The 52,696-nt window shown below is 66.8% G+C and carries 65 protein-coding genes and 1 tRNA gene (1 of these 66 cut by a window edge); 18 read left to right on the top strand and 48 right to left on the bottom strand.

From position 1 onward, the window contains the following. Positions 1-800, top strand: the 3' portion of a protein-coding gene (locus tag AC07YZ_RS23675) for a sigma 54-interacting transcriptional regulator (protein WP_226491039.1). It extends 586 nt beyond the left edge of the window; only the last 800 of its 1,386 coding nucleotides appear in the window; the start codon falls outside the window, past its left edge; its stop codon occupies positions 798-800. 114 nt (positions 801-914) lie between these two features. Here AC07YZ_RS23675 and AC07YZ_RS23670 read toward each other — a convergent pair whose 3' ends face one another. The 14 genes from AC07YZ_RS23670 to AC07YZ_RS23605 all read right to left on the bottom strand — a co-directional run bounded on the left by AC07YZ_RS23670 (position 915) and on the right by AC07YZ_RS23605 (position 16,513). Beyond that, positions 915-2,417, bottom strand: coding sequence for a TolC family protein (locus AC07YZ_RS23670; protein ID WP_494796566.1), 1,503 nt, complete (start codon positions 2,415-2,417; stop codon positions 915-917). A 2-nt stretch (positions 2,418-2,419) separates the two neighbouring features. Continuing rightward, the gene (locus AC07YZ_RS23665) at positions 2,420-3,748 is read right to left on the bottom strand and encodes an HlyD family type I secretion periplasmic adaptor subunit (RefSeq protein WP_494796565.1); all 1,329 of its coding nucleotides are present in this window, start codon (positions 3,746-3,748) and stop codon (positions 2,420-2,422) included. Then, positions 3,745-5,580, bottom strand: a complete 1,836-nt coding sequence (locus tag AC07YZ_RS23660) for a peptidase domain-containing ABC transporter (protein WP_226491036.1) — start codon at positions 5,578-5,580, stop codon at positions 3,745-3,747. The genes AC07YZ_RS23665 and AC07YZ_RS23660 overlap by 4 nt, the downstream gene beginning before the upstream one ends. Then, the gene (locus AC07YZ_RS23655) at positions 5,577-7,262 is read right to left on the bottom strand and encodes a Mur ligase (protein ID WP_494796564.1); all 1,686 of its coding nucleotides are present in this window, start codon (positions 7,260-7,262) and stop codon (positions 5,577-5,579) included. The genes AC07YZ_RS23660 and AC07YZ_RS23655 overlap by 4 nt, the downstream gene beginning before the upstream one ends. Before the next feature lie 89 nt (positions 7,263-7,351). Next, positions 7,352-7,855, bottom strand: a complete 504-nt coding sequence (locus tag AC07YZ_RS23650; RefSeq protein ID WP_494796563.1) for an OmpA family protein — start codon at positions 7,853-7,855, stop codon at positions 7,352-7,354. A 61-nt stretch (positions 7,856-7,916) separates the two neighbouring features. Beyond that, complete coding sequence (locus AC07YZ_RS23645) at positions 7,917-9,296, bottom strand: autotransporter outer membrane beta-barrel domain-containing protein (RefSeq protein WP_494796562.1); 1,380 nt, start codon at positions 9,294-9,296, stop codon at positions 7,917-7,919. Next, complete coding sequence (locus tag AC07YZ_RS23640; RefSeq protein ID WP_494796561.1) at positions 9,224-9,622, bottom strand: hypothetical protein; 399 nt, start codon at positions 9,620-9,622, stop codon at positions 9,224-9,226. Before AC07YZ_RS23640 ends, AC07YZ_RS23645 begins: the two co-directional genes overlap by 73 nt. A gap of 856 nt (positions 9,623-10,478) precedes the next feature. After that, a complete protein-coding gene (locus AC07YZ_RS23635; protein ID WP_226491032.1) occupies positions 10,479-11,156 on the bottom strand; it encodes a hypothetical protein in 678 nt (225 codons plus the stop codon). An 18-nt stretch (positions 11,157-11,174) separates the two neighbouring features. Further along, positions 11,175-11,699: a hypothetical protein gene (locus tag AC07YZ_RS23630; protein ID WP_494796560.1), complete on the bottom strand. Its 525-nt coding sequence runs from the start codon at positions 11,697-11,699 to the stop codon at positions 11,175-11,177. Between the two features lie 260 nt (positions 11,700-11,959). Continuing rightward, positions 11,960-13,264 carry a sugar phosphate nucleotidyltransferase gene (locus AC07YZ_RS23625; RefSeq protein ID WP_494796559.1) on the bottom strand — a complete coding sequence of 435 codons (1,305 nt, stop codon included), beginning with the start codon at positions 13,262-13,264 and terminating at the stop codon, positions 11,960-11,962. A 300-nt stretch (positions 13,265-13,564) separates the two neighbouring features. Further along, entirely contained in the window at positions 13,565-13,888 is a 324-nt protein-coding gene (gene fdxA, locus AC07YZ_RS23620) for a ferredoxin FdxA (RefSeq protein WP_226491029.1), read from the bottom strand. A gap of 18 nt (positions 13,889-13,906) precedes the next feature. Next, positions 13,907-15,145 carry an NnrS family protein gene (locus tag AC07YZ_RS23615; RefSeq protein WP_494796558.1) on the bottom strand — a complete coding sequence of 413 codons (1,239 nt, stop codon included), beginning with the start codon at positions 15,143-15,145 and terminating at the stop codon, positions 13,907-13,909. 159 nt (positions 15,146-15,304) lie between these two features. Further along, positions 15,305-16,294 (bottom strand): 3'-5' exonuclease, encoded by a 990-nt coding sequence (locus AC07YZ_RS23610; RefSeq protein WP_494796557.1) that lies wholly within the window; start codon positions 16,292-16,294, stop codon positions 15,305-15,307. A gap of 143 nt (positions 16,295-16,437) precedes the next feature. Beyond that, positions 16,438-16,513, bottom strand: a tRNA-Arg gene (locus AC07YZ_RS23605). A 140-nt stretch (positions 16,514-16,653) separates the two neighbouring features. On the opposite strand from AC07YZ_RS23605, the gene AC07YZ_RS23600 reads away from it, so the two are divergent. Further along, positions 16,654-17,505, top strand: coding sequence for a c-type cytochrome (locus AC07YZ_RS23600; RefSeq protein ID WP_494796556.1), 852 nt, complete (start codon positions 16,654-16,656; stop codon positions 17,503-17,505). Positions 17,506-17,567: 62 nt separating this feature from the next. Here AC07YZ_RS23600 and AC07YZ_RS23595 read toward each other — a convergent pair whose 3' ends face one another. The 3 genes from AC07YZ_RS23595 to AC07YZ_RS23585 are packed head-to-tail and all read right to left on the bottom strand — an operon-like array spanning position 17,568 to position 19,647. Beyond that, the gene (locus AC07YZ_RS23595; protein WP_494796555.1) at positions 17,568-18,143 is read right to left on the bottom strand and encodes a DUF2946 family protein; all 576 of its coding nucleotides are present in this window, start codon (positions 18,141-18,143) and stop codon (positions 17,568-17,570) included. A 16-nt stretch (positions 18,144-18,159) separates the two neighbouring features. After that, positions 18,160-19,194, bottom strand: a complete 1,035-nt coding sequence (locus tag AC07YZ_RS23590) for a YheT family hydrolase (RefSeq protein ID WP_413465703.1) — start codon at positions 19,192-19,194, stop codon at positions 18,160-18,162. Between the two features lie 15 nt (positions 19,195-19,209). Beyond that, complete coding sequence (locus AC07YZ_RS23585) at positions 19,210-19,647, bottom strand: YybH family protein (RefSeq protein WP_226491024.1); 438 nt, start codon at positions 19,645-19,647, stop codon at positions 19,210-19,212. A gap of 124 nt (positions 19,648-19,771) precedes the next feature. On the opposite strand from AC07YZ_RS23585, the gene AC07YZ_RS23580 reads away from it, so the two are divergent. From AC07YZ_RS23580 to AC07YZ_RS23570, 3 genes are read left to right on the top strand one after another with little or no spacing between them, the layout of a single operon-like run. Next, positions 19,772-20,380 carry a LemA family protein gene (locus tag AC07YZ_RS23580; RefSeq protein WP_494796554.1) on the top strand — a complete coding sequence of 203 codons (609 nt, stop codon included), beginning with the start codon at positions 19,772-19,774 and terminating at the stop codon, positions 20,378-20,380. Next, a complete protein-coding gene (locus AC07YZ_RS23575; protein ID WP_494796553.1) occupies positions 20,377-21,285 on the top strand; it encodes a TPM domain-containing protein in 909 nt (302 codons plus the stop codon). The genes AC07YZ_RS23580 and AC07YZ_RS23575 overlap by 4 nt, the downstream gene beginning before the upstream one ends. A gap of 13 nt (positions 21,286-21,298) precedes the next feature. Continuing rightward, complete coding sequence (locus tag AC07YZ_RS23570; protein WP_494796552.1) at positions 21,299-21,826, top strand: TPM domain-containing protein; 528 nt, start codon at positions 21,299-21,301, stop codon at positions 21,824-21,826. Positions 21,827-21,919: 93 nt separating this feature from the next. Here the strand turns inward: AC07YZ_RS23570 and AC07YZ_RS23565 are convergent, their stop codons facing one another. The 10 genes from AC07YZ_RS23565 to AC07YZ_RS23520 all read right to left on the bottom strand — a co-directional run bounded on the left by AC07YZ_RS23565 (position 21,920) and on the right by AC07YZ_RS23520 (position 30,029). After that, positions 21,920-22,492, bottom strand: a complete 573-nt coding sequence (locus tag AC07YZ_RS23565; protein ID WP_226491020.1) for a cyclic nucleotide-binding domain-containing protein — start codon at positions 22,490-22,492, stop codon at positions 21,920-21,922. A 117-nt stretch (positions 22,493-22,609) separates the two neighbouring features. Beyond that, the gene (locus AC07YZ_RS23560) at positions 22,610-23,026 is read right to left on the bottom strand and encodes a F0F1 ATP synthase subunit epsilon (protein WP_226491019.1); all 417 of its coding nucleotides are present in this window, start codon (positions 23,024-23,026) and stop codon (positions 22,610-22,612) included. A gap of 120 nt (positions 23,027-23,146) precedes the next feature. Then, a complete protein-coding gene (atpD, locus tag AC07YZ_RS23555) occupies positions 23,147-24,553 on the bottom strand; it encodes a F0F1 ATP synthase subunit beta (protein WP_226491018.1) in 1,407 nt (468 codons plus the stop codon). Between the two features lie 44 nt (positions 24,554-24,597). Then, entirely contained in the window at positions 24,598-25,464 is an 867-nt protein-coding gene (atpG, locus tag AC07YZ_RS23550; RefSeq protein ID WP_226491017.1) for a F0F1 ATP synthase subunit gamma, read from the bottom strand. Between the two features lie 30 nt (positions 25,465-25,494). Further along, positions 25,495-27,051, bottom strand: coding sequence for a F0F1 ATP synthase subunit alpha (atpA, locus tag AC07YZ_RS23545; protein ID WP_226491016.1), 1,557 nt, complete (start codon positions 27,049-27,051; stop codon positions 25,495-25,497). Between the two features lie 62 nt (positions 27,052-27,113). After that, positions 27,114-27,644 (bottom strand): F0F1 ATP synthase subunit delta, encoded by a 531-nt coding sequence (locus tag AC07YZ_RS23540; RefSeq protein ID WP_068174687.1) that lies wholly within the window; start codon positions 27,642-27,644, stop codon positions 27,114-27,116. A gap of 53 nt (positions 27,645-27,697) precedes the next feature. Continuing rightward, positions 27,698-28,168 carry a F0F1 ATP synthase subunit B gene (locus AC07YZ_RS23535; RefSeq protein ID WP_068174685.1) on the bottom strand — a complete coding sequence of 157 codons (471 nt, stop codon included), beginning with the start codon at positions 28,166-28,168 and terminating at the stop codon, positions 27,698-27,700. Between the two features lie 126 nt (positions 28,169-28,294). Continuing rightward, positions 28,295-28,540, bottom strand: coding sequence for a F0F1 ATP synthase subunit C (gene atpE, locus AC07YZ_RS23530; protein ID WP_068174683.1), 246 nt, complete (start codon positions 28,538-28,540; stop codon positions 28,295-28,297). A gap of 74 nt (positions 28,541-28,614) precedes the next feature. Then, positions 28,615-29,499, bottom strand: coding sequence for a F0F1 ATP synthase subunit A (gene atpB / locus AC07YZ_RS23525; protein WP_226491015.1), 885 nt, complete (start codon positions 29,497-29,499; stop codon positions 28,615-28,617). Positions 29,500-29,528: 29 nt separating this feature from the next. After that, positions 29,529-30,029 (bottom strand): ATP synthase subunit I, encoded by a 501-nt coding sequence (locus AC07YZ_RS23520; protein WP_494796551.1) that lies wholly within the window; start codon positions 30,027-30,029, stop codon positions 29,529-29,531. 133 nt (positions 30,030-30,162) lie between these two features. Here AC07YZ_RS23520 and AC07YZ_RS23515 point away from each other — a divergent pair, with 133 nt between their 5' ends. The 5 genes from AC07YZ_RS23515 to AC07YZ_RS23495 are packed head-to-tail and all read left to right on the top strand — an operon-like array spanning position 30,163 to position 33,812. Further along, positions 30,163-31,074 (top strand): D-amino acid aminotransferase, encoded by a 912-nt coding sequence (locus tag AC07YZ_RS23515; protein ID WP_494796550.1) that lies wholly within the window; start codon positions 30,163-30,165, stop codon positions 31,072-31,074. 11 nt (positions 31,075-31,085) lie between these two features. Next, positions 31,086-31,370, top strand: a complete 285-nt coding sequence (locus tag AC07YZ_RS23510; RefSeq protein ID WP_494796549.1) for an HP0495 family protein — start codon at positions 31,086-31,088, stop codon at positions 31,368-31,370. A 2-nt stretch (positions 31,371-31,372) separates the two neighbouring features. After that, a complete protein-coding gene (gene lipB / locus AC07YZ_RS23505) occupies positions 31,373-32,065 on the top strand; it encodes a lipoyl(octanoyl) transferase LipB (protein WP_494796612.1) in 693 nt (230 codons plus the stop codon). Positions 32,066-32,103: 38 nt separating this feature from the next. After that, the gene (gene lipA / locus AC07YZ_RS23500) at positions 32,104-33,126 is read left to right on the top strand and encodes a lipoyl synthase (RefSeq protein ID WP_226491011.1); all 1,023 of its coding nucleotides are present in this window, start codon (positions 32,104-32,106) and stop codon (positions 33,124-33,126) included. A 2-nt stretch (positions 33,127-33,128) separates the two neighbouring features. Then, positions 33,129-33,812, top strand: coding sequence for a helix-turn-helix domain-containing protein (locus AC07YZ_RS23495; RefSeq protein ID WP_494796548.1), 684 nt, complete (start codon positions 33,129-33,131; stop codon positions 33,810-33,812). Positions 33,813-33,941: 129 nt separating this feature from the next. Here the strand turns inward: AC07YZ_RS23495 and AC07YZ_RS23490 are convergent, their stop codons facing one another. Beyond that, the gene (locus AC07YZ_RS23490) at positions 33,942-34,292 is read right to left on the bottom strand and encodes a carboxymuconolactone decarboxylase family protein (RefSeq protein ID WP_226491009.1); all 351 of its coding nucleotides are present in this window, start codon (positions 34,290-34,292) and stop codon (positions 33,942-33,944) included. A gap of 105 nt (positions 34,293-34,397) precedes the next feature. On the opposite strand from AC07YZ_RS23490, the gene AC07YZ_RS23485 reads away from it, so the two are divergent. From AC07YZ_RS23485 to AC07YZ_RS23475, 3 genes are all read left to right on the top strand, one after another. Further along, complete coding sequence (locus tag AC07YZ_RS23485; protein ID WP_494796547.1) at positions 34,398-35,237, top strand: DMT family transporter; 840 nt, start codon at positions 34,398-34,400, stop codon at positions 35,235-35,237. Positions 35,238-35,484: 247 nt separating this feature from the next. Beyond that, positions 35,485-36,063 carry an adenylyl-sulfate kinase gene (gene cysC, locus AC07YZ_RS23480; protein ID WP_494796611.1) on the top strand — a complete coding sequence of 193 codons (579 nt, stop codon included), beginning with the start codon at positions 35,485-35,487 and terminating at the stop codon, positions 36,061-36,063. Then, entirely contained in the window at positions 36,060-36,956 is an 897-nt protein-coding gene (locus AC07YZ_RS23475; protein WP_494796546.1) for a sulfotransferase family protein, read from the top strand. The genes cysC and AC07YZ_RS23475 overlap by 4 nt, the downstream gene beginning before the upstream one ends. A gap of 63 nt (positions 36,957-37,019) precedes the next feature. On the opposite strand, the gene gloA2 is transcribed toward AC07YZ_RS23475, so the two are convergent. The 6 genes from gloA2 to AC07YZ_RS23445 all read right to left on the bottom strand — a co-directional run bounded on the left by gloA2 (position 37,020) and on the right by AC07YZ_RS23445 (position 41,860). After that, on the bottom strand, positions 37,020-37,442 hold the full coding sequence (gene gloA2 / locus AC07YZ_RS23470; protein ID WP_494796545.1) for an SMU1112c/YaeR family gloxylase I-like metalloprotein: 423 nt from the start codon (positions 37,440-37,442) through the stop codon (positions 37,020-37,022). A 29-nt stretch (positions 37,443-37,471) separates the two neighbouring features. Next, positions 37,472-39,238: a phosphoenolpyruvate--protein phosphotransferase gene (ptsP, locus tag AC07YZ_RS23465; protein ID WP_226491005.1), complete on the bottom strand. Its 1,767-nt coding sequence runs from the start codon at positions 39,236-39,238 to the stop codon at positions 37,472-37,474. A 4-nt stretch (positions 39,239-39,242) separates the two neighbouring features. After that, positions 39,243-39,512 carry an HPr family phosphocarrier protein gene (locus tag AC07YZ_RS23460; protein ID WP_068174652.1) on the bottom strand — a complete coding sequence of 90 codons (270 nt, stop codon included), beginning with the start codon at positions 39,510-39,512 and terminating at the stop codon, positions 39,243-39,245. Continuing rightward, positions 39,481-39,927, bottom strand: a complete 447-nt coding sequence (locus tag AC07YZ_RS23455) for a PTS sugar transporter subunit IIA (RefSeq protein ID WP_226491004.1) — start codon at positions 39,925-39,927, stop codon at positions 39,481-39,483. Before AC07YZ_RS23455 ends, AC07YZ_RS23460 begins: the two co-directional genes overlap by 32 nt. 11 nt (positions 39,928-39,938) lie before the next feature. After that, positions 39,939-41,207 (bottom strand): MFS transporter, encoded by a 1,269-nt coding sequence (locus AC07YZ_RS23450; protein WP_494796610.1) that lies wholly within the window; start codon positions 41,205-41,207, stop codon positions 39,939-39,941. Between the two features lie 89 nt (positions 41,208-41,296). Then, positions 41,297-41,860 carry a hypothetical protein gene (locus AC07YZ_RS23445; RefSeq protein ID WP_494796544.1) on the bottom strand — a complete coding sequence of 188 codons (564 nt, stop codon included), beginning with the start codon at positions 41,858-41,860 and terminating at the stop codon, positions 41,297-41,299. A 69-nt stretch (positions 41,861-41,929) separates the two neighbouring features. Here AC07YZ_RS23445 and AC07YZ_RS23440 point away from each other — a divergent pair, with 69 nt between their 5' ends. From AC07YZ_RS23440 to AC07YZ_RS23430, 3 genes are all read left to right on the top strand, one after another. Next, positions 41,930-43,195, top strand: a complete 1,266-nt coding sequence (locus AC07YZ_RS23440; RefSeq protein WP_494796543.1) for a CaiB/BaiF CoA transferase family protein — start codon at positions 41,930-41,932, stop codon at positions 43,193-43,195. Between the two features lie 43 nt (positions 43,196-43,238). Further along, positions 43,239-43,691 (top strand): thioredoxin fold domain-containing protein, encoded by a 453-nt coding sequence (locus AC07YZ_RS23435; RefSeq protein ID WP_494796542.1) that lies wholly within the window; start codon positions 43,239-43,241, stop codon positions 43,689-43,691. Between the two features lie 242 nt (positions 43,692-43,933). Beyond that, positions 43,934-44,458 carry a TlpA family protein disulfide reductase gene (locus AC07YZ_RS23430; protein ID WP_413465702.1) on the top strand — a complete coding sequence of 175 codons (525 nt, stop codon included), beginning with the start codon at positions 43,934-43,936 and terminating at the stop codon, positions 44,456-44,458. Positions 44,459-44,555: 97 nt separating this feature from the next. Here the strand turns inward: AC07YZ_RS23430 and AC07YZ_RS23425 are convergent, their stop codons facing one another. After that, on the bottom strand, positions 44,556-45,008 hold the full coding sequence (locus AC07YZ_RS23425; RefSeq protein WP_494796541.1) for a c-type cytochrome: 453 nt from the start codon (positions 45,006-45,008) through the stop codon (positions 44,556-44,558). A gap of 148 nt (positions 45,009-45,156) precedes the next feature. Here AC07YZ_RS23425 and AC07YZ_RS23420 point away from each other — a divergent pair, with 148 nt between their 5' ends. Continuing rightward, positions 45,157-45,834, top strand: coding sequence for a cytochrome b/b6 domain-containing protein (locus tag AC07YZ_RS23420; RefSeq protein WP_494796540.1), 678 nt, complete (start codon positions 45,157-45,159; stop codon positions 45,832-45,834). A gap of 82 nt (positions 45,835-45,916) precedes the next feature. After that, positions 45,917-46,414 carry a GNAT family N-acetyltransferase gene (locus tag AC07YZ_RS23415; protein WP_226490998.1) on the top strand — a complete coding sequence of 166 codons (498 nt, stop codon included), beginning with the start codon at positions 45,917-45,919 and terminating at the stop codon, positions 46,412-46,414. 78 nt (positions 46,415-46,492) lie between these two features. On the opposite strand, the gene AC07YZ_RS23410 is transcribed toward AC07YZ_RS23415, so the two are convergent. The 13 genes from AC07YZ_RS23410 to AC07YZ_RS23350 form a co-directional block, all read right to left on the bottom strand. Next, a complete protein-coding gene (locus AC07YZ_RS23410) occupies positions 46,493-47,005 on the bottom strand; it encodes a peroxiredoxin (RefSeq protein ID WP_226490997.1) in 513 nt (170 codons plus the stop codon). A gap of 130 nt (positions 47,006-47,135) precedes the next feature. After that, entirely contained in the window at positions 47,136-47,405 is a 270-nt protein-coding gene (gene rpsQ / locus AC07YZ_RS23405) for a 30S ribosomal protein S17 (protein WP_068174632.1), read from the bottom strand. A gap of 9 nt (positions 47,406-47,414) precedes the next feature. Next, a complete protein-coding gene (rpmC, locus tag AC07YZ_RS23400) occupies positions 47,415-47,621 on the bottom strand; it encodes a 50S ribosomal protein L29 (protein ID WP_159589033.1) in 207 nt (68 codons plus the stop codon). Between the two features lie 16 nt (positions 47,622-47,637). Next, entirely contained in the window at positions 47,638-48,054 is a 417-nt protein-coding gene (gene rplP / locus AC07YZ_RS23395; protein WP_068174628.1) for a 50S ribosomal protein L16, read from the bottom strand. A 2-nt stretch (positions 48,055-48,056) separates the two neighbouring features. Beyond that, entirely contained in the window at positions 48,057-48,932 is an 876-nt protein-coding gene (gene rpsC / locus AC07YZ_RS23390) for a 30S ribosomal protein S3 (protein WP_226490995.1), read from the bottom strand. A gap of 15 nt (positions 48,933-48,947) precedes the next feature. Beyond that, positions 48,948-49,283, bottom strand: coding sequence for a 50S ribosomal protein L22 (rplV, locus tag AC07YZ_RS23385; protein ID WP_068174624.1), 336 nt, complete (start codon positions 49,281-49,283; stop codon positions 48,948-48,950). 9 nt (positions 49,284-49,292) lie between these two features. Further along, complete coding sequence (gene rpsS, locus AC07YZ_RS23380; RefSeq protein WP_056266785.1) at positions 49,293-49,568, bottom strand: 30S ribosomal protein S19; 276 nt, start codon at positions 49,566-49,568, stop codon at positions 49,293-49,295. A gap of 12 nt (positions 49,569-49,580) precedes the next feature. Then, positions 49,581-50,405, bottom strand: coding sequence for a 50S ribosomal protein L2 (gene rplB / locus AC07YZ_RS23375; RefSeq protein ID WP_066272349.1), 825 nt, complete (start codon positions 50,403-50,405; stop codon positions 49,581-49,583). A gap of 2 nt (positions 50,406-50,407) precedes the next feature. Next, positions 50,408-50,722: a 50S ribosomal protein L23 gene (gene rplW / locus AC07YZ_RS23370; protein WP_226490994.1), complete on the bottom strand. Its 315-nt coding sequence runs from the start codon at positions 50,720-50,722 to the stop codon at positions 50,408-50,410. After that, complete coding sequence (rplD, locus tag AC07YZ_RS23365) at positions 50,719-51,339, bottom strand: 50S ribosomal protein L4 (protein WP_226490993.1); 621 nt, start codon at positions 51,337-51,339, stop codon at positions 50,719-50,721. The genes rplW and rplD overlap by 4 nt, the downstream gene beginning before the upstream one ends. Beyond that, positions 51,339-52,013, bottom strand: a complete 675-nt coding sequence (rplC, locus tag AC07YZ_RS23360) for a 50S ribosomal protein L3 (protein WP_068174615.1) — start codon at positions 52,011-52,013, stop codon at positions 51,339-51,341. Before rplC ends, rplD begins: the two co-directional genes overlap by 1 nt. 225 nt (positions 52,014-52,238) lie before the next feature. Beyond that, positions 52,239-52,553: a 30S ribosomal protein S10 gene (gene rpsJ, locus AC07YZ_RS23355; RefSeq protein WP_068174613.1), complete on the bottom strand. Its 315-nt coding sequence runs from the start codon at positions 52,551-52,553 to the stop codon at positions 52,239-52,241. A 68-nt stretch (positions 52,554-52,621) separates the two neighbouring features. Next, a partial coding sequence (locus AC07YZ_RS23350; RefSeq protein WP_201785588.1) for an EF-Tu C-terminal domain-related protein occupies positions 52,622-52,696 on the bottom strand: 75 nt, incomplete at its 5' end.

Genomic DNA, 52,696 nt, shown 5'->3' with positions numbered 1-52,696 from the left:
CCATCCCCGACGGGTTGTTCGAGTCGCTGTTCTTCGGCCACGCCAAGGGCTCGTTCACCGGCGCCGTGGCGGCCCACAAGGGCTACTTCGAGCAGGCCACCGGCGGCACGCTGTTTCTGGACGAGATCGGCGATCTGCCGCGCTACCAGCAGGTCAAGCTGCTGCGGGTGCTGGAAGACAACGCGGTCACGCGCATCGGCTCGACCGCGTCGATCCAGCTGGACTTCCGCCTCGTCGCGGCCACCAACCGCGACCTGCGCGAGCTGGTGCGCCTGGGCGAGTTCCGCTCCGACCTGTTCTACCGGCTGGCGGTGATCGAGCTGCACGTGCCCAACCTGGAGCAGCGCGGCGAGATCGACAAGATCGCCATCTTCAAGAGCATCCTGCTCTCGGTGATCGACGGGGTGGACGACGTGGACCCCGAGGTTCCCTACTGGCTGGTGGAGACCGTGGCCAGCATGGAGTACCCGGGCAACGTGCGCCAGCTGCGCAACCTCGCCGAGCGGGTGGGCGTGGTGGTGCGCCAGGTGCACCGCTGGGACCAGGCTCTGATCCAGCGCGCCATGGGCCATTCGCGCGACCTGGTGGCGCTGGGCAACGGCGCCGACCGACCCGACCGGCGCCGCTGGAACGGCGACGAGCGCAACCGCATCATCGAGGCGCTGCAGGAACACGAGTGGCGGCGCCAGGACACGGCCCAGCACCTGGGCATCAGCCGCAAGGTGCTGTGGGAAAAGATGCGCAAGTACCAGATCATCGACGGCGAGCCCGGCATTCCCGACATCCCCGACATGGCGTAGCGCCCCTGCCCGCGGTACACGAAACGGCCCAACCGGGGACACCGCCGGGCCGGCTTTGCCGGACGGCCAGTGTCGCCCCCTTGAGGGGGTCGCGCGCAGCGCGGCGGGGGTGTTTCATCGCGCAGCGAGCTCGCGGTCCAGCTGCAGCCGCAGCGCCGCCACGGCCACACCGCCCTGCGGTGCCTCGGGCACCGGGCAGCCCGCCGTCACCGGGCACAGGCCCTGCGCCAGCCACAGCAGCCCCGACGCGCCGCCCTGGGCGAACAGCTGGCCGACCCAGCCGGCGTCGCTGGCCGCGTCCAGCGCCAGGCGGCCACTCACCCGGGCCAGCCGCAGCTCGTTGGTGCGTAGGTCGGCCACGGCGTCCACGAAGTCGAGCAGCTGCAGATCGTGTTCGACCTGCGCGTCCAGCACCTGGAGCAGGGTCTCGCGGCCGACCTCCAGCATGCGCCGGCGCCCCTGCACCAGCAGGGCCGCCTCGCGCACCGCCCCGGCCAGCTCCGACACCTTCTGTTCACCCGCCTGCGCCTGGCCCCAGGCGGTGTTGCTCAGCTGCACCAGGTTGAGCCTCACCGCCTCCAGCTTGGCCTCCTGGTTCGCCAGCTCGGCCAGCGCGGTCTTCACCTTGAGCTGCAGGTCGAAGCCATTGCCGAAATTCCAGTTGAACTCCAGCCCGGTGCGCGTCGAATCGCTGTAGACCACGCCGCGCGGGTCGCGGGTCTTGGCCACCACGACCTCGACCGCGGGGAAACGCGCGGCCTCCTGCTGGCGCACCAGCGCCTGGGCGTGCTCGATGCGGCTGCGCGCCTCGGCCAGCTCGGTGCTCTGCGCCTCCACCCGCGCCAGCAGGTCCTGCTGCGACACCGGTTTCCAGTGCGCCGGTATCGCCAGCGCCGGCAGGCGCGAGGGCTGGGGCGCGAAGCCGAAATAGCTCTCGAACTTCGCCGTGGCGTCGGCCAGCTGCACCTCGAACTCCTGCCGCTTGGCCGCGAAGGCCGCGCGCCGCGAGCGTGTCATGCGCAGGTCGTTCTCGCCCACGGCGCCCAGGTCCACCTTGCGCTGCTCCAGGCGCGCGAGCTCGTCGAGCGCGGCGACGGCGCTTTGCGCCACGGTGCGCTTGTTCTCGAAACGCAGCACCTGCAGGTAGGCCGTCAGGGCGTCGAGCGCGACCTTCTGCGAGGTGGACTTCATCGCCATCTCGAAGGCCACGCTGTTGGCCTGGGTGGCGTCGATCCGCGAGCTGATCACGCCGCCGTCGAGCAGGGTCATGCGCGCCGTGGCCGACACCACGCGGTAGCTCTCGCTCCCGCCGTCCCCCTGCGCGCTCGACGAACCCGCGCCCGTGCCGAGCTGGAAGCGTGGGTAGCGCGCGTACTGGGCCGCCTCCACTTCGATCAACCGGCTGTCCGACGCGGCCTTGGCCGAGAGCACCTCGGGGTGCGCCTGCATGGCCTGCAGCAGGCCGCTGCGCAGGTGGCCGAGCTGGGTGCTCACGCCCAGCACTTCCATGTTGACCTGGCGCGCGGAGCGCAGCGTCAGCGGCGGCGCCGGTTCGGCGGCGGCGCTCAGGCCGCAGCACATCAGCAGGCCCAGGGGCCAGACACGGTGGAGGGTCATGGTCAGGGCTCCCGGAAGGCTTCACGCTGCAGCTTGAGCACCGGGCGCAGCAGGTACCAGATGAAGGGATCGCGCCCGACCTTGAGGTCGATCTCGGCCTCCATGCCCGGGGTCACGCGGTTCTGGGGAAAGCCGATGAAGGACTGGCTGGTGCTGAGCAGCAGGCGGTAGTAGGGCGGCGCGTTGGGCGCGGTGGCATCGCGGTCGGCGTCGGCCGCGACCAGGGTCACCGTGCCGTCGATGGTGCCGTAGCGCAGGAAGTCGTAGGCCGTGACCTTCACCTGGGCGGTCTGGCCCGGCGAGACGAAGCCGCGGTCGTTCGGGCTGAGCTTGGCCTCGATCATGATCACGTCCTCGTCGGGCACGATCTCCATGATGGGCTCACCAGGCTTGATGACCCAGCCCGGGCTCGGGTTGCGCGAGCCCTTGACGATGCCTTCGGTGGGCGCGCGCACCACCGTGCGCTGGCGCTGCGCCTGGGCCCGGGCCAGGTTCTCGTTGAGGCTGGCGATGTCGCGCTCGACCTCGGCCAGTTCCTCCGACGCGCGGCGGCGGAACCGCCCCGTGACCTCGGCCACCTTGGCCTGCGCCTCGGCGATGGCCGCGCGCGCCGACACCAGGGACTGCTGGGCCACCTGCAGCTCGCTGCGCGCGGCCTCGTGCTCGCGGCGTTTCTGCAGCACCTCCAGCTGCCCCACCAGCTTTTCCCGCAGCAGCTGGTTCGAGATCTCGACCTCGCTCTGGAACAGCCGCACCCGCTGCTGCAGGCCCACCACCTTGGCCTGCTGTTCCAGTTCCTTGCTGCGGGCCTGCTCCAGCTGCGAGCCCGCGCCCACCAGCAGCCCGCGCTGCTCCTGCATGCGGGCCTCGAAGGCGCCCATCTCGCCCTGCACCACGGCCGCGTCCAGCGCGGCGGGAAACATCTCGCGCCGCAGGGGCTGGTCCTGGCTTTCGGCCCTGAGGCGGATGCGCGCGGCCTGGTTCGAAGCGAAGCGCGCCGAGAGCTCTTCCAGGTTCAGGCCGTTGCCGCCCAGATCGATCTCGACCAGGGGCTGGCCCTCGCGCACGCGCTCGCCGTCCTTCACCAGCACGGCGGCGACGATGCCACCTTCGAGGTGCTGCACGGACTTGACGCGGTCCGACGGGATCACCCGCCCGGGCGCGACCACCACGGTCTCGACCGGGTAGCCCAGGCCGACCACGGCCAGCACGGCCACCGCGCTCCACAGCGCCCAGTAGACCCCGCGCCGCTCGGGTTGCCCCGCCACCCCGCCGCCCGGGCGGCGCCGCAGCACATCGGGCAGGTCCGGCGAGTTGTCGGTGTGTTTCATGTGCCCACCCCCATGCCCTTGAGATGCACCACCGAACCGCCGCCGGCCACCGCCTCGCGGGCCGGCGCTGGCACCGGCACCGGGCGCTGCACGCCGAACAGCCGCGGCACCATCTCGGCCGGGGTGCCCTGCTGCACCGTGCCGTCGCCGCCCACGTAATAGATCTGCGTGGCGATGGAGACCATGCGCAGCGAATGCGTCACGACCACCACGTTGCGGCGCTTGGCCACGGCGCCCAGCGCGGTCATCAGGTGGGTCTCGCTCTGGTAGTCCAGGTCGTTGCTGGGCTCGTCCAGGATCAGCACCGCGGGTTTTCGCAGGAACAGCTGGGCCAGCGCGAGCTTGCGCCGCTCGCCCACCGACAGGCCCATGCCGCCCTCGCCCACCTCGGTGCGGTAGCCCTGGGGCAGGCGCGAGATGAACTCGTGCGCGCCCGACAGCCGGCAGGCCGAGACGATCTGCTCGTCGGTCTGGCCGGGCGCGGCCCGGCGCAGCGACTCGATCAGCGCGCCACCGAACCAGTACACCTCTTGCGACAGGCAGCTGATCCAGCCCACCAGCTCCTCGCGCGAGAACTGGGCCAGGTCGTAGCCACCGATCTGGATCGCGCCCTCGCTGGGGCTGTAGAGCCCGCCCAGCAGTTTCACCAGGGTCGATTTGCCGGCGCCGTTCTTGCCCACGATCACGTGCAGGCCCACCGGGCCCATCTCCAGGTTGAGCTTTTCAAACACCGGGCGCGGCGCGTCGGGGAAGCGGAAGCTCACCTCCGTGAGGCGCAGCAGGCCGGGCGGCTTGGTGAGCTCCACGCCGCTGGCGGCGCGCTCCACCGGCTCGGCCAGCACCTTCTCCAGCCGCTGCGCCGCTTCGGCCGCGCGCGCCAGCCCGCGCCAGCCCGAGGCCATGCCCGCCACCGGCGAGAGCGCCTTGATCGCCAGCAGGTTGACGGCCATCAGCCCGCCCACCGTCATCAGCTGCTGGGTGACGGCCACGGCCCCGGCCGTGACCACCAGCACGGAGAACACCGTGAGCAGCACGGTGCTGCTGTCGCGCGCGGTCTCCAGCTCGCCGTTCTTGCGAAAGCTCTCGGCCAGCCAGTTGCGGTAGGCCTGCAGCCACATCTGGACCACCGGCGCGTCGTGCCCCAGGGTCTTGATGGTTTCGCGGGCGCGGCAGATTTCGGAGACCACGCGGTCCACGTCGCGCGCGCGCTGCGTTTCCTCCACCCGGCCAGCGCGCACCTCGTCGGCCCACCACCAGGCCAGGAAGGCCATGACCGCCAGGAACAGCACCACGATCGGCAGCACCGGCAGGGCCACCACACCGATCACGATCAGGGCAAACAGCGCCATGGGCAGATCGAAGATGGCGCCCAGCAGCCCGCCGGTGACCGTGCCGCGCACGGCGCCCACGTCGCGAAACAGCATGAACCAGGCCGACGCGGGCCGCGCCTCCAGCGCCATCAGGGGCCGTTTGAGCATGGAGCCCATCAGCGACTCGGAGACGTGGTGGTCGATGGTGGCGCCGGCGTTGCGCAGGTCGCGCGAGCGCCGCGTGCGCAGCCAGAACTCGATGCCCAGGAACACGAAGATGCCGGCCACCAGGGCCACCAGCGTGGCCGTGCCGCTGCGCGAGATCACCCGGTCGTAGACCTGGAGCACGAACACCGAGGGCAGCAGGCCAAACAGGCTGATCGGCAGCGACCACAGCGCGGCCCGCTTGAGCAGGGGGTAGGCGTCGTCGAAGGCCTGGGTGAGGCCGTGCGCGAAGGGGCTCTCGGTGCCGTCGGTAGGCACCCGGGCCACCAGCTGGCGCGGAAGCAGGAGTTTGATCATGGGCAACTTTCGGGAATGCCGGCGCTGGCCTCCAGCGTCGCCTGGGTCTGCTGCTGCATCAGCCAGGCGTGGTAGGCGACGTAGCCCGACAGGTAGTGCTCCACGTCGTCGATGCGGACGCGGAACGAGTGGTGGCGGATGAAGAACGAGCCCACGATGCTGTCGGGCTGCTTGAAGTACATCGCCATCTCGGGCCAGAAATGCCCGTTGAGCATGTGGCGGGCCCGGTGCACCAGCGCCTCGCGGAAGCTTTCCTGGTCCACGTCGGCCAGCAGGTGGCCCAGCTCGGGGCTGTCCTGCAGGCGGCGCAGCATCTGGCTGGAGGCCATCATCAGCTCCAGCAGGGTGGGGAAGGTGGTCCGGCGGTGGCGCACGAAGCCGATGTGGCCTTCGATGTTCTGCAGGCCGAAGCGGAAGTACTTTTCCTCGGGGCGGTAGCGGGTCAGCTCGTTGACGCCGTAGCTCAGCCAGTGGTCGTGGTGCTGCCAGTGCTGCGACGCGATGAAATGATCGAACGCCTTCTCGACCATGGCCAGCCAGCGCGGGTCGCCGCTGAAGCCGTGGAGCCGGCACAGGGCGAACGCGGCCTCGCCTTCGTAATAGATGATCCGGAACGGCTCCTTGACTTTCAGGCTGCGCGCATGGAGCACGTGTGTGAAGGCGCCGCTGCGGGGGTCCTGCATCAGCTCGATGCCGGTGCCGAGCCGCTCCAGCAGGTCGGCGCAGGCGCTGGTGCCCATGACCTCGCTGTACTTGACCAGCGCCAGAATCGCCATTGCGTTGCCGCCGAGCTTGATCTCCTGGCCCACCTCGTCCACGAGGAAGGCGGCGCGCCGGCCGTCGGGCAGCTGGCAGGTGCGGATCAGGCGCTCTACCAGGTACACCAGGGCGCGCTCGATTGCGGCCTTCAGTTCGTCGCCCTCGATCAGCTCCCACGACTCGATCATGGCGTAGGTGGAGCTGGCGTGGCGCAGGGCGTTGTAGGTGTCGATGCGGCGGTCGAAGCAGGGAAAGCGGCCGTAGATGAAACGCCCGTCTTCCTGCACCTGGCGCGCCAGGTACCCGGCGCCCGAGCGCACCAGGCCACGCACGGTGGCCGCGTCGAGCTCGGCCAGGTCGCGCCGGCCGGCGTCCGGCCCCTGGCCACTGATGGCATGCGCGCGGCCGTGTTCGTCGCAGAACACCCCGGCGGTGGTCAGCAGGTAGACCGGCGACGAGGGCAGCAGGACCGGCGTGAAGTCTTCGCCAAACCGGGCCCGGCCGTAGCGCTTGAGGTGGCCCATGTTGACCTCGGCGTGCGCGATGCCGGCCCCGCCGTACATCATGGCGTTGGCGTTGATCTCCTGCTCGGTGAAGGCGTGGCGAAAGCCTTCGTCGAGCGCGAGCCCGTAGCGCAGGTAGTTGCGCTTGACCTGCTGGAGCTGTTCCTTGAACCCGCTCCAGGCCATCGCCCGCACCGAGGTGACCACGTCCACCCGCATCCACAGGGGCTCGCTGCGCTGGGTCGCCGCGCTCCAGGCCTGCACCCAGTCCACACCCTGCTGCCAGGCCGCGTCGAGGCTGGCGGCGCTGACGTGGAACACCCGGGCCCGCGAAGCCCGGTCGCTGACGGAGAAGAACAGGGTCTGCGCGGGCCAGGGGCCCACCGACGTGTTCCCGGCCGGCAGGAGCTGCCGGCACATGCTCAACTGGTCCTGGAGGGTCATGGCCGTACGGGTGTGAGGGTTGGAGGGGGAAGGCAGCGGTGCGGGCGGGCCCGCACCGGCCCGGCTCATCGGTAGCTGAACTCCACCCGCCGGTTGAGCTGGTGGCCTTCTTCGGTCTGCAGCGTGGAGGCCGGCTTTTCCTTGCCGAAGCTCACCGCCTCCAGCTGGGTGTCGGCCACGCCCATGCGCATCAGGGCCTGCCGGACCGTCTCGGCGCGGCGCTGGCCGAGCCCGATGTTGTATTCCGTGCCCCCGCGCTCGTCGGTGTGACCGTCGAGCTGCACCTTGCGCCCGGCGTTCTGGCGCAGGTACTCGCCGTGTTGTTCCACGATGCGCAGGTACTGCGGCTGCAGGGTCGACTGGTCGAAGCCGAAATAGACCGTGCCGGACACGCCCATCGGCCCCAGCACGCTCGCCACCGGCGCGGGCTCCACCCGCCGGACCACGGCGGCGTCCTGCCGCTTGTAGGCCTGGTAATACACCTGCTGCTTGGCGCCCTCCTGGGGCTGGGTCGCGCAGCCGCTGGCGAAAGCGGCCATACAGGTCCAGAGAAAAAGCTGCGTCTTCATGTGTTTCCTCCCGCCTTCCCGGCGTCGCCGCCAGGAAGGCCCGTTGTGGAGATGGAGCGGATCAAACCGGCAGACCCTGGGTCAGGTCCACCACCGGCGTGAGCGCCCCGTCGAGCGGCGCCATGCTGGTCACCGGCTCCAGGGTGCTGCCGAGCAGATCGCCGTCGGTCACGCTGCCCAGCAGATCGCCCTCGGTCAGACCACCCAGCAGGCCGTCCTCACCGACCACGCCACCGAGCAAGTCACCTTCGGTCACGCCACCCAGCAGATCGCCTTCGGTCAGACCACCGAGCAGGCCGTCTTCACCGACCACGCCACCGAGCAGGTCGCCTTCGGTCAAGCCACCCAGCAGATCACCTTCGGTCAGACCACCGAGCAGGCCGTCCTCACCGACCACACCGCCGAGCAAGTCGCCTTCGGTCAAACCACCCAGCAGGTCGCCTTCGGTCAGCCCCCCGAGCAGGCCGTCTTCACCGACCACGCCACCGAGCAGGTCGCCTTCGGTCAAGCCACCCAGCAGATCGCCTTCGGTCAGACCACCGAGCAGGTCCCCGCCGAGCAGATCGCCCTCTAGCACGTTGACGACGCCGTCGGTCACGTAGTCCACCTGCGTTTCCACGGCGCCCAGCGTGCCGTCCAGCGCGCCGTCGCCCAGCAGGCCATCGACCACGGGCGCCAGCAGATCGCCCGCCGGGTCCGTCACGGTGCCGACCAGGCCGTCCACACCGTCCAGCGCGTTGGGGTCGTCCGCCTGGAAGTCGGTGCCCAGCACCGGGGCCAGCAGGCCGCTGGTGGTGTCGGTCACGTTGCCGACGATGTCCACCACCGGCTCCAGCGTGTCGCCCAGGCCCAGGGCGCCGGTGTCGTCCACCGCCCCACCCAGCAGCCCTTCGGACGGATCGAGCAGCGCGTCGCCGGTGGTGGGCTCCTGCACATCCAGCAAGCCCCCGAGCAGACCGTCGTCGGTCAGCAGCTCACCCACCAGACCTTCGTCGGCCAGCAGGCCACCCACCAGGCCCTCGTCGCCCACCGTGGCGCCCAGCAGGCCATCGACCACACCATCTTCGTCCAGCAAACCGTCGGTGAGGCCGCCCAGGCCGAGACCGTCCAGCGCATCGCCGACCAGCGTGCCATCGTCCACCAGGTTGCCGACCGCGTCCGTGAGGTAGTCCACCTGCCCCACCGTCGAGCCCAGCAGCATGTCGGTCGTCCCGTCGCCCAGCAGGCCGTCCACGACCGGCTCCAGCAGGTTTTCACCGGTGTCGGCCACCTGATCCACGAAATCGTCGGCCGGGTCCAGGCCATTCGGATCGTCCTCGGTGAATTCGTCGCCCACCAGCGGCGCCAGGGCATCGCTGACGGTGTCGGTCAGATCGCCCACCGTGGACGCCACCGGTTCCAGCACCCCTTCGAGCACCAGGGTCCTGTCAAGCGAATCCACCGTCCCGTCGGCCAGGTCGCTGCCCGGATCGAACAGCTTGTCGCCGCCATCCGCGTCCGAATCGGAGTCGGCATCCGCGTCAGCGTCAGCGTCTGCATCTGCGTCTGCATCTGCATCTGCATCCGCGTCAGCGTCAGCGTCAGCGTCAGCGTCAGCGTCAGCGTCAGCGTCGGCATCAGCGTCAGCGTCAGCGTCTGCATCTGCATCTGCATCTGCATCTGCATCTGCATCTGCATCAGCGTCAGCGTCAGCGTCAGCGTCAGCGTCAGCGTCAGCGTCAGCATCGGCATCGGCATCAGCATCAGCATCAGCATCAGCATCGGCATCCGAGTCATCGCCATCGTCATTGAGCATCGCGGCGACGGCCCCGACGCCGAGAGCGCCCAGTGCAAACTCACCCAGGGCCAGGCCGCCGCCCAACAAGGACGGGGCGGCTTTCTTGACCATCAGCACGGCCGCTTCCTCGGCACCTTGCCCGCTGGGCACGAAGTCGCCCGCCGCGAGATCGATCACCGCCTGCTGCGTCCCGTTGGGCAGCGACGCGACGCCAATGGTGGCGTCCGTCCCGCCCACGAGCGTCCCCTGCAAGGGCGCCTGGTTGGCTGCCGATCCCGGGAATGTCACGGCGGCCTGGCCCCCCTGGGGCACCAGCACCTGGTCGCCCACCTTCAGGGCCACGCTGTCCTGCACGGCCATGCGCTGCCCCTCGCGGACCACCACCACCCCCGGTGATGCGTTGGACAAGACGCCCAGCTCCGCCGCCGAAGCAGACGCCGTGTTCGCCGCAGCACCGGCCACCCCTTGGTTCAATACAGTTTCAGTCGCCATAACACCCTCTCCAGTTAAAAGTACGCCACCCATCGATTGCCGTTCCAGGGCCATCGCACGTCATGAATTCCATCGAATCCAGGCCATGCGAAAGCCATTGCAGGGCCATTCAAGCGCCGGGGCATTTCCCCGATCCATTGAACGAACACGCCGAAACAATCGCTCAACGGGGTGTAAATCGCAACTTGCATGCCAGCGGCTTGAATGCCCCATCAAAGCCCCGTCAGCTCCCGAAAATCGGCAAAAATGCCGCATTTCCAGGGCATTTCCGGGAAAATCTCACGTCCCGGCACCCCACTGCCCGGGTCAATGGGCCCAGGCCCTGGCCGCGTTACGTCAGCGGCGGACTCCGCGTTACGTAACGGCCCCGCGCATCCCCGCAACATTCGGCAACGGACCCCGCCCATTCCCCGACAGCGCCAATACCCTTTCCACGCAGATGGCCAATTCATCCCGTGGTTTCTCCATGCCGAAATGGCTGGCCAATGCACCCGCATCCATGCACAGCGCCACCAGCCCGGCATATCCCTGGTGCCGGTACAGCCGGCGCAATTCGTCTTCCACCCAGCCATACCCGAGAATGCTTTCGGGTTGGTCAATGTCGAATTCCAGGTTTTCCAACATGGCCCGCACGCGCGATGACACAAACAGCTTGCCCAGCCGGTGGTCACAAACCATGTTTTTCACGCCTTTGACCGCCGGCCGCCCCGGTGAAACGGTGAATCGGAATCCGTGGATCTGGGTGGTGCCATGCATGCGGCCAAACGTCAGGTACACCACCTTTTCGCGTTCGATGACCCCGGGCACGGCCGAGCGCCGCACGACCAGGCCACCCGGGAACCATCGCTCCGCGAGCCGCCACCAGTTCTCCCGCACGATCACGTCCAGCGGTTTTTGGCGCTCTGTGGTGAAGGCGCCCCGGGCCAGTTTGCGCAGGCTTCCCGAGCGGATGAGGCCCTTGACGTCTTCGGCGGGATAGGTGTTTTTCAGCTCATCCGAAAAGACGATCGCCCCGGGCAAGTCCTGCCGCATGGTTCAAACCGGGCCTGCTCAGGCGAGCTGGGCCGACTGCGCCCAGGCCCGCTCGACCCAGCTGCTGCGCGCCTCGCTGGGGCGCCGCTCGGCGGGTTTGGCGCTGGAAAAGATGTCGCTCATGTACATGTGGACGAAATCGTAATTGGTGCAACATTCGCTCAATTCGTGCAAATCGATTCGCGCACCGCCAGCCCCCAGCAGCACCACCGCGTATTTCCGAGAGAGCAGCGACTTGAGCACCCCCGATATTTCCATCTGCTCCATGGCATTGGCGCTCAACGATGCATCCAGCACCAATCCCGCCACCGGGAATTCCCCCGCATTGGACAAGCTCTGCGCTTTTCTGAACACATCCAGAATGCCGATGAATCCGCGCGCCATGACAGAACCAAACAATTCGACCAATTGGGCATCTTCCAGACAACGCATGTCACCCGGAAGGCCCTCGGCTCGGTTTTCTTCAGGGGCGCGATGATCGGTCAACAGCGCCAATACGCGGGAAATCACCACGTAACCCATCGCGACGTCTTTTTCTTTCATTTCCGGTTTCTCCATTCACGCCAGTCGGCGGCCACGGACCTGCACAAAGCACACAATTTGTGACAACAAAGCAAATAGGGTGCCACCGATCGCCGGCCATCCCCAACGGGGCAAATTCCGTTTGAATTCAACGCCTTGTTTTCAGGCCCACACGGTTCGAAGGCCGCAGGCAGCGGGCCGGGGCCGGTTTTCAATGGCTGGGAGCGCCCCCGTTACGTAACGCCACGGCCCACGGCACCGGGAACAGGAAACGCAGCGCCTTACCCCGCGGCGCTTTCCAGGTGGATCACGTCCTGGTCGCCGATGAAGCTGCCGGTCTGAACTTCGATCATTTCCAGCTCGATGCTCCCGGGGTTGCACACCTGGTAGGCCTGGCCCACGGCGATCTGCGTGGACTGGTTTTCGTACAGCAGCTGGCTCTGCTCGCCGTGGGTGATTTCCGCGGTGCCCCGGAGCACGATCCAGTGTTCCGAGCGGTGGTGGTGCAGCCGCAGGCCCAGGCAGCCCCCCGGCTTGACCCGGTGGTGGTTGATCTCGAAGCGCTCCCCCTGGTCCACGCTGCTGAGCTGCCCCCATTGCGCCACCGCCTGCGAAGGCCGGGCGGTGAGCGAGGCCTGCTGGCGGCGCAGCTGGGCCAGCACGGCGTCCATCGCCTGCAGTTGGTCGCGGCGCGCCACCAGCAGGGCGTCGCGGGTATCGACGATCAGCAGGTCCTGGGTGCCGAGGGCGACCACCGTGCGTCCGTGGGTGTGGATCAGGTTGCGGCGGGCGTGCACGGTGTGTGCCGGGCCGGTGATGTGGTTGCCCGCGGTGTCGGCCGGCAGCAGCGCGGCCACATCGTTCCAGCCGTCGACCTGGGTCCAGGGCCCGGCAAAGGGCCGCTCCACCACCCGCGCGTATCGCGCCATGAAGTCCCGCTCCCCCGCTGCCTGGAGGCAACACCGCAGATCCACCGGGTGGGGCCGCACGAACCGGATGCGCGCGTCGCCCGCCGGGGTTTCGCAGGCCACGCCCACCATGGCGTTGGCGCAGGTGAGCAGGGTGCTCTCCGCGTGGGCCGAGAGCGCGGCCAGCACGGTGCTGGCCCGGGCCAGCACCACGCCGCGCTGCCAGACGGGGCCGGGCAGCCCGGGCCGGGCACGCAGATGGACGATGGCGCCCGACATCGCGGCCCCCACGCCCTCCAGCACCGCCTCGCGAAACGCCACGCTGTCGGGCACGTGGTGGTTGGCCGGGGAAAACAGCAGCAGAGGGTCTCCACCCTCGAGGGTGCGCACCTGCAGCGCCGCCAGCGCCATGGCCACCGCGGGCATGGCCCCATCCGGCCCGAGCACGATCTGCCCGTGCAGGCGCTCCTTGCGCAACGCTTCCTGCACGTGGAACCGGTGGTCCTCGTCCGCCACGCAGATCACCGACGCTCCGCACCAGGCCAGGCGCGACAGGGTCAGCTGCAGCAGGCTGCGGCCGTCGATCAGCGGCACGAACTGCGCGGGCCGGTTGCTCCGGCTCAGGGGCCACAGCTGGGTGCTGGCCCCCCCGCACAAGATGACGGGGATGATGGTCATGGGTCGTCCGGTTTTGGGCGAGGCAACGCGCCTGGGCTGGGTGCCGCAGGCGGGGTTGCCGCTTCTGCCATGGGCCGGGTGCAGGTTTCGCGCCAGCGGCCACGGCCACGCGCCGGGCCGCATCCAGGCCTTGATTCACAACGACTTTTTCCGACCTCACCCGCAGGCGGGGCCGCTCGGGCGCGCACCGGGGCCGCGGCGTTACCCGGTCGGGGCGACGCGTCACGTAACGGCGCAAGGGAACGGGTGGCGGGGCTCCACACGATGGCCGGCGGCGGCCCCGTCGGCCGCGCCGGGGCTTCAGCGCTTGAGCTCGTTCAGCTTGGCCTCGACCTTGCTCCACTCGTCGGCGTCCGGCAGGGCCAGCTTGGTGCGGGTGATCGGTTTCCACTCGCGGGAGAGTTCCGCGTTCAGCGCGATGAAGCCCTGCTGATTCGCGGGCACATCGTCCTCGGCATAGATGGCCGCGACCGGGCACTCCGGCACGCACACCGCGCAGTCGATGCATTCGTCGGGATCGATGGCGAGAAAGTTCGGCCCTTCCCGGAAGGCATCGACCGGGCAGACGTCCACGCAGTCGGTGTATTTGCAGCGTATGCAGGCTTCGGTGACGACAAAGGTCATGGCGGGGGCTCCTGTGGGTCAGCCATCCTTGCCGTCGTGGCGGGTCTGGGCCAGCCACGGCGCAAAGATGAAGAGATAGATGGCGAACGCGGCACACCAAGTGAGCGCCGCGCCCACCAGGGCCAGCGGCAGCCATTGCGGCGCCACCAGCGGCAGCAGCACGCGCAGCGTGGCGGCCGCCATCACCAGGGCGTAGGCCGCCACTTCAGCCTTCGATGCCTGCAGCGGCCGCCCGGTGTGGCCGCGGGCCGTGCGCGTGATCATGCCGATGATGAGGCCCCCGGTGGCGCCGACCGCCAGCGCGTGCACGCCCGCCGAGGTGCCGATCCAGCCGGCCTGGGCCAGCGCCAGCAGCGCAAGGCCCAGCGGTATCCAGGCGTAGCCCGCATGCAGGATCCACAGGATGGGCCGGCCCCGGGTCGTCCCCGGTTTCCAGTGCCACTGGCGGCGCAGGTGCAGCGCAGCGGCCAGCGCGAACACCCCGCCGCTGACGAGGCCGGTGGTGGGCCCCGCTGGGAGGAAGAGCCAGAGCGCCAATGCCAGCGCGGTGAACGACAGGGTGGCGCGCTCCAGCCACGGCCGCGCGACCAGCTTCAGCCCCGGTGTGGCCCCCATGGTGAACGCCGGGACCACCCGCCCCGCGATCACGCACTCGATCATCACGATCAGCGCCAGCCCGGCGTACAGGGCCTTCAGGGGCGGCAACGCCAGGGCCCCGAACACGCTCAGGTGAAACGCCAGGTTGGCCAGCGAGAGCAGCACCAGGAGAGCGGCCAAGGGCAGGTTGCGGCGGTTGCGCGCACGCAGCAGCCGCTCGATCAGCGCGGCCGCCACCAGCGGCAGCAACGCCAGGTCGAGCACGGCGTACACCGGGTAAGGCGCGAGCACGGCCGCGAGGCGGGCCGCTAGCCAGACCACCACCAGGGCCCCCAGCAGGGCGCCGCGCGGCATGGCCAGCCCGGTCCAGACCTTGGCGGCGGTCAGCAGGAAGCCGACGATGACGGCGACCGCAAACCCGAACAGCATTTCGTGCGCGTGCCACAGCAACGGCGGCACCGCCAGAGTCAGCGTCACCTGGCCCAGAAAAAGGGCCGTCCATAGCGGTATCGCCAGCAGCGCGTACAGCGCGGCACCCAGGTAAAACGGCCGGAACCCCAGGCGCAGCAGCGGCCAGCCTTCCAGCGCCGGTGTGCCGGGGGCCGCCGGGGAGCCGGCCGGGGTGAGAGACAAGGTCGGGGGGAGCGTCGGGGTGGGCATGGAATGCGAGGGGTTCAGCGGTATCGGGCTTCCGCCTCGGTGTTTATAAGATTCATTTTGCATGAATCTTAATTCCGATGCCGACCGGAATCAAGCTATCGCGCACTTCTCCAAGGGCTTTGATGCGCCTCGGTGGTCGGGGTCTCGCCCGACGAGGCCCTACAGGCTCCGGTCGGCGGCCTCGCCCCGCCTTGCCGAATAGCGCACCAGGCTGTCCAGCACCTCGATCTCAAGGCGCGCCGCGCGACGCCCATAGACCTCGGCCTTGAGCCAAACCAGCTCGGCGTCCAGCTGTTCCTGACTGGCCAGCGTGCAGGCCCAGACCTTGGCGTCGGCATCCCATCGGTAGCCCCGGCTCTTGAGCTTGTCCTTGGACTCGAAGGGCGAACCCGTGGCACGCAGCTTGAAGCTGGGCCTGGCGGCCGCGGCGATCAGCTGGCTCAGGCCTGTGGTAGCGCTGCTGCCCACGGGTTTGGCCAGCACGTGCAACAAGGCATGGCAGTCCACCAGGGCCCGGTGCGCGTCGTAGAACCAGCCCTGGTCGTTGGCCAGGGCACTGAGCTTGGACGAGCCCGCGCCGGCCGCCTTCCAGTCGATGTCCATGAACGAACAGGCCCAGGCCTTCCCGGCAAAGCAGGGAAAGCGGGCTTCCACAAAGGGGCGGTCGAAGCCCGCGTTGTGCGCCACGATCAGGTCGGCCTGGGACACCATCGCCTCCACCTGCTGGTCGTCCAGGCGGTGGCCCTTGACCATCTCATCGGTGATGCCCGTCACCTCCCGGGCCACCGGCGGAATCGGCATGCCGGGGTCTTCGAAGCCCTCGAAGCAGGCCACCGGGCCCACCGGCAAGCCGCAGGCCGTGTCCACCTCCACCAGCAGCATGGCCAGCTCGATGATCCGGTCGGTCGGGTGCGACAGCCCGGTGGTCTCCGTGTCGAGCACCAGCACACGCTGGCGGGCGGTGCTGGGCAACGCGGCGGGGCCGAAGTCCAGGATGGGCACGAGGCGGCGCAACACCCGAAAGTCGGGGTGCTGCTCCAGCCGTTGCGCCATCGCCTCCAGGCTCGGCTCGGCCACGGGCGCAGCGGGTGGGGTGGCCGCCGGCTGCGCCGGACGGGGAGGGTCAAACTCGAAACTGAACTGTTGCATCCGTGAAGCCTACCCGAGCACTTGAACGAACGGATTTCCACGCAGGGCCAGCGACCGAGGACCGGCAAGGTCAGAGGCAGGGAATCGGGGAAGTGGGGCGAGCCATGGACGGGCGATGAAAAACCCATGCTGGTCGTGGATGGTGGTGCGGCTGGCGGGGATCGAACCCACGACCCTTGGCTTCGGAGGCCAATACTCTATCCACTGAGCTACAGCCGCAACCGGGCGATTCTAGCAGGCGGGGCCCTTGTCAGGCGGGCGCAGGGGGGCCGCTGGCTATAATCGCGGGCTGTCTGCCCACCCGGTGCAGGCCCGCCAACCCCCCAATCCTGGCCCCGTTCCGCACCCTTGAGGACAACATGAGCGACCACGCGCACGAATCTCACACCGGCCCGATCAAGACGCCCGCCCAGCTGCTGTGGACGTCGTTCTTCGCCTTTGTGGCTCCCATCTTCATCATCATTGGCCTGGTGTACTACGTCACCGCCGGTGACAAGCCCGCCGCGGGCGCTGTGGACACCGAACTCGCGACGGCCCAGCGCATCCAGCGCGTGGGCTCGGTGGAACTGCGCGACGCCAACCGCCCGCTGCAGACGGGTGAAGCGGTGTACACGGCCCAGTGCTCGGCCTGCCACGCCACCGGCGTGGTGGGCGCGCCCAAGTTCGGCGACGCCGCCGCCTGGGGCCCCCGCATCGGCACCGGCTATGAGGCCCTGCTGAACTCCGCGCTCAAGGGCAAGAACGCGATGGCGGCCCAAGGTGGCGGCGCCTTCAGCGATGTGGAGATCGGCCGTGCCGTGGTGCACATGGCCAACGCCGCTGGCGGCAAGTTCGAGGTGCCCCAGGCGCCCGCAGGCGCCGCTGCCGCGCCCGCCGCGGCGCCAGCGACCGAAGCCGCCCCCGTGGCGGCCGCTCCCACCGCGGCTCCGGCGGACGCACCCGCCCCCGCTGCTGCATCCACCACGGTGGCCGCCGGTGCCGGCGAGGCCATCTACAAGCAGACCTGCGCGGTCTGCCATGCGGCCGGTGTGGCCGGCGCGCCCAAATTCGGCGACAAGGCCGCCTGGGCCCCGCGCCTGACGCTGGGCGTGGATGGCCTGACCGCCAGCGCCATCAAGGGCAAGAACGCCATGCCGCCCAAGGGCGGCAGCACCGCGTCGGACGCCGACATCAAGGCCACCGTGGAATACATGCTCGCCGCGGTGAAGTAAGCCGCACCGAGCCCAGACAAAAGCCGGTCACTGACCGGCTTTTTTTCGTCCCCCGCCCCGGCTCAGCCCCCACCGGCGGCGCTGGCCGATGCCAGGCGGCGCTGGGGACTGCGAACAAAGCCGAACCGTGCGGGCAGCTCGGCCGCGGTCACGGCCTCGGGGCGCCAGGCCCCCGCGTCCACCACGTCGGCGGCCAGCGCCATGTCGCTGGTGTGCACCAACCCCAGGCCCAGCCCGGTCTGCAGGTACAGGCGCCCCGCTTCGTCCAGCAGACAGCGCTGCACCGCCCCCGCGGGCTGGCCGGTGTGGGCCAGCACGCTCCCATCGGGCTGCAGGCGCCAGATGTAGGGCGTGAGCTCCAGTTCCACGTAGACACGCTGCGGCCCGTTCTGGAAGAACCATTGCCCGGCTTCGTCGGCAGCGTAGTTGCGGTGGATGAATTCGATCAGCTTGTCGTGTTTGAGCAGCGAGCCTTTGCTGGCGGCAGCGCTCTCGCCGGGCACCGCCGCAAACGGCCCGGCGGCCTGGATGCGGTCGTCGCGCATGAACCACTGGCCCCGCGCGTCCAGCCCGAGCCAGCCGTAGCAGTGCGGCACGTTGGGCCATTTGGCCAGAGCGGCTTTGACGATGTCGTCCATGGCGGGGTCTCCGGGTTCAGGTGTGCTGGAGCAGCCAGCCACCGACCGCCTCGGGCATGGCCCGCACGTGGCCGGGCAAGCCCAGGTGGCCGTACGGCGCGGGAAAACCGACGTGCCCACCCGCGCCAGGTTGCCACAGCGTGACACAGGGGCCGGCTTCCCGCGCCGTGGGCAGCGAGGCAGGGGGCACGAACGGGTCGTTGCGCGCGTTGAGCGCCAGCGCCGGCACACGGATGCCGGACAGCAAGGGTTTGGCCGAGGCCCGCGACCAGTAGTCGTCGGTGTTGCGAAAGCCGTGCAAGGGCGCGGTGAACAGGTTGTCGAACTCGTACAGATCGCGCGCGGCCAGCAGGGCCTCGCGGTCGAACAGGCCGGGGTACTGTTCCAGCTTCTTCAGGGCCTTGGGCACCATGGTCGAGAGGAACATGCGGGTGTAGACCAGCCGGTTGAAGCCGCGCCCGATGGCGTGCCCCCCGGCGGCCAGGTCCAGCGGGGAGCAGACCGCCGCGACCGCCCGCACCACGGCGCAGGCCTCGGCGCCCATTTCGCCGGCCCAGCGCAGCAGGGCGTTGCCACCCAGCGACACCCCAGCCGCGATCAGGGGCCGATCCGGATGTTCATGGGCAAAGCGCTTGAGCACCCAGTCGACCTCGAGGAAATCGCCCGAGTGGTAAGCGCGCGGGGCCAGGTTGAGTTCCCCCGAGCAGCCCCGGAAATGCGGCACCGCCAGCGCCAAGCCCCGGGCTGCGGCGAAGTCGGCGAAGGCCACGGCGTACTGGCTGCTCGACGAACCTTCCAGGCCATGGAACAGCACCAGCAGGGGTGCCCCGGGCGCGCTGGGGTGGTCGGCCCGGTCCACGTCGATGAAGTCGCCATCGGGCGTGGTCCAGCGGCTGCGCTGCCAGCGCGGCGCGGGGCCGAAGTGGCGGCGCGCGGCCAGCGCGGCCCACAGCGTCTGCACATTGCCCCCCGGCACCCACCAGGGGGGGCGGTAGTCGAAGCCCTCGGCGCGAATGCCGGGGCCCATCCAGGCCGTGTCGTCGCGTTTCATGGCACACCCCCTCTCTCAATGGAGCACCGGTTGCACCGTCAACACATCCTGAGGCTCGGAGCGCGAGCCCGGGCTGGCGTGGTGCGCCACCAAACGCCAGCCCTGCGCGGTCTTGGCGTAGACATTGGTGGCCACCACCCAGGCGTGCTGCAGACCATCGTCGCTCATCACCGAGACCCGCTCGACCACACTGTGCACGCAGCAGGCGCCGGTGTCGAGTCGGCGCACCTTTTCGGGCTGTGCCATGACCCTGCCGTTGGCAAACAGGGCCTCGAAAGCCGCGCGCACCGCGGCGTGCCCGACCAGTCTCGGGCCACCCGGGTGCACACAGACGATCTCGTCATCGTCGCTCCAGCAGGCCATGAGCCGCTCGATGTCGGCGTGCTGCAGGGCGTCGTAGAAGGCCGCCTCGGTATCGTCCGCGGAACTGGGTGGCAGTTTGGGTTTTCGCATGCGGGCTATTTTGCCGCGCCCCCCGCGCCCGTGGCGGCCGGACACCGGGGTATAGTGCCCTGGGCGTTGCGCGACGCCCGTGTCTCTTGTTCATCCGGCCCCTGCGGCCCCGTGGAGGTTCCTTATGTCCCCATCTGTCCGACGCCTGCTCTCCTGGGCCATGGCCCTGCTTCTCGGCGCCAGCCTCACCGGCTGTGGCTACAACGATTTCCAGCGGCTCGACGAGCAGAGCCGCTCGGCCTGGTCGGAGGTGCTCAACCAGTACCAGCGCCGCGCCGACCTGATCCCCAACATCGTCGCCACGGTCAAGGGCGAGGCCAACTTCGAGCAGGAGACGCTCACCAAGGTGATCGAGGCGCGCGCCAAGGCGACGTCGATCCAGATGACACCAGAGATGGTGAACGATCCGGCCGCGATGCAGAAATTTCAGGCCGCCCAGGGCGAAGTGGGCAGCGCGCTCAGCCGCCTGATGGTGGTGGTGGAGCAGTACCCCAACCTCAAGGCCAACCAGGGCTTCAGCGATCTGCGCGTGCAGCTCGAAGGCACGGAGAACCGCATCACCGTGGCGCGCAACCGCTACATCCAGACGGTCCAGGAATACAACGTGCTCGCGCGCAGCTTCCCGACCAACCTCACGGCCATGGTCTTCGGCTATGCGCCCAAGGCGAACTTCCAGGTGCAGAACGAGGCGGCCATTTCGGCGCCGCCGGCGGTCGACTTCAACAAACCATGACACTGCGCGGATCCCGCACCGGGCTCGGCCGCTGGCTTGCCACGCTGGCGCTCTGGCTCTGCGCCGGCCTGGCCGCCGCGCAAGGCCTGCAACCGGTGCCCGAGCTGCGGGCCCGGGTGATGGACCAGACCGGCACGCTGGACGCCGCCGCCCTGGCCGCCATCGAAGCCAAGCTCGCGGCCTTCGAACAGTCGCGCGGCTCGCAGGTGGTGGTGCTGATGGTCGCCACCACCGCGCCCGAAGACATCGCCGACTACACCCAGCGCCTGGGGGATGCCTGGAAGATCGGGCGCAAGGAGGTGGGCGACGGCGTGCTGTTCGTCATCGCCAAGGACGACCGGCGCATGCGCATCGCCACGGCCAAGACGCTCGAAGGCGCCATTCCAGACCTGATGGCGCGGCGCATCCTGGACCAGGCCGTGACCCCGGCCTTCCGGTCCGGCGATTACGCCGGCGGCATCCAGGCCGGCGTGGACCAGATCCTGGCCCGCATTTCGGGCGAAGACCTGCCGCTGCCTGAAGCCTCCACCGCCAAGGATGGTTTCGAACCGATGGATCTGCTGGTCTTCATCGTCTTCGCCGTTCCCATCATCGCGAGCGTGTTGCGCGGCATCTTCGGCAACCGCTTTGGCAGCCTGCTCACCGGCCTGGGTGTCGGGGGCCTGGCCTGGCTGTTCACGGCGGTGCTGTGGATCGCCATCGGTGCCGGCCTGCTGGGCATGCTGGCCGCGCTCTTCATGCAGTTCCTGCCCACCACGCCCACCTCGGGACGGGGCGGGCGCGGCGGCTGGGGCGGCCCCACCGGCGGCTTCGGGGGTGGCGGTGGTTTCGGCTCCGGTGGCGGGGGTTTTGGGTCCGGAGGCGGTGGCAACTTCGGCGGCGGCGGTGCTTCCGGCAACTGGTGATTCGGACACGCGCATGAACAAACTGCTTCGCATCCTCAAACACCGCTGGCGCGACCGCGCCGACACGCGGCGCGCCGTCCCGGACGACATGGCCGCCCGCCTTGCCCGGCGCGTCGCCGCCAGCGAGCTGCGCCACACCGGCGAGGTGCGGCTGTGCGTGGAAGCCGCCCTGCCCACCAGTTACCTGTGGCGCGTCCAAGCCACCATGCCGTTGAAAGCGGTGGTGCGCCAGCGCGCCCTGAGCTGGTTTGGCCGCCTGCGTGTGTGGGACACCGAGTCCAACAACGGCGTGCTGATCTACCTGCTGCTGGCCGAACATGCCATCGAATTCGTGGCCGATCGGGCACTGAGCCGGCGCGTGAGTGCGGCCCAGTGGCAGGGCATCGTCGACCGCCTGGGCGCCCATCTGCACGAGGGGGCATTCGAGGACGGCCTCACCCAGGCCCTGGAAGAAGTCTCGGCCCTGCTGGTGGAGCACTTCCCGGCCGAACCCGGCACGCAAACCGCCAACGAACTGCCCGACGCCATGGTGCGGGCCTAGTGCCGCGCCACGGGGCGCGCCGCGACCCGGGCTCAGCCGTTCGGGCAGAGGGCCGGCCTTCTCGGGTGCGTTGCGGCACCCATCGCCAACGGCTCAGCGGATGGTCTTCTTGGGCAAGGGCGTGCGGCTGTTCATGATCACCTGCAGTTCCTCCTGCAGCGCCTTGTTCATCAACGCGAACGTCCGGAGCTTGCGCGTGGTGTCGCGCAGGCGGTCTGCCATGCGCTTGGAAATGGCGAGCAGCAAGCGTGCGCCCACGCGCGGCTCGTCCCGCAGCAGCCGCATCAAGGCGGTGCGCGAGAGCACCGCCGCGGCGATGTCGGTGGTCGCGGTGCAGGTGGCCGAGCGGGGTGCGCCGTCGAGCACGCCCATTTCACCGATCAGGTGCCCCGGGCCCAGGATGTTGACCACGATGCTTTCGTGCAGCCCCGGCAGATCGTTGGCCACGGCGATGTCGCCTTCGAGCACCAGCAGCATGTAGTCGTTGTGCGTCACCTCACCCTCGTGGATGAACACCGTACCCGCCTTGATGCGCTTGGGCCGCATGTAACCCACCACCTTCATGGCGTCGGCCAGGGTCAGGTCGTCCAGGGCGGACGCCGTCACCAGCAGCCGGGCCGCCACCTCTTCGGGGGCCATATCGGGGTTCTCAAAGATCGATGACATCCCGCGCGCTCGTTGTGGTTATGGGGTCCGCTATCTTCCCATGCGGCGTTCGCCAGGCAAACCCCTGGCGAAAAAAAGCCGGCGCGGAGCCGGCTTTCGTCAAACGCTGCGGGCGTTTCACTTCTTCTGACGGTACTTGCGCAGCGCCGCGATCTGGGCCGCCATGACCGCGAGTTCCGAGGTGGCCTTGGCCAGATCGATGTCGCTTTTGGCGTTCTTGACCGCTTCTTCGGCTTGCTTGCGCGCGTCGGTGGCCTTGGCCTCGTCCAGATCCTTGCCACGGATGGCGGTATCGGACAACACGGTGATGTGGTTCGGCTGCACTTCCAGAATGCCACCGGCCACAAACACGAACTCTTCGCCGCCGTCGGCTTTTTCGATGCGCACGGCACCGGGCTTGATGCGGGTGATCAGCGGAATGTGACCGGGCAGAATGCCCAACTCACCGGCTTCACCCGGCAGCGCCACGAACTTGGCCTCGCCCGAAAAGATGGACTCTTCGGCGCTGACCACATCGACGCGGATGGTGCTCATATGTTCTCCTTTAAAAAGTCGTCGGAAAGCAAGTAATCGGGTGTCCGGCTAGGCGGTGCGCGGAGATGTGCTGCTGCATATAGCGCACACCAACAACGCCGGGCGCCCGAGTACGCCGCTTTACGCGACTTTTTTGGCCTTTTCGAAGGCTTCGTCGATGGTGCCGACCATGTAGAACGCCTGCTCGGGCAGGTGATCGCACTCGCCGTTGGTGATCATCTTGAAGCCGCGGATGGTTTCCGACAGCGGCACGTATTTGCCGGGCGAACCGGTGAACACCTCGGCCACGTGGAACGGCTGCGACAGGAAACGCTGGATCTTGCGGGCGCGGGCCACGGCCAGCTTGTCTTCCGGCGCCAGTTCGTCCATGCCCAGAATGGCGATGATGTCGCGCAGTTCCTTGTAGCGCTGCAGCGTGTTCTGCACGGCGCGAGCGGTTTCGTAGTGGTCCTGACCCACGACCAGCGGGTCGAGCTGGCGGCTGGTGGAGTCCAGCGGGTCCACAGCGGGGTAGATACCCAGCGAAGCGATGTCACGCGACAGCACCACGGTGGAGTCCAGGTGGGCGAAGGTGGTGGCGGGCGACGGGTCGGTCAAGTCATCGGCAGGCACGTACACAGCCTGGATGGAAGTGATCGAGCCCACCTTGGTGGAGGTGATGCGCTCTTGCAGGCGGCCCATTTCTTCGGCCAGCGTCGGCTGGTAACCCACGGCGGAAGGCATGCGGCCCAGCAGGGCGGACACTTCGGTACCGGCCAGCGTGAAACGGTAGATGTTGTCCACGAAGAACAGCACGTCACGGCCTTCGTCGCGGAACGACTCGGCGATGGTCAGGCCGGTGAGGGCCACGCGCAGACGGTTGCCCGGGGGTTCGTTCATCTGGCCGTAGACCATGGCCACTTTGGAGTTGGGCAGGTTCTCGAGGTCCACGACCTTGGAGTCGGCCATCTCGTGGTAGAAGTCGTTGCCCTCACGGGTACGCTCGCCCACACCAGCGAACACCGACAGACCGGAGTGGGCCTTGGCGATGTTGTTGATGAGTTCCATCATGTTCACGGTCTTGCCCACACCGGCACCACCGAACAGGCCCACCTTGCCGCCCTTGGCGAACGGGCAGATCAGGTCGATCACCTTGATGCCGGTTTCCAGCAGTTCCTGCGAGGGGGACAGTTCGTCGTAGGCCGGGGCCTTGCGGTGGATGGAAGCGGTCAGGGTCTGATCCACCGGGCCACGTTCGTCAATGGGCGTGCCCAGCACGTCCATGATGCGGCCCAGCGTGGCCTTGCCCACCGGCACCATGATGGGATTGGAGGTGTTGGACACCACCATGCCGCGGCGCAGGCCGTCGGACGAGCCCAGCGCAATGGTGCGCACCACGCCGTCGCCGAGCTGCTGCTGGACTTCCAGCGTCAGGGCCGAGCCCTCCATTTTCAGGGCGTCGTAAACGCGCGGCATCTGGTTGCGCGGAAATTCCACGTCCACGACGGCGCCGATGCACTGGACGATCTTGCCTTGTACTTGAGACATGATGGATACCTTCTGTTTTCTCTGGATTCTGTTGGGCGGCTGCTTCAGACCGCTGCGGCACCGGCCACGATTTCCGAAAGCTCTTTCGTGATCGCGGCCTGGCGGGTCTTGTTGTAGACCAGCTTGAGTTCACCAATGACGCTGCCGGCGTTGTCGGTGGCGGCCTTCATGGCCACCATGCGGGCGGACTGCTCGGAAGCCATGTTCTCGGCCACCGCCTGGTACACCTGGGCTTCCACATAGCGCAGCAGCAGCTCGTCGATCACGGCAGGGGCATCGGGTTCATAGATGTAATCCCAGTCGCGGCCACCGGCACCGTCCTGCAAGGTGCTCGCGTTGAGCGGCAGCAGCTGTTCGATCACCGACTCCTGCTTCATCGTGTTGATGAACTTGGTGTAGCAGACGTAGACCGCGTTGATCCGGCCTTCGGTGTAGGCATCGAGCAGCACCTTGACCGGGCCGATCAGCTTGTCGAGGTGGGGCGTATCGCCCAGACCCGTCACGCTGGACACCACCTTGGCACCGATGCGGTTGAGGAAGCCCAGACCCTTGTTGCCAATGGCCACGGCTTCGGCGCTCACACCCTTGGACTGGAGGTCCTTGAGCTGGTTGGTCACCGCGCGCAACACGTTGGTGTTCAGGCCCCCGCACAGACCCTTGTCGGTCGTCACCACGACAAAGCCGGCGGCCTTGGCGGTGTTGATCTGCATGAACGGGTGCGTGTACTCCGGGTTGGCCCGACTCAGGTTGCCGGTGATCTGGCGCACTTTTTCTGCGTAGGGCCGGGCCGCACGCATCCGGTCCTGCGCCTTGCGCATTTTGGAGGCGGCGACCATTTCCATGGCTTTGGTGATCTTCTTGGTGTTCTCCACCGATTTGATCTTGCCGCGTATTTCCTTGCCTACTGCCATTGCTGCTCCTTTATCGGGTCAATGGACGGATCAGTACGTGCCGGTCTTCTTGAACTCGGCGATGGCGGCGGCGAGCTGGGCTTCAGCGTCCTTGTCCATGGCCTTGTCGGATTCCATCTTGGCCAGCAGGGCCGCGTACTTGTCTTTCAAGTAAGCGTGCATGCCCGCTTCAAACGGCAGCACCTTCTTCACTTCGACGTCGTCGAGGTAGCCCTTGTTCACGGCAAACAGCGTGGAGGCCATCAGACCGATCGACTGGGGCGAGTACTGGGCCTGCTTGAGCAGTTCGGTCACGCGGGCACCGCGGTCGAGCTGCTTGCGGGTGGCTTCGTCCAGGTCGGAAGCGAACTGCGCGAACGCGGCCAGTTCACGGTACTGGGCCAGGTCGGTACGGATACCACCGGACAGCGACTTGATCAGCTTGGTCTGGGCCGCACCACCGACGCGCGACACCGAGATACCGGCGTTGATGGCGGGGCGGATACCGGCGTTGAACAGGCTGGTTTCCAGGAAGATCTGGCCGTCGGTGATCGAGATCACGTTGGTCGGCACGAAAGCGGACACGTCGCCGGCCTGCGTTTCGATGATGGGCAGTGCGGTCAGCGAACCGGTCTTGCCCTTGACTTCACCCTTGGTGAAGGCTTCGACGTAGTCGGCGTTCACGCGCGCGGCGCGCTCGAGCAGACGGCTGTGCAGATAGAACACGTCGCCGGGGTAGGCTTCGCGGCCTGGCGGGCGGCGAAGCAGCAGCGAAACCTGGCGGTAGGCCACGGCCTGCTTGGACAGGTCGTCGTACACGATCAGGGCATCCTGGCCGCGGTCACGGAAGTACTCGCCCATCGTGCAGCCGGAATAGGCCGACAGGTACTGCATGGCAGCGGATTCAGAGGCCGAAGCCGCCACGACGATGGTGTATTCCATCGCGCCAGCCTGCTCCAGGGCACGCACCACGTTCTTGATCGACGAGGCCTTCTGGCCAATCGCGACGTAAACGCAGGTCATGTTCTGACCCTTCTGGTTGATGATCGCGTCGATCGCCACGGCGGTCTTGCCGGTCTGGCGGTCACCGATGATCAGCTCGCGCTGGCCACGGCCCACGGGCACCATCGAGTCGATCGACTTCAGGCCGGTCTGCACCGGTTGGTCCACCGATTTGCGGGCGATCACGCCCGGGGCGACTTTTTCGATCACGTCGGTCATCTTGGCGTTGACCGGGCCCTTGCCGTCGATCGGAGCGCCCAGGGCGTTGACCACACGACCGATCAGTTCGGGGCCGACCGGCACCGACAGAATCTGGCCCGTGCATTTGACGGTCTCGCCTTCGGAGATGTGCTCGTACTCACCCAGAATCACGGCGCCGACGGAGTCGCGCTCCAGGTTCAGAGCCAGACCAAAGGAAGGCACGCCGTCCTTGTTGGCCGGGAATTCCAGCATTTCGCCCTGCATCACATCGGACAGGCCATGGACGCGGACGATACCGTCGGTCACCGACACCACGGTGCCCTGGTTGCGCACATCGCTCGATGCGCCCAGACCCTCGATACGGGACTTGATCAGTTCAGAGATTTCGGCGGGATTGAGTTGCATGACTCTTTCCTTCTTTCGTTAAATGGGATGAGGGCGCGCCCGTGCAGTCAGCCAAAAGGCCTTCAGGCCGTGAGGGCAACTTTCATTTGTTCCAGGCGGGCTTTGATCGAGGTGTCGAGCACCTCGTCACCCACCACCACGCGAACACCACCGATCAGCTCCGGCTGCAGCGTGACCTGCAAGTTGAGCTTGCGGCCAAACCGCTTTTCCAGCACGCCGGAGAGGTCGGCCAAGGCGGCGTTGTCCATGTCAAAAGCGCTGTACACGATGGCGTCGAAGGAGCCCAGTTGCGCGTTCTTCAATGCGCGAAACTGACTGGCAATTTCGGGCAAGGCGGCAAGGCGTCCGTTGTCGATCACCGTGCGCAGGAAGTTCTGCGCCATGGCGGGCAGGCTGCTCTTGAGCACACCAGAGATGACACCGAACACCTGTTCGGGTGAGGACTTGGGACTGTCAGCGAACTGACGCAGTTGCTCGTTGGAAGCAACGGCCGCCAGTTCGTCCAGCCATGCGGCTGCACCGGCTGCGTCCGCGCCCGCCACTTTGAACAGCGCTTCCGCGTAAGGGCGGGCTATTGTTGCGATTTCGGCCATGGTCTACCTTGGGATGCCTGCGGTTAACGTAGGGTGCGTCAGCGTGGGGCGGATCAGAGTTCGCTCTTCAAACGGCCCAGCAACTCGGCATGGATGCCGGCGTTGACTTCGCGCTTGAGGATCTGCTCTGCACCCTTGACGGCCAGCGCTGCGACTTCTTCCCGCAGCAGTTCGCGCGCCTTGATGACCTGCTGATCGGCTTCCTGACGGGCGGTGGCCACGATCTTGGAAGCCTCTTCGGTGGCTCGCGCCTTGGCCTCTTCAATCACGATCTGGGCGCGGCGTTCGGCATCGGCCAGGCGGGTGGCGGATTCGTTGCGCGACTTGCTCAACTCTTCTTCCACACGTTTGTTGGCCACGGCCAGTTCGGACTTGGCTTTCTCGGCGGAAGCCAGTCCTTCGGAGATCTTCAACGCACGCTCATCCAGTGCCTTGGCGATGGGAGGCCACACGAATTTCATCGTGAACCACACCAGGATCGCAAAGACGATGGCCTGCGCAAAGAGGGTTGCATTGATATTCATCGCAACGCCTTTCTGTGTGTTAACAAAGGTGGTGACGCACTTGCTGCCGCGAAGCGCCGCGAACGGTGACTCGGCCCAAGGCCTCCATCACCACATCGGAAGCGCCACGCAGGGCAGCAAACCCGATTACAGCGTGAAGGGGTTGGCGAACGCGAACAGCAGGGCGATGGCCACACCGATCAGGAACGCGGCGTCGATCAGACCGGCCAGCAGGAACATCTTGGTCTGCAGGTCGTTCATCAGCTCAGGCTGACGGGCACCGGATTCGAGGAACTTGCCACCCATCATGCCGATGCCAACCGAAGCGCCCAGAGCGCCCAGACCGACGATGAGACCGCAAGCCAGTGCGACGAGACCCAGAACGTTTTCCATGATGACTCCTATTGAAATGGAAGAAAGTTGAAAAGAGAGGAAAAGAAACTCAGTGCGCGGAAGATCCGTGCCACTCAGTGAGCGTCATGCGCCTGGCCCAGATAAATCAGGGCCAGCATCATGAAGATGAACGCCTGCAGCGTGATCACCAGGATGTGGAAGATGGTCCACACCGTGCCGGCGATGATGTGCCCGACGAAGAACAGGCCGCCACTCAGCGAGAAGGCCGCAAAGCCCCCCAGCAGCGCGATCAGCATGAACACCAGTTCGCCGGCAAACATGTTGCCGAACAGTCGCATGCCGTGGGAGACGGTCTTGGCGACGAATTCGATCATCTGCATGGCAAAGTTGACGACGCCCAGCAGCAGCGCGAACACCGGGTTCTTGCTGGTGCCAAACGGGGCGGTGACCAGCTCGTGCGACCAGCCACCCAGACCCTTGATCTTCAGGTTGTAGAACAGCACCAGCAGCAGCACGGACATCGACAGACCCAGCGTGGTCGAGAGGTCGGCGGTGGGCACCACGCGCAGGTAGGCGTGGGCCGGATCGTGACCGATGGCGGCGTTGTACTTGCCCCAGAGCATGGGCAGCAAGTCCAGCGGCAGCATGTCCATGAAGTTCATCATGAAGATCCAGCAGAACACCGCCAACGCCAGCGGCGCCACCAGCTTGCGGCTGTGGGCGTTGTGTATCACCGACTTGGCCTGGTTGTCGACCATCTCGAACAGGATTTCGACCGCGGCCTGGAAACGGCCGGGAGCACCGGCCGAGGCCTTGCGCGCGGCGCGCCACAGGAAGAAACTGACCAGCGCGCCCAGCGCGACGCTGAAGAACACCGAGTCCAGGTTGATGATGGAGAAGTCGACAATCGACTCCTGCTTGTGGCCGGCGTTGTTGAGATGAACCAGATGGTGCCGGATGTATTCACCCGGGGTCAATGTGTGTCCTTCAGCAGCCATGTTTGTATGTTTCCGTCTACCGTTTGAGTTCAACGCCGGGTCTGGATCCAGAATCCAAACCAGTACACCTTGAGCACCACCACCAAGCCCGCCAACAGGGCGAGCCAATTCAGGTCAGGGACGATTCTGGGCGCGGACCACAACATGGCCACCGACAGCAGAATCTTGACCCCCTCCCACAAAACAAAACCCATGAACATCGAGATCACATGCCCCGCCGCCCGGCGGGACAAGGCACTCGACGTCATGCCCCAGGCCATCAAGGCCGTTGGGAGCACCACCGAAGCAGCGCCATACAGGACCGACGACGCCAGCGACACCGACTGCGTGAACAACCACGTCAGTGCAGCGACCGCCAGACCGACCAGCAACTGCACACCAACCAGGCGCCAGACCGACAGCACCGGCTGACCGGACCGCCACCGCAACGCCTCTTCGTGCGTGAGTGGCTTGAAATCGGCTTCGTTCGCCCCATCTTCCCAAGCATCTGCGGCTTGCTTCGTCGACCCGACCGGAGGCATTGTCGACATGGCAAATTACAGACGGGTTACAGATGGATGCGATTGAGCACAGCCGTTGATTATACGTAGAAACCCCATGGGCTCGTCAAGCCTGCCGGCCGAACTGGGGCAGGCGCTTGCGCTGCGTCCGATAATCTCAAAAATGAACACCCCCCTCGAAACGAGTGCGTCCGTGCTGCCCGACTCACTCTGCTATCTGAACGGCGAGTACGGCCCTTTGTGTGATGCCAAGGTGAGTGTGCTCGACCGGGGCTTCATCTTTGGTGATGGTGTCTACGAGGTGTTGCCGGCCTACGGCGGCAAGATTTTCCGATTCGAGCAGCACATGGCCCGACTGGAGCGCTCGCTGGGTGAACTGCGCATCGCCAACCCGCTGAGGGCCGCGGATTGGCTGGCGATCGCGCGTCGCCTGATCCAGGCGCAGATGGCGTCCACCGGCGCGGCCAACCAGCTGGTCTACATCCAGGTCACGCGTGGCGTCGCGGTGCGCGACCACGTGATGCCGCCTGGCCTGCGGCCCACGGTGTTTGTCATGGTGGGTGACATGAAGCCGGCGACGCCGGAGCAACGACAAGTCGGCGTGTCCTGCGTCAGCGCCGACGACTTCCGCTGGCAGAAGGCCCACATCAAGAGCACCAGCCTGCTGGGCGCCGTGTTGGCACGCCAGATCAGTGCCGACGCCGATGCCATCGAGACCGTGATGTTCCGTGATGGTTTTCTCAGCGAGGCCGCCGCCAGCAACGTCTGGGTGGTGAAGAATGGTGTGGTCATGGGGCCGCCCAAGGACCATCTGGTGCTCGAAGGCATCCGCTTCGATCTGATCGAAGAGATCTGCAGGGAGCAAGGCATCCCCTTCGAGTTGCGTCGCATCGGCCGCACCGAGGTGCTGGACGCCGACGAACTGATGTTGTCCTCGGCCACCAAAGAGGTGTTGCCCATCACCACGCTGGACGGCCAGCCGGTGGGGCATGGCGCGCAGCGTGGTCGCCCCGGCCCGGTGTACGAGCGGCTCTATGCCGGATACCAGCGCGCCAAGGCCGCGCAATCGATTTGAGGAATATCGCCATGGACCAGCCCCGCGAGATCCCGCCCGAACAATCGCTCATCGAATACCCCTGCCACTTCCCCGTCAAGGTGATGGGCGCCAACGTGGACGGCTACGTCACGGCCATGACCCATGTGGCCAAGGCCTTCGATGCCAGCTTCGACGCCTCGACCATCGAGATGCGCCCGAGCAAGGCCGGCAACTACCTGGGTCTCACGCTGTCGGTGTACGTGACCAGCCGCGAGCAGCTCGACGAGCTGTACCGCACGCTGACCACGCACCCGATGGTCAAGATCGTTCTGTGAGCATGCAGATTCGCCACCTCGGCCGGGTGGACTACGCACCCACCTGCGACACCATGGTGGCGTTCACCGAGGCGCGCACCGCCGATACGCCCGACGAGCTCTGGGTCTGCGAGCACCCGCCCGTGTTCACCCAGGGCATCGCGGGCCGCGACGACCACCTGCTCGCGCCGGGCGACATCCCGGTGGTGAAAACCAACCGCGGTGGCCAGGTGACCTACCACGGCCCGGGCCAGGTGGTGGCCTACCCGCTGATCGATCTGCAACGCGCCGGCTACTTCGTCAAGGAGTACGTCTACCGCATCGAAGAAGCGGTGATCCGCACGCTGGACCACTTCGGCGTGACCGGCCACCGCGTGGCCGGTGCACCCGGCATCTACGTGCGGCTGGACGACCCGACCAGCCACGCCCTGCTACCTCAGCGACCGCAAAAGAAAGTGGACGGCCCACCTGCGGCCGACCCCGACTTCACCGGCCTGGGCAAGATCGCCGCGCTGGGCATCAAGGTCAGCCGCCATTGCACCTACCACGGCGTGGCGCTCAACGTGGCCATGGACCTGCAGCCCTACTGGCGCATCAATCCGTGTGGGTATGCGGGGCTGCAGACGGTGGACCTTTCTACAATCGGGGTCGCCGTTTCATGGGATGAAGCGGCCCAGGTCCTGAGCCAGAAGCTCGGCGCCACCCTCAGCCCCTGAACCTCCCGTTCTCTCATCGCGCCACCCGCGCCCACGCCATGACCCGCCCCGACACCCCCACGGCCGCCGACACCCACACGGTCCGCGAAGCCCAGCCCGCCGCCGGCTACGACGCTAGCGCCAAGCAGAAGAGCCAGGCCAAGACCTCGCGCATCCCGATCAAGATCGTGCCGGCCGAGGTGCTGAAGAAGCCCGAGTGGATCCGGGTCAAGGCCGGCTCGCCGACCACGCGCTTCTACGAAATCAAGGACGTGTTGCGCGCCAACAAGCTGGTCACGGTGTGCGAGGAAGCCAGCTGCCCCAACATCGGTGAATGCTTCGGCAAGGGCACGGCCACCTTCATGATCATGGGCGACAAGTGCACGCGCCGCTGCCCGTTCTGCGACGTGGGCCACGGCCGCCCCGACCCGCTGGACGTGAACGAGCCCGAGAACCTGGCCAAGACCATTGCAGCGCTCAAGCTGAAATACGTGGTGATCACCAGCGTGGACCGCGACGACCTGCGCGATGGCGGCGCCGGCCATTTCGTGGCCTGCATCGAGAAAACCCGCGAGCTGTCGCCGGGCACGCAGATCGAGGTGCTGGTGCCCGACTTCCGCGGCCGCGACGACCGCGCGCTGGAGATCCTGAAGGCCGCGCCGCCCGACGTGATGAACCACAACCTGGAAACCGCGCCGCGCCTGTACAAGGAAGCGCGCCCGGGTTCTGACTACCAGTTCAGCTTGAACCTGCTCAAGAAGTTCAAGGCCCTGTTCCCGCATGTGCCCACCAAGAGCGGCCTGATGGTCGGCCTGGGTGAGACCGACGAGGAAATCCTCGACGTCATGCGCGACATGCGCGCGCACAACATCGAGATGCTGACCATCGGCCAGTACCTGGCCCCAAGCGGCCACCACCTGCCGGTGCGCCGCTACGTGCACCCCGACACCTTCAAGATGTTCGAGGCCAAGGCCTACGAGATGGGCTTCACCCACGCCGCCGTGGGCGCGATGGTGCGCAGCAGCTACCACGCCGACCAGCAGGCGCACAATGCGCTCCACGCGGGCGCCCCCAAGGCCTGAGCATGAACCGCCCGGCCGATACCCTGTCGGTCCGGTGCTATGGCGCCTCGCACGGCAGCCACGCGCACGACCACTTCCAGATCCTGCTCGGACTGGACGGCGTGCTGGAGCTGGAAGTGGATGGCCGCGGCCGGCGCATCGCCGCCGGTGACGGCGTCGTGATCGTCCCCGGGGACCGCCACGACTTCGAAGCCAGCGGGTCGGCACGCTGCCTGGTGCTGGACTCCCGCGATGCCCGCTGGCAACACGCCCACCACAACCCCGAGCCTCGGGCACTGGCACCCCTGGCCAGCTACCTTGCCGCGGCCTGCGACGGCGCCCTGCCCCGCGCCCGGCTGCTGGGCCCGGCCCTGCTCCTGGAAGCCTGGACACCGCCCGCCGCGGTGCGGCGGGCACGGCGCGCCATCGACTGGGCCGCGCTGACCGCCTGGGCACAGGCCCACGGTCATGCGGCCCTGCAGGTGGGCGACCTGGCGTCGCGCGTGCACCTGAGCGCCGCGCAGTTCACCGCCCGTTGCCGCGAGGACCTGGGACAAAGCCCCATGGCGTGGCTGCGCGAGCTGCGGCTGGCCGAGGCACGCCGGTTCAGAAGCCAGGGCCTGCCCGTGGCCGAGGTGGCGCGGCGCACGGGCTACCGCTCGCCGTCGGCGCTCACCGCTGCCCTGCGCAAGCAAGCGGGCCACTGAAGCGCAAGACCCGCGGATCGCGACGATCCACCCGCGTCCGCCAACAGTGCGGCCCCCTATGCTGGCCGCATGTGTCCTGGCTCACAGCGATCAGTCTCCACCTCTGTGGCACCCCAGGCCTGCGGGCCCTCAGCCCGTGGCGCTCATTTTTTCCCAGGCCGCGATCACCTCGGCGGCGTACATCAGCGCCGGCCCCCCGCCCATGTACACGCACACAGCCAGCATCTCTTCGAGTTCGGCGCGCGTGCAGCCCAGCTGGACCAGGGCCTTGACGTGAAAGCCGATGCAGCCCGAGCAGCGCTGCGTGACCGCGATCGACAGAGCGATCAGCTCCTTGTGTTTGGCGCTGAGCTCGCCATCGGTGATGGCGGCCCTGGCCAGTTGGCCGAAACCCGCCATGGCGGTGGGCTGGGCCTTGCGGAACGGCGCCAGGCTCTCGTTGATGTCGCGCATCAGCTCGTTGTGGTTGAAGGTGCTCAAGAAGTGTCCTTTGCAGAATTTAATACCCAGTGGAGTATCAAGCATGAATTGCTCACCCCACCTTGTCATTGATCAAAGTCCGGCCGCGCCGGCCGGGGGAAGCGCATGACGGCCAACCTGCTGGCGCTGGGCGCCATGGCGTTGTGGGCCTCCCTGGCCGCGCTCGGCGTGTCGCTGTCCCACGTGCCCCCGTTCCTGCTCACCGGGCTGGCCCTGCTGGTGGGCAGCGTGATCGCCCTGCCACTGTCGCGTTTTGATGTCCGCCGATGGCGGGTGCCCGGCGCCACGCTCGCGCTCGGTGTCTACGGCCTGTTCGGGTTCCACTTCCTGCTGTTCATCGCGCTGCGCCACGCCCCGCCGGTGCAGGCCAATCTGGTGAACTACCTCTGGCCGCTGGGCATCGTGGTCTTGGCGCCGCTGTTCCTGCCCGGGGTGTCGCTCACCACGCGCCATGTGCTGGCCGCACTGATCGGTTTTGCCGGCGCGGCGCTGGCCATCCTGGGTGGGCGCGGCGCCGGCGTCGAAGCGGTCTGGGCCTGGGGTTACGTGCCCGCGCTGGGCTCGGCCTTCATCTGGGCCAGCTACTCGCTGCTGACCCAACGTGTGCGGGCCTTCCCCACCGCGGCCATCGGCAGCTTTGCGCTGGCCTCGAGCCTGCTCTCGGTGTTGTGCCATTTCTGGCTGGAGCCCAGCACCACGTTGTCGGCCCGTGACTGGGGTCTGATCGTGGTGCTGGGTCTGGGCCCGCTGGGCGGCGCGTTTTTCCTCTGGGATGCCGCGCTCAAGCGGGGCGACGCGCGCCAGATCGGGGTGCTGAGTTTCCTGACACCGCTGCTGTCGACCCTCACCTTGCTGTGGGTGCGCGGCGAGACGCCGAGCGCTTCCGTGGCACTGGCGGCGTTGATGATCATCGGCGCGGCGGTGATGGCCACCCGGAGCCGTTGAGGGCGCCCCCATGGATCCCTTTCAAAGCACCAAACCGTTCAGGTTGCGTCTGTCAAACACCCGCACGGCCTCGATGGCCCGGGCCCGCGGCCGGTATGGGCTTTGGGGAAACAGCCTGGTTGATGGTCGGCGCGGCGGAGGCGGTCTATGCGGCCGCATTCGCTTCGACAATAATGGGCGCCCACTTCAGGAATCGAACCCATGCATCAGACGACCTTGCTCATGAAGTTCGATGGATCGACAAACGATGGGCAGCCGGGCGCCCGATCCCATGTCCGCACCAGCGCCTGACACGTCCCCCGATGCGCCTCTCACCCTGTGGCTCACCGGCTTGAGCGGAGCGGGCAAAACCACCTTGGCCCAGACACTGTCCCGGGCATTGAATGAGCGCGGCCGCCGATGTGTGGTGCTCGACGGCGACACCTTGCGCCGCGGGCTGAACCGGGACCTGGGTTTCCGCGCGCACGAGCGCAGCGAGAACATCCGCCGTGCCGCCGAGGTCGCCCGGTTGATGAACGACGCCGGCCTGATCGTCGTTGCGGCGTTGATCTCGCCCTTGCGGACCGACCGGGCACACGCCAGCTCCATCATCGGGGCGCATCGCTTCCTGGAAATCCACGTCAGCACGCCGCTGGAAGTGTGCGAAGCCGCCGACGTCAAGGGCCTCTATCGCCAAGCCCGGCGAGGCGAACTCGCCCTGTTCACCGGTGTCAGCGCTCCCTATGAAGCGCCGGAGGCGCCCCGGCTGGCGATCAACCCCATGCGGACGGGGCTGCAGCCCGCTGTGAATGAACTGCTCGCGCTGATCGGGGAAGCAACGCCATGAGCCATCCTCCGCTCCCGATGCCGGTCATCGTGGGCGCGCCTCGCTCGGGCACGACACTGCTGCGGCTGATGCTCGACGCCCATCCCGACCTCGCGATCCCGCCCGAGACGGGCTTCGTCGTTGCCGCCTCGGCGTTGGACACGTCGACGAGCGATCTGCGCGCTCGTTTTCTCGACACAGTCACCGCCTTTCCGCCCCAGGCCCCCAACTGGGAGGACTTCGGTCTCGCGCGCGAGGCGCTGACCGAGGCCGTGCAGGCCCTTGAACCTTTCACCGTGGCGGACGGACTGCGGGCCTTCTATCGGCTCTACGCGCAGCGCTTGGGCAAGCCACGTTGGGGCGAAAAGACGCCGGACTATTCGCTTCACATCGGCGCGATTGCCGCGCTGTTGCCAGAGGCCCGGTTCGTCCATCTCATTCGCGACGGCCGCGATGTGGCGGCGTCTTGGCGCCAGCAATGGTTCTCGCCGGGCCATGAGCCCGAAGTCCTGGCGCGTGCCTGGACCGACCGGGTGCGCGCCGCCCGCGGCGCGGGCCTGGGCCGCACCCACTACGTCGAGGTCTTCTACGAAGACCTGGTGGCGCGGCCAGAGCCCGTGTTGCGGCACCTGTGCGATTTCCTGGATCTGCACTGGTCGGACCAGTTGCTGAACCACCAGGAGCGTGCCCCCCGAAGGCTGGAAGAACACCGGACGCGTCTCTCGCTGGATGGCACCGTCATCGCGAGCCACGCGCAGCGCCTGCGCCAACAGCGCAGAACCATGGAACGACCGGGCACCGGGCGCATCGGTTCCTGGCGCGAAGAACTGAGCGAGGACGAAGTCCGGCGCTTCGAACGCGTGGCGGGTGGCCTGCTTGTCGAGCTGGGGTATGAATTGCAGCACCACAACTGATCCGGCCGAAGGCATCGCGCACCGGTGGTGCCAGATGCCTCGACCATCGGGTTCCACGGCGCTTTAACCCGTCGCGGGCCTACCCGCCGCCTCTTCGTCCTGGGCGGCCTCGTACAGCTCCAGGGGCAGGCCGTCGGGATCGCTGAAGAACACGAAGCGCCGGCCGGTGTATTCGTCCACCCGCACCGGCTCCACCGCCACGCCCATCGCTTCCAGCCCGCGCTTGCACTGCGCCACATCGTCCACCTCAAACGCCAGATGCCGCAGGCCCTGAGCCTCGGGGAATGACGGTCTTGGCGGCGGGTTCGGGAACGAAAACAGCTCGATCTGCGAGCCGTCGGGCAAGGCCAGGTCGAGCTTCCAGCTCTGGCGCGACTCGCGGTGGTGCTCGGCGAGCACGCGCAGACCCAGCACCTCGGTGTAGAAGCGCCGGGACCGTTCGTAGTCGGCGCAGATGATCGCCGCGTGGTGGATGCGCAGCAGCATGGCGCAGATACCTTCAGCTTCTCGGCCGCTCAGTCGGCCATCAGCGCCGCCGGATCCTCGGCGACCAGCACGCTTTGCGCCCAGGTCTGCAGGCGCGCGGTGTCGCTGCGCAGGATCTGCTGCTTGACCGCCAGGATCTGGGACGGGTGCATGGAAAACGTGCGCAGGCCCAGCCCGAGCAGCAGGCGCGTCATGGTCACGTCGCCGGCCATCTCGCCACACACGCTCACCCCCTTGCCCTGCGCCCGACACTGCGCAATCGTGCTCGCGAGCAGTTGCAGCACGGCCGGGTGGACCGGGTCGTAGAGGTGAGCGACGGCCTCGTCGGCCCGGTCGATCGCCAGGGTGTACTGGATCAGGTCGTTGGTGCCGATCGACAGGAAGTCGAAGTGCCTCAGGAACAGCGGAATGGTCAGCGCCGCGGCGGGAATTTCGATCATCGCGCCCAGCCGCACCGGGCCGTGGACCTGGCCGCGCGTGTTGAGCTGCTCGCGCGCCCGGTCCACCAGCGCCAGGGTCTGGCGGATTTCGCTGGCGTGGGCCAGCATGGGAATGAGCAGGTTGACCGAGCCGTGCGCGGCCGCGCGCAGGATGGCGCGCAGCTGCGCGAGGAACATGGCCGGGTCGGCCAGGCTCCAGCGGATGGCGCGCAGACCCAGCGCGGGGTTGAGGTGGTCTTCGCCCCCGCGCACCGGCGTGCGGTCCAGCGGCTTGTCGGCCCCCACGTCCACCGTGCGGATGGTCACGGGCAGGCCCTGCATGCCTTCGACCGCGCGGCGGTAGGCCCGGTACTGCTCTTCCTCGTCGGGCAGTTTGCCGTTGCGGCCCATGAACAGGAATTCGGTGCGGAACAGGCCCACGCCCACGGCACCGGCCTTGAGGGCGGCCACCGCGTCGTCGGGCTGTTCGATGTTGGCCTGCAGCTCGATCCGCTGGCCGTCGAGCGTGACGGCCGGGGTGTTCTTCAGCCGCGAGAGGCGCTCACGCTCGACCTCGCCCTGGCGCTGCTTGAAACCGTACTCGGCCAGCAGAACGGGCGAAGGATCGACCAGCACCACGCCGGCATCGCCGTCGATGATGACCCAGTCGTCCTGCTCGACAAGGTGGCTGGCCGAGCGCGCGCCGACCACCGCCGGGATGTCCATGCTGCGCGCGACGATGGCGGTGTGGCTGGTCTTGCCGCCGACGTCGGTCACGAAACCGGCGAACACACTTTGCTTGAACTGCAGCATGTCGGCGGGCGAGAGGTCGTGCGCGATCAGCACCAGCGGCGCGTCGACCAGGCTGTCGTGCGCGGCATCGCGCCGGGTCTCGGTCGGGACCGGCGCCATGATGGGCGAGGCCACGCCGCGCATGAAACGCAGCATGCGCTCGACCACCTGCTCCAGGTCGGCCTTGCGCTCCCGCAAATAGGGATCTTCCATCTCGTCGAACTGGCGCGCGATCACCTCCAGCTGGGTCGTCAGCGCCCACTCGGCGTTGTAGTGCCGGTCCACGATCCAGTGTTTGACGCCATTGATGAGCTGCTCGTCCTGCAGCAGCATCAGGTGCACGTCGAGCAAGGCACTGAGCTCGGGATGGGCGTCGTTGGAGCCAAGCTCGCCCAGGCCCTGCTGCACGCGCACGATCTCCTCCATCACCGCGTTGCGCGCATGGCGCAGCCGCTCGATCTCGGCCGTGGCCTGATCGGCCGTGACGAAGTAGTGCGCCACGTCCACGCGGCTGGAAGCGACGATGACGGCCCGCCCGATGGCAATGCCCCGGGAAACCGCCTGTCCGTGGACCGTGAAGCTCATGCGCTCACTCTCCTTCGCCGAACCTGTCGTTCACCAGCGCCACCAGCGCGTCCATCGCCACCTGCTCGTCGCTGCCGATGGTCTCGATCTCGACCGTGCTGCCCAGGCCGGCGGCCAGCATCATGACCCCCATGATGCTCTTGGCGTTGACACGGCGCTCGCCGCGCGACATCCACACCTCGCTGGCAAAGCTGGCCGCGAGTTTGGTGAGTTTGGCCGAGGCGCGTGCGTGCAGCCCGAGCTTATTGCTGATGGTCACGGTGGTCTTGATCATGGGTGGCTCTTCGGGCCTGGTTCTGGGGAGCGGTCACCGCCACTTGAATGACCCCCTGCGTGGCGCCGATCATGGCGCGCGAAACGAGCGCGTCAAGCGACTCGTGGCGGTAGGACACGGTGCGCAGCAGCATGGGCAGGTTGACGCCGGTGATGAGCTTGGAGCTCACGCCGTCGACCAGCTTCTGCGCCACGTTGCAGGGCGTCGCGCCGAACACGTCGGTCACGACCAGGGTGTTGGGCAGGCCGAGCTGGCGCATCAGCGCGCGCGACTGGGCCAACGACTCTTCGGGCGGTACATTGGGTTGGACATCCAGGGCCGACACCGCGTTCGCGCTGTCGGGAAACACGTGCAGCACGCATTGGCGCAAGGCCGAAGCCAGCGGGGCGTGCGCAATGATGAGGATGCCGTTCATAGCAGAGCAGTTTAGCGGTGTTGGGGCGGCGTGCCACGCGCCCGGGCACGAAGCTGCATGCGCAGAAAGGCCAGGTAGGCCAGCACGCAACAGCCCAGGAACGCGCCCACCGCGCCCCGGTAGCGGTCGGGTTCGCTCCAGCCGAACACGGCCAGCGCATCGATCACCAGGCCAACGCTCCATTGCACGGTGAACACCCCGGCGAAGATGACCAGGTTGTAGGCCGAGAGGGCCCGCCCGGCCGCTTCGGCCGGCAGCGCCAGCGCCACCGCCGGCTGCGACAGCGCCACGAAGGTGCTGCTGACACAAAACAGCGCCCACAGCGGCCAGCCCGCGTCGGCCCCCAGCCAGACGATGCTCAGCAACACGCACAGGCTCAGCGGCAGCCCCCAGGCGATCAACCGTTCGGCGGGCAGGCCGCGCCGCGCCAGGCCGGGGTTGATCACACCCCAGAGCCAGAACGTGCAGAGCATGGACAGGTTGATGCCAAACAGACCGGCCGCCGATTGCTGGGGCGAATACCCCGCGACCTTCACCATCCAGGGGCCGGCCCAGAGCGTCTGCACCGCCACCATGCCGCCATAGTTGACGAAGCCGATGGGCACCATCTGCCGGAAATAGGGATGGCGCCAGATCAGGCCATAGCCCGTCGGCGCACCGAGCTCACTCGGCCCGGCCGAGGTCGGCGGTGCGACGGTCTTGCGCCAGGGCGGCACCGTGATCGCAATGCCGACCATGGCCAGCACGAACAGCGCCGCCAGCGCCCAGAACAGACCTCGCCAGCCGGTCAGCGGCAGCAGCCACTGCACCGGCAGCGTGGCCGCCACCATGCCCAGCGAGCCGGTCATGAGCATCCAGGAGTTGGCGCGCATCTGCGTGGCGGGCGTGAGCCAGCGGCGATAGCCGGTGAGCGGCGCCATCAGGCAGGCGCTCACGCCCATGCCCGTGAGCACGCGCGCGGCCAGCAGGCCCGAAAAGCCGGTGGCCAGCGCGAACGCCACGCAGCCCAGCACCGCCACCCCCAGAAAGCCCAGAATCACCCGCCGCGGCCCGTGGCGGTCCAGCCAGTTGCCCAGCGGCAGCTGGGTCAGCGCGAAGCCGAAGAAGTAGCCGCCCGCCAGCAAACCCAGGTCGCTGGCCTGCAGGGCAAGCTCGACGCTCAGCGCGGGCGACAGCGTGGCCGTGACCGCACGCACCAGTGCGGACAGAAAGTAGGCCAATGCGAACGCGAGAAACACGAGCACCGCCGCCCGCGCCCCCAGCAGGTCCGGCGCGGCCAGCGGCCGTGCACCGGGCGCCGTGGGCACGTGGCGCACCGGGCCCGGCTCGCGGTGCGACGGGGTTTGGGCACCCGATTCGATGGGAGGCTTCACGGCAGGCGCAGCCCGTCGAAAAAGGTGCTGACCACAGCGTCCGGCAGGGCCGGCCCGTACACCGCCGCCTGGTACACCTGCGCGCCGCGCGCGAAATACAGCGCCCTGGCCTGCACCGCCCGGCCGTCGTGGCCAGTGCCACCCGCCACCAGCCCCTGCGCCCGCTCGGCCCCCGGCACCGAGGCGCTCCACTGCGTCTGCGGCGCGCCCGCGAGCGCCGGGTCCACCCGCATCGAAGCCAGCGTGGCCACGCGCCACCGCGCCAGCGCTTCGGGCACCCGGGCCTGCTCCCCCACGTCGGCCCAGGCCACGGCAAAGGTCAGGCCGCCGGTGTCGCAGCTGTGCATGTGCAGCTCGGTCGGCGCGCCGCCCAGCGGCACGGGGCGCACCGCGCTTTCGGGCTTGCAGGGCATGAGGGCCAGCAAGGGCGTGCCCTCGGGGCGCAGCTCGCGCCAGTTGAAGGTGGGGCTGCAGGCACACAAGGCCAGCACGGCCGGACCGGCGACACGGGGCAGCGAACGGCACGCGCGTCGCACACCGGCCAGGACAGGGAGCAGCATGGGATTCCAGCAGAAGTCGGCCTTGCATCAGCGACAGTCGGCGCATACCGGGTCGCGCACAATGGCGAAATGAACGCTCTGGATGGTATCCGCATACTCGATTTGTCGCGCGTGCTCGCCGGCCCCTGGTGCACCCAGACGCTGGCCGATCTGGGCGCCGACGTGGTGAAGGTGGAACGCCCGCCCGGCCCCAACCACCCCGGCGGCGACGACACGCGCGGCTGGGGTCCTCCTTTCCTCAGGGGTCGCGACGGCGCCGACACCGCCGAGGCCGCCTATTACCTCGGCGCCAACCGCAACAAGCGCTCCATCACCTGCGACATCGCCCAGCCCGAGGGCCAGGCCCTGATCCGCGAACTCGCGGCCCAGGCCGACGTGTTCGTCGAGAACTACAAGGTCGGCGACATGGCGCGCTACGGGCTGGACTACGAGCGGCTGCGGGCGATCAACCCCAGGCTGGTCTACTGCTCGATCACCGGTTTTGGCCAGACCGGGCCCTACAAGGACCGCGCTGGCTACGACTTCGCGATCCAGGCCATGGGCGGCCTGATGAGCGTGACCGGCGAGCGCGACGACCTGCCCGGCGGTGGGCCGCAAAAGGTGGGCGTGGCCGTCGCCGACCTGTTCACCGGCCTGTACGCCACCGTGGCGATCCAGGCCGCGCTGCGCCACGCCGAGCGCACCGGCGTTGGCCAGCACATCGACATGGCGCTGCTCGACACCCAGGTGGCGATGCTGGCCAACCTGGGCGCCAACTACCTGGTGCGGGGCCGCGAAGACGGCAAGGTACCGGGGCGCGCCGGCAACGCGCACGCCAACATCGTGCCCTACCAGGTGTTCGAGGTGGCACCCGACGCGCAGGGCGTGCCACAACACATCATTCTTGCGGTGGGCAACGACGGTCAGTTCGCCAAGTTCTGCGAGGTGGCCGGCCGGCCCGAACTGGCCGTGGACGCGCGTTTCGCCCGCAACCAGGACCGCGTGCGCCACCGCGACACCCTGGTGCCCGAGCTGGCGGCGCTGATGAAGACCCGCGGCAAGGCCGACTGGCTCGGCGCGCTCGAAGCGGCCAAGGTCCCCTGCGGCCCGATCAACAACCTGGCCGAGGTGTTTGCCGACGAACACGTGCGCTCGCGCGGCATGGTCCACGGCTGGACCCACCCGCTGGCCGACACGCTGGACCTGGTGGCGAGCCCGCTCAAACTCAGCGCCACCCCGGTGCGCAACGACCTGCCGCCACCGCTGCTGGGCCAGCACACGGCCGAGGTGCTGAACGACTGGCTGGGCGATTCGCCACAACGCTGGTCTGAACTTCAACGGCGGGGCGTTGTCTGACGCAGAAGCCCCGCGACCGCCCCACAACCTGACCGCCCTGCCCATGAACCCGTCCGCCATATCCTCCACGATGCCCACCTCCGGCCCGGCGCCGGTCGTCTCGACCGCGCTGCCCAGCCCGGCGTCCCTGCGCGCGGCCGGCCAGGCCGCGGCCGCACGCGGCGAACCGCTGGTGGTCATGACCACGCTGGCGGGCTGCCCTTACTGCGACCTGGTGCGCAATCACCACCTGCTGCCCCTGCGACGCGAGGGTCTGGTGCACGCGGTGCAGATCGACATCCGGGACCGCACCAGCAACCTGCAGGGCTTCGACGGCGAAAACACCACCCCGGCTGAGCAGGCACGGCGGTGGAAGGCGCGTTTTGCACCCACGGTCTTGTTCCTGGGGCTGGATGGGCGCGAACTGGCCGAACGGCTGGTCGGCGTGGCCGTGCCCGACTTCTACGGCGAGTACCTGGACGCGCGCCTGGCCACGGCCCGCAAAGCGTTGAAGTGAGCATACACTGCGATGATCCATCGATTGGCACCGGACACACACCCCGTTTCCGGCGCCACTCCCGTGCCGGGTGCTTGACCTGACGCAGACACGGGCGATGCCCGATTCGTTAAACTGCCAACCCAGGCGTGGATGGGGATTGAACTCCCTGCGAGCAAGACGATCTCAAAGCGATACGTTTCGCGCCCCCGATCGATCTGCCGGGCATCGCCAAACACCGTCCTTCCCGCCGAACCCCGACCATGACCCACGCATTCCGCCCCCAGGCTTCACGGCGCCCGTTTTTGTCCATGCTGCTGGCGCTGAGCGCCTCCGTGGTGCTGGTCCTGACCGGTTGCGCGGCGCGGGAAGAGGCTCCGGCATCCACCTTCGTGCTGCTCGATGGCGCGACCGTCACCACCGCCGACCTCAAGGGCAAGGTGACCCTGGTGAACTTCTGGGCCACCACCTGCGTGACCTGTGTGAAGGAAATGCCCTCGCTGGTCAACACCCACAACAAGTACAAAAACCAGGGTTTCGAAACCGTCGCGGTGGCCATGAGCTACGACCCGCCGGCCTGGGTGCTCAATTTCGCCCAGACCCGGCAGTTGCCTTTCAAGGTGGCGTTTGACAACACGGGTGAGCTGGCCAAGAGCTGGGGCGACGTCCGGCTCACGCCCACCACCTACCTGGTGGACAAACAGGGCCGCATCGTGAAGCGCTTCGTGGGCGAACCCGATTTCACCGCCCTGCACAGCCTGATCGAAGAACTGCTGGCCCAGAGCTGACTCTAAAGACATACCACCCAAAAAAGAGGGGCTGACGTTGTACGACGTCAGCCCCTCTTTGATTTTCCGGCATCCATCGGGCCCGGCGCCCGGTATCTCATTCCTTGCGGAACGCGTCGTGGCAAGCCTTGCAGCTTTCTCCCGCAGCACCAAAGGCCGCCTTCACGCTGTCCAGGTTGCCGGTCTTCGCCGCGGCCGACAGTCTGGCCACCTCGGTCTGCATCTTCTCGGCCGCCTGTTTGAACTTGGCCTGGTCGGTCCAGATCTCGGGTTTGGCTCGGGTCTCCCCCTTGTCGGTGCCTTCAGCGAAGGCCACGAATGGCAACTTGCTCAGCGTCTCCACGAGTGCGGCGTTGTCGGCCGCCACCTTGGCATCGAACGGCGCCCGTCCGTTGGCCATGGCGCCGATTCGACCAAAGTGATGGCCCAAGACCGTCATGACCGATTTCCGGTATTTGACGGCGTCCTCGGCTTTCTGGAACTGCGCCATGGCGGGCGCAGACAGTCCGACCAGGGGAATGACCAATGCAAGCGATGCGAGAGCCTTCATGTGAACTCCTTTGCGGCAGATGTGACCAGGATGTGGGCGTGGGGCGCCACAACGCCCTGAGTGCAAGTCAGGCGCTTTGGTTCCGAGCGGGCCCGGTTCGCCCGAACTTCTCCATAATCGGTGTCCGCCGATTTCCGGGAGCGTTGCCATGCACACCGTTCGCGTCTGGGACCTGCCCACCCGCCTGTTTCATTGGGCGCTGGCGGTCTGTGTCGTCGCTCAACTCATCACCGCCAATGTCGGCGGCAACTGGATGAACTGGCATCTGCGCGTGGGCTATGCCGTCCTGACCCTGCTGCTGTTTCGCCTGGTGTGGGGGTTTGTGGGCGGACACTGGTCGCGTTTTTCCAGTTTTGCCTATGCGCCGCGCGTGGTGTGGTCATATCTCCGGGGTCGGTCCCGCAGCCCCGAGCACCGGGTCGGCCACAACCCGCTGGGCGCCCTGTCGGTGTTCGCCTTGCTGGCCATCCTGCTGGCCCAGGTCGGTACCGGCCTGTTCAGCGACGACGAGATCGCCTTCACAGGCCCGCTGGTGGCCTGGGTCTCGGGCGACACCGTGAGCCTGGCCACCAGTTACCACAAGAGCGTCGGCAAGCTGTTTGTGTTGGTGCTCGTTGCCTTGCATCTGCTGGCCATCGGCTACTACAAGCTGGTCAAGAAGGAGCGGCTGGTCCGGCCCATGATCGACGGCGACAAGCAGGTGCGGACTCCCGTGCCCAGCGCGCGGGACACGACGCGCACCCGCCTGCTCGCGTTGGCCGTGTTGACGCTGTGTGCGGTGGCGGTGAACAGGCTGGTCGGGCTTGGGGTGGCCACGGCCTTTTGACCTGCACCGGCCCCGCACGCCTTGTCGTATAGTCTCAGGCCGACTGACTTCCACCGATGCCCCGTCGCATCCTGTCGTGTCCATGACCGAGCCCGCTTCCGCCGAGATCACCCTGCACCTGGCCCAAACCCCGGAAGATATCGAAGCCGCGCGAGCGCTTTTCCTCGACTACCAGGCCGATTTGGGCATTGATCTGTGTTTCCAGGGTTTCGCGACCGAACTCGACCATTTGCCCGGCGAATACGCTGAACCGGCGGGTGGCTTGATGCTGGCACGGGTGGACGGCGCGCCCGCGGGTTGCTGCGCGTTTCGCCCGCTGGCCAACAGCGACCACCTCAACGCCTGTGAAATGAAACGCCTGTTCGTGCGTCGCGCGTTTCGCGGTTTCGGACTGGGCCGGCAACTGGTCGAGCAGATCATGTCGCGCGCGCAGTTGGCCGGCTACACCACCATGCTGCTCGACACCCTGAGCGACATGGAAGCCGCACGCGCGCTTTACCAGGAAGCCGGCTTCATCGAGGTTCCGCCCTACTACCACAACCCCTTGCCCGGTGCGCACTACCTCAAAGTCGCTTTGTGACCCACGGGCACGATCATGAAAAAGAGGGGGCAGACCGCCGATGGCGATCTGCCCCCTCTTTCGGGTTCTTCAGAAAACTCAGCCGGCCGCGCGTGCCTGTGCCAGCAAGGTAGCTGCGTCGCTCACTTCGAACTTGCCAGGCCCCTCGATGTTCAGCGTCTGCACCACGCCATCCTTGACCAGCATGGAATAGCGGTTGCTGCGCAGACCCAGGCCTTTGCCCGTCAGGTCCAGCGTCAGGCCGGTGGCCTTGGCGAAAGCGGCATCGCCGTCACCGAGCATGCGAACCTTGTCGCCGGTCTTCTGGTCGCGGGCCCAGGCCCCCATGACGAACGCATCGTTCACGCTCAGGCACCAGATTTCGTCCACGCCCGCCGCTTTGAACGCGTCGAACTGCTCCACATAACCGGGCACATGCTTGGCCGAGCAGGTGGGCGTGAACGCACCGGGCAAACCAAACACGGCGATGGTCTTGCCCGCACTGGCCTTCTGCGTATCGACCGGATTCGGACCGATGCTGCAGCCATTGCCTTCCACCTCGACGTACTCCATCAGCGTGGCCGCCGGAATCTTGTCTCCCACCTGGATCATGTGTCGCTCCTCGTACAGATAAGGCCCTCAGGCCAGTGGTGGCCCCGCAAAACTGGGGGGCCGGAAAAAGAAAAAGCGACCGGATTGTCGGTCGCTTTTCAGATCCGTGCTGCACGCAGCACAAAGAGGCTTACACCAGTGCGGCTTTCTGCACCAGACGCGTGGCCACCCAGTTCTTCGTCTTGGACAGCGGACGGCTTTCGGTGATCTCGATCACGTCGCCCGTCTTGTATTCGCCGTTTTCGTCGTGTGCGTGGTACTTGCTCGACTTGGCAACGATCTTGTCGTAGAGCTCGTGCTTCACACGGCGCTCGACCAGAACCGTCACGGTCTTGGCACGCTTGTCGCTGACCACCTTGCCAACCAAGGTGCGCTTGAGGGATGTTTTAGCTTCCGTCATGGTCACTCCTTATTTGGCCGCGGCCGCAGCACGCTGCTTCTCGGCCAGGATGGTCTTGGCTCGGGCAATCGCGCGACGGGTGTCGCCCAGCGTGGCGTTGTTGTTGAGTTGTTGCGTGGCTTTTTGCATGCGCAGACCGAAGTGGGCCTTTTGCAGCGATTTCACTTCGGCTTCGAGGCCGGCCACATCCTTTTGGCGCAGTTCAGCAGTTTTCATCTTGTGTTCTCCTGAATCACTGACCCAACAGGCGCGTCACGAACGTGGTGCGCAGTGGAAGCTTGGCGGCGGCCAGCGTGAACGCTTCGCGCGCCAGCTGCTCGGGCACACCCACGATCTCGTAGAGCACCTTGCCGGGCTGGATCTCAGCCACGTAGTACTCCACCGAACCCTTGCCGTTGCCCATACGGACCTCGGCGGGCTTCTGGGAGATCGGCTTGTCCGGGAACACGCGGATCCAGATGCGGCCGCCACGCTTGACGTGACGGGAAATGGCACGGCGTGCGGCTTCGATCTGGCGGGCCGTCAGACGGCCGCGGTCGGTGGACTTCAGACCGAAGTCGCCGAACGCCACGGTGGCGCCACTGGTGGCGACGCCCGTGTTGCGTCCTTTTTGCTCTTTACGGTACTTGCGACGAGCGGGTTGCAACATGTTTATTCTCCTTTGCCGTCCGCAGCTGCAGATGCGGGTGCGTCTTTACGAACGCGCTTAACGGCGGGTTTGGTGTCACCACCCGTGGCTTCGGCAGGCTTGTCGCTGCCATCGGCCGGGGCGGCATTGGCGCCAGGGCGGCGAACCGCTGCGCGGGCAGGAGGACCTGCCGGACGCTCGCGGCGCGGACCGCGCGGACGGCGCTCTTCTTCGGAACGCGGCGCTTCCGCGACCACGGGCGCATCGTTGCGACCCAGGGTGTCGCCCTTGTAGACCCAGACCTTGACGCCGATGACGCCATAGGTGGTCTTGGCTTCGGACGTGCCGTAGTCGATGTCGGCGCGCAGGGTGTGAAGCGGCACGCGGCCTTCGCGGTACCACTCGCAGCGAGCGATTTCGATACCGTTGAGACGACCGGACGACATGATCTTGATGCCCAGGGCACCCAGACGCATGGCGTTCTGCATCGCGCGCTTCATGGCGCGGCGGAACATGATGCGCTTTTCGAGCTGCTGCGTGATGCTGTCGGCAATCAGCTTGGCATCGATTTCGGGCTTGCGCACTTCCTCGATGTTGACCGCGACCGGCACGCCCAGCTTGGCGGCCAGTTCTTTCTTCAGCTTCTCGATGTCTTCGCCCTTCTTGCCGATCACCACACCCGGACGTGCCGAGTAGATGGTGATGCGTGCGTTCTTGGCAGGACGCTCGATCACGACGCGCGAGACGGCGGCATTCTTCAGCTTGGCCTTGAGGTACTCACGCACCTTGATGTCTTCGGCCAACATGCCCGCGAAATCGCGGTTGCTGGCGTACCAACGGCTGGCCCAGTTGCGGGAAACTGCGAGGCGGAACCCGGTCGGGTTGATTTTCTGTCCCATATTCCTGTGACCTCTTCAGTTGCCAACCGTCACGTAGATGTGACACGTGGGTTTGCTGATGCGGTTGCCGCGGCCTTTGGCGCGGGCCGAGAAGCGCTTGAGCGTTGCACCTTGTTCGACGTAGATCGTGGTGACCTTCAGTTCGTCGATGTCGGCGCCGTCGTTGTGTTCAGCGTTGGCGATGGCGGACTCCAGGGCCTTCTTGACGATGCCAGCGGCCTTCTTCTGCGTGAACGCCAGGATGTTCAGGGCCTGGTCGACCTTTTTGCCGCGAATCAGGTCGGCAACCAGTCGGCCTTTGTCCACCGACAGGCGCACGCCGCGAACGACAGAGCGGGTTTCTGTACTCATGGTTGGTCCTTACTTCTTCGCTTTTTTATCGGCCGGATGGCCTTTGAACGTGCGCGTCAGCGAGAACTCGCCGAGCTTGTGTCCAACCATCTGATCGGTGATGTACACGGGCACGTGCTGCTTGCCGTTGTGAACGGCGATGGTCAACCCGATGAAATCGGGCAGGATCATGGAGCGACGCGACCAGGTCTTGACGGGTTTTTTGTCCTTGGTGGACACGGCCTTTTCCACTTTGGCCATCAGGTGATGGTCAACGAAGGGGCCTTTTTTGAGTGAGCGTGTCATGTTGTCAACCCTTTACTTCTTGCGACGCGACACGATCATCGACTGCGTGCGGCGGTTGTTGCGGGTGCGATAGCCCTTGGTCAGGTTGCCCCACGGATCCACCGGAGCGCGGCCTTCGCCGGTCTTGCCTTCACCACCACCGTGCGGGTGGTCGATCGGGTTCATCGCAGTACCGCGAACGGTCGGGCGAATGCCCATGTGACGCTTCACACCGGCCTTGCCCAGCTGACGCAGGCTGTGTTCCTGGTTGGACACTTCACCGATGGTGGCGCGGCAGTCCACGTGGACCTTGCGCACTTCACCCGAGCGCATGCGCACCTGGGCGTAGATGCCTTCGCGTGCCAGCAGCACGGCCGAGGCGCCGGCGGAACGGGCGATTTGCGCGCCCTTGCCAACCTGCAGCTCGATGCAGTGGATGGTCGAACCGACCGGGATGTTGCGGATCGGCAGGGTGTTGCCGACACGAATCGGCGACTCCGAACCCGACAACAGCGTGGCACCAACTTCAACACCGCGCGGGGCGATGATGTAGCGGCGCTCGCCGTCGGCGTAGCACAGCAGCGCGATGTGGGCGGTGCGGTTCGGGTCGTATTCGATGCGTTCGACCTTGGCCGGAATACCGTCCTTGTTGCGACGGAAATCCACCACACGGTAGTGGTGCTTGTGACCACCGCCTTTGTGGCGGGTGGTGATGTGACCGTTGTTGTTGCGGCCGGCCTTCTGGAACTGAGGCTCCAGCAGCGGCGCAAAACCTTCACCCTTGTGGAGGTGGTCACGCGTGACCTTCACCATGCCGCGACGGCCTGGTGAAGTCGGTTTCATCTTGATAACTGCCATGATTAAACAGCCTCCCCGCCAAAGTTGAGCTCTTGGCCCGGCATCAAGGTCACATAGGCCTTGCGCACGTGGTCGCGGCGACCGATGGTCTTGCCGAAACGCTTGGACTTGCCCTTCTGGTTGAGCACGGAAACACCCTTGACCTGCACCTTGAACATCAGTTCAACAGCGGCCTTGATCTCGGGCTTGGAAGCATCGCGCAACACCTTGAACATCACGGCGTTGGTCTGCTCGGCGACTTGCGTGGCTTTCTCGGACACGATGGGTGCCACGAGGACCTGCATCAGACGGCCTTCGTCGTATTTCGTGACGCTCATGCGAACATCTCCTTGAGCTGGTCGATGGCACCCTTGGTGACGATCACCTTCTTGTAGTGCACCAGCGACACCGGATCGGCGTAACGCGGCTCAACGACGAGCACGTTGGGCAGGTTGCGCGAAGCCAGGTACAGGTTTTCGTCGATCTCTTCGGCGATCACCAGCACGTGGTTCAGGTTCATGGCCTTGAACTTGTCGGCGAGCTGCTTGGTCTTGGGCGAGTCGACCTTGATGGAATCGACCACGGCCAGACGGCCTTCACGCACCAGTTGCGAGAAGATGGACGCCATACCGGCGCGGTACATCTTCTTGTTGAGCTTCTGGGTGAAGTTTTCGTCGGGGCTGTTCGGGAAAATGCGACCGCCTCCGCGCCACAGCGGGGAAGACGTCATACCGGCGCGGGCGCGGCCCGTGCCTTTTTGCTTGAACGGCTTCTTCGTCGAGTGCTTGACCATTTCACGGTCTTTTTGAGCACGCGTACCCTGGCGGGCATTGGCCTGATAAGCCACCACCAACTGGTGAATCAGCGCTTCGTTGTAGTCGCGACCAAACACGGTTTCAGGCACGTCCACGTTGGTGGAGGCTTGACCCTGGTCATTCAGGAGTTCAACTTGCATCAGTTAGCTCCCTTGTTGACTTTGGCTTTGACAGCGGGGCGAACGGTCAGGAAACCGCCGTTGGAGCCCGGCACAGCGCCACGGATCATCAGCAGTTGACGGGCTTCGTCAACACGGAAGATGTCCAGGTTCTGGATGGTTTTGGTCTGATCGCCCATGTGGCCGGTCATTTTCTTGCCCGGAAACACACGGCCCGGATCCTGGGCCATGGAGATCGAACCCGGCACGTTGTGCGAACGGCTGTTGCCGTGCGAAGCGCGCTGGGATTTGAAGTTGTGGCGCTTGATGGTGCCGGCAAAGCCTTTACCGATCGAAGTGCCTTGCACGTCCACCTTCTGGCCCGCTGCGAAGATCGCATTGGCGGCCACCACGGCACCGGGCTGGTACTGGGCAGCGACGTCGGAGGCGACGCGGAATTCCTGGATGATCTCACCCGCCTCAACACCGGCTTTCGCCAGGTGGCCCGCTTCGGGCTTGGTGACGCGGGAAGCACGGCGAACACCAAAGGTGACCTGCAGTGCATCGTAGCCATCGTTGGCTTGAGTTTTGACTTGTGTCACACGGTTGTTGGACACATCGACCACCGTGACAGGAACTGCATCCCCGTCATCGGTGAACAGACGCATCATGCCCACCTTGCGACCCAACAACCCGAGGGAGTTGCTAAGACTCATTGTTTTCTCCGTTCCCGACTTCAATTGGCCGGGGCTGATGGTGCATCGGCACACCCAGAGGGCACCGACACGTTTTAGGAATACGGCAGCTGCAAAATTGACAGGCCGCATCGGCGCAAAGCCGAACCTCTCAAGCCAAAGCTTGAAAAGCCTGCCAGTATAACCAGCAGGCTTTTTTTTTGCAAGTCCACCGGCAACATCTGCCGGCAGAACTGCACAGTGTGCTTATTGCAGCTTGATTTCGACGTCCACGCCGGCCGGCAGGTCGAGCTTCATCAGGGCATCAACCGTCTTGTCGGTCGGGTCCACGATGTCCATCAGACGCTGGTGGGTGCGGATTTCGAGCTGGTCGCGGCTGGTCTTGTTGACGTGCGGCGAACGCAGGATGTCGAAACGCTTCATGCGCGTCGGCAGGGGCACGGGACCCTTGACGATGGCGCCGGTGCGCTTGGCGGTGTCAACGATCTCGGCGGCCGACGTGTCGATCAGCTTGTAATCGAAGGCCTTGAGGCGGATGCGGATTTTTTGCTTGGAAGACATGGTAATTCCTTTGTTTGGTCAATCGCTTGTGGACCAGGCCCTGGGCCCGGTCCCGCAAACAAATCGGATTACTCGATGATCTTGGCGACGACGCCGGCGCCGACGGTGCGACCGCCTTCACGGATGGCGAAGCGCAGACCTTC

The organism is Hydrogenophaga sp. GW101-3F08, from assembly GCF_059424585.1.
This window is presented reverse-complemented; position numbering and strand designations above follow the sequence as displayed.

Coding starts and splice junctions, on each gene's coding strand:
- ptsP (WP_226491005.1), bottom strand. CDS start 39,238: ATGAGCTTCACGGTCCACGGACAGGCGGTTTCCCGGGGCATTGCCATC.
- rpsQ (WP_068174632.1), bottom strand. CDS start 47,405: ATGACGGAAGCTAAAACATCCCTCAAGCGCACCTTGGTTGGCAAGGTG.
- rplB (WP_066272349.1), bottom strand. CDS start 50,405: ATGGCAGTTATCAAGATGAAACCGACTTCACCAGGCCGTCGCGGCATG.
- AC07YZ_RS23565 (WP_226491020.1), bottom strand. CDS start 22,492: ATGTCATCGATCTTTGAGAACCCCGATATGGCCCCCGAAGAGGTGGCG.
- rpmC (WP_159589033.1), bottom strand. CDS start 47,621: ATGAAAACTGCTGAACTGCGCCAAAAGGATGTGGCCGGCCTCGAAGCC.
- AC07YZ_RS23425 (WP_494796541.1), bottom strand. CDS start 45,008: ATGAAGGCTCTCGCATCGCTTGCATTGGTCATTCCCCTGGTCGGACTG.
- AC07YZ_RS23640 (WP_494796561.1), bottom strand. CDS start 9,622: ATGCCGATGCTGATGCTGATGCTGATGCTGATGCCGATGCCGATGCTG.
- atpB (WP_226491015.1), bottom strand. CDS start 29,499: ATGGCTGCTGAAGGACACACATTGACCCCGGGTGAATACATCCGGCAC.
- AC07YZ_RS23615 (WP_494796558.1), bottom strand. CDS start 15,145: ATGCCCACCCCGACGCTCCCCCCGACCTTGTCTCTCACCCCGGCCGGC.
- fdxA (WP_226491029.1), bottom strand. CDS start 13,888: ATGACCTTTGTCGTCACCGAAGCCTGCATACGCTGCAAATACACCGAC.
- AC07YZ_RS23510 (WP_494796549.1), top strand. CDS start 31,086: ATGGACCAGCCCCGCGAGATCCCGCCCGAACAATCGCTCATCGAATAC.
- rplD (WP_226490993.1), bottom strand. CDS start 51,339: ATGCAAGTTGAACTCCTGAATGACCAGGGTCAAGCCTCCACCAACGTG.
- AC07YZ_RS23635 (WP_226491032.1), bottom strand. CDS start 11,156: ATGCGGCAGGACTTGCCCGGGGCGATCGTCTTTTCGGATGAGCTGAAA.
- AC07YZ_RS23670 (WP_494796566.1), bottom strand. CDS start 2,417: ATGACCCTCCACCGTGTCTGGCCCCTGGGCCTGCTGATGTGCTGCGGC.
- lipB (WP_494796612.1), top strand. CDS start 31,373: ATGCAGATTCGCCACCTCGGCCGGGTGGACTACGCACCCACCTGCGAC.
- AC07YZ_RS23515 (WP_494796550.1), top strand. CDS start 30,163: ATGAACACCCCCCTCGAAACGAGTGCGTCCGTGCTGCCCGACTCACTC.
- AC07YZ_RS23420 (WP_494796540.1), top strand. CDS start 45,157: ATGCACACCGTTCGCGTCTGGGACCTGCCCACCCGCCTGTTTCATTGG.
- rplP (WP_068174628.1), bottom strand. CDS start 48,054: ATGTTGCAACCCGCTCGTCGCAAGTACCGTAAAGAGCAAAAAGGACGC.
- rpsS (WP_056266785.1), bottom strand. CDS start 49,568: ATGACACGCTCACTCAAAAAAGGCCCCTTCGTTGACCATCACCTGATG.
- atpG (WP_226491017.1), bottom strand. CDS start 25,464: ATGGCAGTAGGCAAGGAAATACGCGGCAAGATCAAATCGGTGGAGAAC.
- AC07YZ_RS23660 (WP_226491036.1), bottom strand. CDS start 5,580: ATGATCAAACTCCTGCTTCCGCGCCAGCTGGTGGCCCGGGTGCCTACC.
- AC07YZ_RS23540 (WP_068174687.1), bottom strand. CDS start 27,644: ATGGCCGAAATCGCAACAATAGCCCGCCCTTACGCGGAAGCGCTGTTC.
- AC07YZ_RS23665 (WP_494796565.1), bottom strand. CDS start 3,748: ATGAAACACACCGACAACTCGCCGGACCTGCCCGATGTGCTGCGGCGC.
- gloA2 (WP_494796545.1), bottom strand. CDS start 37,442: ATGCTGCTGCGCATCCACCACGCGGCGATCATCTGCGCCGACTACGAA.
- AC07YZ_RS23495 (WP_494796548.1), top strand. CDS start 33,129: ATGAACCGCCCGGCCGATACCCTGTCGGTCCGGTGCTATGGCGCCTCG.
- AC07YZ_RS23535 (WP_068174685.1), bottom strand. CDS start 28,168: ATGAATATCAATGCAACCCTCTTTGCGCAGGCCATCGTCTTTGCGATC.
- atpD (WP_226491018.1), bottom strand. CDS start 24,553: ATGTCTCAAGTACAAGGCAAGATCGTCCAGTGCATCGGCGCCGTCGTG.
- AC07YZ_RS23590 (WP_413465703.1), bottom strand. CDS start 19,194: ATGAAACGCGACGACACGGCCTGGATGGGCCCCGGCATTCGCGCCGAG.
- AC07YZ_RS23415 (WP_226490998.1), top strand. CDS start 45,917: ATGACCGAGCCCGCTTCCGCCGAGATCACCCTGCACCTGGCCCAAACC.
- rpsC (WP_226490995.1), bottom strand. CDS start 48,932: ATGGGACAGAAAATCAACCCGACCGGGTTCCGCCTCGCAGTTTCCCGC.
- cysC (WP_494796611.1), top strand. CDS start 35,485: ATGGGCAGCCGGGCGCCCGATCCCATGTCCGCACCAGCGCCTGACACG.
- AC07YZ_RS23610 (WP_494796557.1), bottom strand. CDS start 16,294: ATGCAACAGTTCAGTTTCGAGTTTGACCCTCCCCGTCCGGCGCAGCCG.
- AC07YZ_RS23485 (WP_494796547.1), top strand. CDS start 34,398: ATGACGGCCAACCTGCTGGCGCTGGGCGCCATGGCGTTGTGGGCCTCC.
- AC07YZ_RS23570 (WP_494796552.1), top strand. CDS start 21,299: ATGAACAAACTGCTTCGCATCCTCAAACACCGCTGGCGCGACCGCGCC.
- AC07YZ_RS23580 (WP_494796554.1), top strand. CDS start 19,772: ATGTCCCCATCTGTCCGACGCCTGCTCTCCTGGGCCATGGCCCTGCTT.
- AC07YZ_RS23440 (WP_494796543.1), top strand. CDS start 41,930: ATGAACGCTCTGGATGGTATCCGCATACTCGATTTGTCGCGCGTGCTC.
- AC07YZ_RS23435 (WP_494796542.1), top strand. CDS start 43,239: ATGAACCCGTCCGCCATATCCTCCACGATGCCCACCTCCGGCCCGGCG.
- AC07YZ_RS23460 (WP_068174652.1), bottom strand. CDS start 39,512: ATGATCAAGACCACCGTGACCATCAGCAATAAGCTCGGGCTGCACGCA.
- AC07YZ_RS23445 (WP_494796544.1), bottom strand. CDS start 41,860: ATGCTGCTCCCTGTCCTGGCCGGTGTGCGACGCGCGTGCCGTTCGCTG.
- AC07YZ_RS23410 (WP_226490997.1), bottom strand. CDS start 47,005: ATGATCCAGGTGGGAGACAAGATTCCGGCGGCCACGCTGATGGAGTAC.
- AC07YZ_RS23585 (WP_226491024.1), bottom strand. CDS start 19,647: ATGCGAAAACCCAAACTGCCACCCAGTTCCGCGGACGATACCGAGGCG.
- AC07YZ_RS23455 (WP_226491004.1), bottom strand. CDS start 39,927: ATGAACGGCATCCTCATCATTGCGCACGCCCCGCTGGCTTCGGCCTTG.
- AC07YZ_RS23655 (WP_494796564.1), bottom strand. CDS start 7,262: ATGTGCCGGCAGCTCCTGCCGGCCGGGAACACGTCGGTGGGCCCCTGG.
- AC07YZ_RS23430 (WP_413465702.1), top strand. CDS start 43,934: ATGACCCACGCATTCCGCCCCCAGGCTTCACGGCGCCCGTTTTTGTCC.
- AC07YZ_RS23600 (WP_494796556.1), top strand. CDS start 16,654: ATGAGCGACCACGCGCACGAATCTCACACCGGCCCGATCAAGACGCCC.
- AC07YZ_RS23630 (WP_494796560.1), bottom strand. CDS start 11,699: ATGAAAGAAAAAGACGTCGCGATGGGTTACGTGGTGATTTCCCGCGTA.
- AC07YZ_RS23520 (WP_494796551.1), bottom strand. CDS start 30,029: ATGTCGACAATGCCTCCGGTCGGGTCGACGAAGCAAGCCGCAGATGCT.
- rpsJ (WP_068174613.1), bottom strand. CDS start 52,553: ATGTCTTCCAAGCAAAAAATCCGCATCCGCCTCAAGGCCTTCGATTAC.
- AC07YZ_RS23575 (WP_494796553.1), top strand. CDS start 20,377: ATGACACTGCGCGGATCCCGCACCGGGCTCGGCCGCTGGCTTGCCACG.
- atpA (WP_226491016.1), bottom strand. CDS start 27,051: ATGCAACTCAATCCCGCCGAAATCTCTGAACTGATCAAGTCCCGTATC.
- rplV (WP_068174624.1), bottom strand. CDS start 49,283: ATGAGTACAGAAACCCGCTCTGTCGTTCGCGGCGTGCGCCTGTCGGTG.
- rplW (WP_226490994.1), bottom strand. CDS start 50,722: ATGAGCGTCACGAAATACGACGAAGGCCGTCTGATGCAGGTCCTCGTG.
- AC07YZ_RS23560 (WP_226491019.1), bottom strand. CDS start 23,026: ATGAGCACCATCCGCGTCGATGTGGTCAGCGCCGAAGAGTCCATCTTT.
- atpE (WP_068174683.1), bottom strand. CDS start 28,540: ATGGAAAACGTTCTGGGTCTCGTCGCACTGGCTTGCGGTCTCATCGTC.
- lipA (WP_226491011.1), top strand. CDS start 32,104: ATGACCCGCCCCGACACCCCCACGGCCGCCGACACCCACACGGTCCGC.
- AC07YZ_RS23475 (WP_494796546.1), top strand. CDS start 36,060: ATGAGCCATCCTCCGCTCCCGATGCCGGTCATCGTGGGCGCGCCTCGC.
- AC07YZ_RS23625 (WP_494796559.1), bottom strand. CDS start 13,264: ATGACCATCATCCCCGTCATCTTGTGCGGGGGGGCCAGCACCCAGCTG.
- rplC (WP_068174615.1), bottom strand. CDS start 52,013: ATGAGTCTTAGCAACTCCCTCGGGTTGTTGGGTCGCAAGGTGGGCATG.
- AC07YZ_RS23595 (WP_494796555.1), bottom strand. CDS start 18,143: ATGGACGACATCGTCAAAGCCGCTCTGGCCAAATGGCCCAACGTGCCG.
- AC07YZ_RS23650 (WP_494796563.1), bottom strand. CDS start 7,855: ATGAAGACGCAGCTTTTTCTCTGGACCTGTATGGCCGCTTTCGCCAGC.